At 62.7% G+C, this 51,678-nt stretch carries 68 protein-coding genes and 2 pseudogenes (2 of these 70 cut by a window edge); 30 read left to right on the top strand and 40 right to left on the bottom strand.

The genetic code is table 11. The features are described from left to right. Nucleotides 1–2,069 carry the 3' portion of a transglycosylase domain-containing protein gene (locus LZK81_RS06180; protein WP_046607706.1) on the top strand. The gene continues 145 nt to the left of window position 1, outside the view, so only the last 2,069 of its 2,214 coding nucleotides appear in the window; the start codon falls outside the window, past its left edge; its stop codon occupies nt 2,067–2,069. On the opposite strand, the gene LZK81_RS06175 is transcribed toward LZK81_RS06180, so the two are convergent. Next, complete coding sequence (locus tag LZK81_RS06175) at nt 2,050–2,529, bottom strand: hypothetical protein (RefSeq protein ID WP_233955523.1); 480 nt, start codon at nt 2,527–2,529, stop codon at nt 2,050–2,052. The two genes, LZK81_RS06180 and LZK81_RS06175, sit on opposite strands and share 20 nt — an antisense overlap. Before the next feature lie 375 nt (nt 2,530–2,904). On the opposite strand from LZK81_RS06175, the pseudogene LZK81_RS06170 reads away from it, so the two are divergent. Beyond that, nucleotides 2,905–3,499: pseudogene (locus tag LZK81_RS06170) on the top strand (DUF1214 domain-containing protein). 70 nt (nt 3,500–3,569) lie between these two features. Further along, the gene (locus tag LZK81_RS06165; protein ID WP_233955522.1) at nt 3,570–4,184 is read left to right on the top strand and encodes a DUF1254 domain-containing protein; all 615 of its coding nucleotides are present in this window, start codon (nt 3,570–3,572) and stop codon (nt 4,182–4,184) included. A gap of 15 nt (nt 4,185–4,199) precedes the next feature. Here the strand turns inward: LZK81_RS06165 and LZK81_RS06160 are convergent, their stop codons facing one another. After that, entirely contained in the window at nt 4,200–4,376 is a 177-nt protein-coding gene (locus LZK81_RS06160) for a hypothetical protein (RefSeq protein ID WP_233955520.1), read from the bottom strand. A gap of 658 nt (nt 4,377–5,034) precedes the next feature. Between LZK81_RS06160 and LZK81_RS06155 the strand changes: the two genes are divergently transcribed. Then, the gene (locus LZK81_RS06155; RefSeq protein ID WP_233955519.1) at nt 5,035–6,075 is read left to right on the top strand and encodes a DUF2336 domain-containing protein; all 1,041 of its coding nucleotides are present in this window, start codon (nt 5,035–5,037) and stop codon (nt 6,073–6,075) included. 4 nt (nt 6,076–6,079) lie between these two features. On the opposite strand, the gene LZK81_RS06150 is transcribed toward LZK81_RS06155, so the two are convergent. Continuing rightward, the gene (locus tag LZK81_RS06150; protein WP_233955518.1) at nt 6,080–6,424 is read right to left on the bottom strand and encodes a DUF1491 family protein; all 345 of its coding nucleotides are present in this window, start codon (nt 6,422–6,424) and stop codon (nt 6,080–6,082) included. 126 nt (nt 6,425–6,550) lie between these two features. On the opposite strand from LZK81_RS06150, the gene LZK81_RS06145 reads away from it, so the two are divergent. Together LZK81_RS06145 and LZK81_RS06140 are read left to right on the top strand one after the other, a co-directional pair. Beyond that, on the top strand, nt 6,551–6,886 hold the full coding sequence (locus LZK81_RS06145) for a GIY-YIG nuclease family protein (RefSeq protein WP_233955517.1): 336 nt from the start codon (nt 6,551–6,553) through the stop codon (nt 6,884–6,886). A 124-nt stretch (nt 6,887–7,010) separates the two neighbouring features. Continuing rightward, entirely contained in the window at nt 7,011–7,178 is a 168-nt protein-coding gene (locus LZK81_RS06140) for a Thivi_2564 family membrane protein (protein WP_007772654.1), read from the top strand. 195 nt (nt 7,179–7,373) lie between these two features. Here LZK81_RS06140 and LZK81_RS06135 read toward each other — a convergent pair whose 3' ends face one another. From LZK81_RS06135 to LZK81_RS06120, 4 genes are all read right to left on the bottom strand, one after another. After that, nucleotides 7,374–7,613 carry a hypothetical protein gene (locus LZK81_RS06135; protein ID WP_233956485.1) on the bottom strand — a complete coding sequence of 80 codons (240 nt, stop codon included), beginning with the start codon at nt 7,611–7,613 and terminating at the stop codon, nt 7,374–7,376. Nucleotides 7,614–7,847: 234 nt separating this feature from the next. Then, the gene (locus LZK81_RS06130; protein ID WP_046607713.1) at nt 7,848–8,276 is read right to left on the bottom strand and encodes a hypothetical protein; all 429 of its coding nucleotides are present in this window, start codon (nt 8,274–8,276) and stop codon (nt 7,848–7,850) included. 181 nt (nt 8,277–8,457) lie between these two features. Beyond that, nucleotides 8,458–9,396 carry a peptidoglycan-binding domain-containing protein gene (locus LZK81_RS06125; protein ID WP_233955516.1) on the bottom strand — a complete coding sequence of 313 codons (939 nt, stop codon included), beginning with the start codon at nt 9,394–9,396 and terminating at the stop codon, nt 8,458–8,460. Continuing rightward, on the bottom strand, nt 9,368–10,903 hold the full coding sequence (locus LZK81_RS06120) for a sensor histidine kinase (RefSeq protein ID WP_233955515.1): 1,536 nt from the start codon (nt 10,901–10,903) through the stop codon (nt 9,368–9,370). The genes LZK81_RS06125 and LZK81_RS06120 overlap by 29 nt, the downstream gene beginning before the upstream one ends. Before the next feature lie 466 nt (nt 10,904–11,369). Here LZK81_RS06120 and LZK81_RS06115 point away from each other — a divergent pair, with 466 nt between their 5' ends. After that, on the top strand, nt 11,370–11,789 hold the full coding sequence (locus LZK81_RS06115) for a DUF5330 domain-containing protein (RefSeq protein ID WP_046607277.1): 420 nt from the start codon (nt 11,370–11,372) through the stop codon (nt 11,787–11,789). Between the two features lie 230 nt (nt 11,790–12,019). Next, entirely contained in the window at nt 12,020–12,442 is a 423-nt protein-coding gene (locus tag LZK81_RS06110) for a SufE family protein (protein WP_233955514.1), read from the top strand. A 248-nt stretch (nt 12,443–12,690) separates the two neighbouring features. On the opposite strand, the gene LZK81_RS06105 is transcribed toward LZK81_RS06110, so the two are convergent. The 12 genes from LZK81_RS06105 to LZK81_RS06050 form a co-directional block, all read right to left on the bottom strand. Further along, nucleotides 12,691–13,230 carry a hypothetical protein gene (locus LZK81_RS06105; protein ID WP_233955513.1) on the bottom strand — a complete coding sequence of 180 codons (540 nt, stop codon included), beginning with the start codon at nt 13,228–13,230 and terminating at the stop codon, nt 12,691–12,693. A 91-nt stretch (nt 13,231–13,321) separates the two neighbouring features. Then, entirely contained in the window at nt 13,322–13,525 is a 204-nt protein-coding gene (locus LZK81_RS06100; RefSeq protein ID WP_233955512.1) for a hypothetical protein, read from the bottom strand. Nucleotides 13,526–13,654: 129 nt separating this feature from the next. Next, complete coding sequence (locus LZK81_RS06095; protein ID WP_233955511.1) at nt 13,655–14,482, bottom strand: DUF6456 domain-containing protein; 828 nt, start codon at nt 14,480–14,482, stop codon at nt 13,655–13,657. Next, the gene (locus LZK81_RS06090) at nt 14,475–14,906 is read right to left on the bottom strand and encodes a helix-turn-helix domain-containing protein (RefSeq protein WP_233955510.1); all 432 of its coding nucleotides are present in this window, start codon (nt 14,904–14,906) and stop codon (nt 14,475–14,477) included. The genes LZK81_RS06095 and LZK81_RS06090 overlap by 8 nt, the downstream gene beginning before the upstream one ends. A gap of 312 nt (nt 14,907–15,218) precedes the next feature. Next, complete coding sequence (locus LZK81_RS06085; RefSeq protein WP_046607240.1) at nt 15,219–15,650, bottom strand: MucR family transcriptional regulator; 432 nt, start codon at nt 15,648–15,650, stop codon at nt 15,219–15,221. A gap of 434 nt (nt 15,651–16,084) precedes the next feature. Continuing rightward, nucleotides 16,085–16,429: a monovalent cation/H(+) antiporter subunit G gene (gene mnhG, locus LZK81_RS06080; RefSeq protein ID WP_037083993.1), complete on the bottom strand. Its 345-nt coding sequence runs from the start codon at nt 16,427–16,429 to the stop codon at nt 16,085–16,087. Continuing rightward, nucleotides 16,426–16,830 (bottom strand): cation:proton antiporter, encoded by a 405-nt coding sequence (locus LZK81_RS06075; protein ID WP_233955509.1) that lies wholly within the window; start codon nt 16,828–16,830, stop codon nt 16,426–16,428. The genes mnhG and LZK81_RS06075 overlap by 4 nt, the downstream gene beginning before the upstream one ends. Then, the gene (locus LZK81_RS06070; RefSeq protein ID WP_046610714.1) at nt 16,827–17,300 is read right to left on the bottom strand and encodes a Na+/H+ antiporter subunit E; all 474 of its coding nucleotides are present in this window, start codon (nt 17,298–17,300) and stop codon (nt 16,827–16,829) included. Before LZK81_RS06070 ends, LZK81_RS06075 begins: the two co-directional genes overlap by 4 nt. Continuing rightward, entirely contained in the window at nt 17,297–18,862 is a 1,566-nt protein-coding gene (locus tag LZK81_RS06065; RefSeq protein ID WP_233955508.1) for a Na+/H+ antiporter subunit D, read from the bottom strand. The genes LZK81_RS06070 and LZK81_RS06065 overlap by 4 nt, the downstream gene beginning before the upstream one ends. 399 nt (nt 18,863–19,261) lie before the next feature. Then, the gene (locus LZK81_RS06060) at nt 19,262–19,639 is read right to left on the bottom strand and encodes a Na+/H+ antiporter subunit C (RefSeq protein WP_046610716.1); all 378 of its coding nucleotides are present in this window, start codon (nt 19,637–19,639) and stop codon (nt 19,262–19,264) included. Beyond that, nucleotides 19,639–20,076 carry a Na+/H+ antiporter subunit B gene (locus LZK81_RS06055; RefSeq protein ID WP_046627114.1) on the bottom strand — a complete coding sequence of 146 codons (438 nt, stop codon included), beginning with the start codon at nt 20,074–20,076 and terminating at the stop codon, nt 19,639–19,641. The genes LZK81_RS06060 and LZK81_RS06055 overlap by 1 nt, the downstream gene beginning before the upstream one ends. 285 nt (nt 20,077–20,361) lie before the next feature. Next, nucleotides 20,362–22,707 (bottom strand): putative monovalent cation/H+ antiporter subunit A, encoded by a 2,346-nt coding sequence (locus tag LZK81_RS06050; protein ID WP_233955507.1) that lies wholly within the window; start codon nt 22,705–22,707, stop codon nt 20,362–20,364. Between the two features lie 329 nt (nt 22,708–23,036). Here LZK81_RS06050 and LZK81_RS06045 point away from each other — a divergent pair, with 329 nt between their 5' ends. The 3 genes from LZK81_RS06045 (at nt 23,037) to msrB (ending at nt 25,091) form a co-directional block, all read left to right on the top strand. Beyond that, nucleotides 23,037–23,417 carry a hypothetical protein gene (locus LZK81_RS06045; protein WP_233955506.1) on the top strand — a complete coding sequence of 127 codons (381 nt, stop codon included), beginning with the start codon at nt 23,037–23,039 and terminating at the stop codon, nt 23,415–23,417. 78 nt (nt 23,418–23,495) lie between these two features. Further along, a protein-coding gene (locus LZK81_RS06040) for an IS630 family transposase (protein WP_233954196.1) occupies nt 23,496–24,447 on the top strand; the annotation gives its coding sequence in 2 pieces (ribosomal slippage) (nt 23,496–23,831 and nt 23,833–24,447; 951 coding nt in all). 233 nt (nt 24,448–24,680) lie between these two features. Further along, a complete protein-coding gene (gene msrB, locus LZK81_RS06035) occupies nt 24,681–25,091 on the top strand; it encodes a peptide-methionine (R)-S-oxide reductase MsrB (protein WP_038584863.1) in 411 nt (136 codons plus the stop codon). 49 nt (nt 25,092–25,140) lie between these two features. Here the strand turns inward: msrB and LZK81_RS06030 are convergent, their stop codons facing one another. The 3 genes and pseudogenes from LZK81_RS06030 to LZK81_RS06020 form a co-directional block, all read right to left on the bottom strand. Continuing rightward, nucleotides 25,141–25,527: a VOC family protein gene (locus LZK81_RS06030; RefSeq protein ID WP_233955505.1), complete on the bottom strand. Its 387-nt coding sequence runs from the start codon at nt 25,525–25,527 to the stop codon at nt 25,141–25,143. Between the two features lie 148 nt (nt 25,528–25,675). After that, on the bottom strand, nt 25,676–26,542 hold the full coding sequence (locus LZK81_RS06025) for an aldose 1-epimerase family protein (RefSeq protein WP_233955504.1): 867 nt from the start codon (nt 26,540–26,542) through the stop codon (nt 25,676–25,678). 90 nt (nt 26,543–26,632) lie between these two features. Further along, a pseudogene (locus LZK81_RS06020) lies at nt 26,633–27,001 on the bottom strand (winged helix-turn-helix transcriptional regulator). Between the two features lie 109 nt (nt 27,002–27,110). Between LZK81_RS06020 and LZK81_RS29245 the strand changes: the two are divergent. Both LZK81_RS29245 and LZK81_RS06015 read left to right on the top strand, forming a co-directional pair. Then, on the top strand, nt 27,111–27,233 hold the full coding sequence (locus LZK81_RS29245) for a hypothetical protein (protein WP_255750505.1): 123 nt from the start codon (nt 27,111–27,113) through the stop codon (nt 27,231–27,233). Then, nucleotides 27,230–27,646, top strand: coding sequence for a GFA family protein (locus LZK81_RS06015; protein ID WP_233955503.1), 417 nt, complete (start codon nt 27,230–27,232; stop codon nt 27,644–27,646). Before LZK81_RS29245 ends, LZK81_RS06015 begins: the two co-directional genes overlap by 4 nt. Nucleotides 27,647–27,649: 3 nt before the next feature. Here the strand turns inward: LZK81_RS06015 and LZK81_RS06010 are convergent, their stop codons facing one another. Continuing rightward, entirely contained in the window at nt 27,650–28,057 is a 408-nt protein-coding gene (locus LZK81_RS06010; RefSeq protein ID WP_038584852.1) for a cupin domain-containing protein, read from the bottom strand. 415 nt (nt 28,058–28,472) lie between these two features. On the opposite strand from LZK81_RS06010, the gene LZK81_RS06005 reads away from it, so the two are divergent. Further along, a complete protein-coding gene (locus tag LZK81_RS06005; RefSeq protein ID WP_233955502.1) occupies nt 28,473–29,114 on the top strand; it encodes a DUF1062 domain-containing protein in 642 nt (213 codons plus the stop codon). Here the strand turns inward: LZK81_RS06005 and LZK81_RS06000 are convergent, their stop codons facing one another. Beyond that, nucleotides 29,115–30,041: an SDR family oxidoreductase gene (locus tag LZK81_RS06000; protein ID WP_233955501.1), complete on the bottom strand. Its 927-nt coding sequence runs from the start codon at nt 30,039–30,041 to the stop codon at nt 29,115–29,117. Nucleotides 30,042–30,137: 96 nt separating this feature from the next. Here LZK81_RS06000 and LZK81_RS05995 point away from each other — a divergent pair, with 96 nt between their 5' ends. After that, nucleotides 30,138–30,704, top strand: coding sequence for a TetR/AcrR family transcriptional regulator (locus LZK81_RS05995; protein ID WP_233955500.1), 567 nt, complete (start codon nt 30,138–30,140; stop codon nt 30,702–30,704). A 52-nt stretch (nt 30,705–30,756) separates the two neighbouring features. On the opposite strand, the gene LZK81_RS05990 is transcribed toward LZK81_RS05995, so the two are convergent. Then, nucleotides 30,757–31,719, bottom strand: coding sequence for a DMT family transporter (locus LZK81_RS05990; RefSeq protein ID WP_233955498.1), 963 nt, complete (start codon nt 31,717–31,719; stop codon nt 30,757–30,759). 92 nt (nt 31,720–31,811) lie between these two features. Here LZK81_RS05990 and LZK81_RS05985 point away from each other — a divergent pair, with 92 nt between their 5' ends. Then, on the top strand, nt 31,812–32,357 hold the full coding sequence (locus LZK81_RS05985) for a MarR family winged helix-turn-helix transcriptional regulator (RefSeq protein ID WP_233955497.1): 546 nt from the start codon (nt 31,812–31,814) through the stop codon (nt 32,355–32,357). Between the two features lie 12 nt (nt 32,358–32,369). On the opposite strand, the gene LZK81_RS05980 is transcribed toward LZK81_RS05985, so the two are convergent. Continuing rightward, nucleotides 32,370–33,272: a DMT family transporter gene (locus tag LZK81_RS05980; protein ID WP_233955496.1), complete on the bottom strand. Its 903-nt coding sequence runs from the start codon at nt 33,270–33,272 to the stop codon at nt 32,370–32,372. A gap of 177 nt (nt 33,273–33,449) precedes the next feature. Here LZK81_RS05980 and LZK81_RS05975 point away from each other — a divergent pair, with 177 nt between their 5' ends. Beyond that, nucleotides 33,450–34,082 (top strand): LysE family translocator, encoded by a 633-nt coding sequence (locus tag LZK81_RS05975; protein WP_046607222.1) that lies wholly within the window; start codon nt 33,450–33,452, stop codon nt 34,080–34,082. A 32-nt stretch (nt 34,083–34,114) separates the two neighbouring features. Here LZK81_RS05975 and LZK81_RS05970 read toward each other — a convergent pair whose 3' ends face one another. The 4 genes from LZK81_RS05970 to LZK81_RS05955 form a co-directional block, all read right to left on the bottom strand. Further along, the gene (locus tag LZK81_RS05970; protein WP_233955495.1) at nt 34,115–34,618 is read right to left on the bottom strand and encodes a GNAT family N-acetyltransferase; all 504 of its coding nucleotides are present in this window, start codon (nt 34,616–34,618) and stop codon (nt 34,115–34,117) included. A 211-nt stretch (nt 34,619–34,829) separates the two neighbouring features. Next, on the bottom strand, nt 34,830–35,495 hold the full coding sequence (gene trhA / locus LZK81_RS05965) for a PAQR family membrane homeostasis protein TrhA (RefSeq protein WP_233955494.1): 666 nt from the start codon (nt 35,493–35,495) through the stop codon (nt 34,830–34,832). Nucleotides 35,496–35,581: 86 nt separating this feature from the next. Next, nucleotides 35,582–35,914 (bottom strand): TraR/DksA family transcriptional regulator, encoded by a 333-nt coding sequence (locus LZK81_RS05960; RefSeq protein ID WP_046610730.1) that lies wholly within the window; start codon nt 35,912–35,914, stop codon nt 35,582–35,584. 14 nt (nt 35,915–35,928) lie between these two features. Beyond that, entirely contained in the window at nt 35,929–36,339 is a 411-nt protein-coding gene (locus tag LZK81_RS05955) for a universal stress protein (protein WP_046607218.1), read from the bottom strand. 207 nt (nt 36,340–36,546) lie between these two features. On the opposite strand from LZK81_RS05955, the gene LZK81_RS05950 reads away from it, so the two are divergent. Both LZK81_RS05950 and LZK81_RS05945 read left to right on the top strand, forming a co-directional pair. Beyond that, entirely contained in the window at nt 36,547–37,410 is an 864-nt protein-coding gene (locus tag LZK81_RS05950) for a VOC family protein (RefSeq protein ID WP_233955493.1), read from the top strand. A gap of 99 nt (nt 37,411–37,509) precedes the next feature. Continuing rightward, nucleotides 37,510–38,664, top strand: coding sequence for an AI-2E family transporter (locus LZK81_RS05945; protein WP_370649297.1), 1,155 nt, complete (start codon nt 37,510–37,512; stop codon nt 38,662–38,664). 2 nt (nt 38,665–38,666) lie between these two features. Here the strand turns inward: LZK81_RS05945 and LZK81_RS05940 are convergent, their stop codons facing one another. Then, the gene (locus tag LZK81_RS05940; protein ID WP_046607215.1) at nt 38,667–39,059 is read right to left on the bottom strand and encodes a DUF930 domain-containing protein; all 393 of its coding nucleotides are present in this window, start codon (nt 39,057–39,059) and stop codon (nt 38,667–38,669) included. A 107-nt stretch (nt 39,060–39,166) separates the two neighbouring features. Here LZK81_RS05940 and LZK81_RS05935 point away from each other — a divergent pair, with 107 nt between their 5' ends. The 6 genes from LZK81_RS05935 to LZK81_RS05910 all read left to right on the top strand — a co-directional run bounded on the left by LZK81_RS05935 (nt 39,167) and on the right by LZK81_RS05910 (nt 43,505). After that, complete coding sequence (locus tag LZK81_RS05935) at nt 39,167–39,382, top strand: type II toxin-antitoxin system HicB family antitoxin (RefSeq protein WP_046607214.1); 216 nt, start codon at nt 39,167–39,169, stop codon at nt 39,380–39,382. Between the two features lie 8 nt (nt 39,383–39,390). Further along, nucleotides 39,391–39,642 carry a hypothetical protein gene (locus LZK81_RS05930; protein WP_046607213.1) on the top strand — a complete coding sequence of 84 codons (252 nt, stop codon included), beginning with the start codon at nt 39,391–39,393 and terminating at the stop codon, nt 39,640–39,642. 194 nt (nt 39,643–39,836) lie between these two features. Further along, a complete protein-coding gene (locus LZK81_RS05925) occupies nt 39,837–41,945 on the top strand; it encodes a S9 family peptidase (RefSeq protein ID WP_233955492.1) in 2,109 nt (702 codons plus the stop codon). A gap of 86 nt (nt 41,946–42,031) precedes the next feature. Continuing rightward, complete coding sequence (locus LZK81_RS05920; RefSeq protein WP_233955491.1) at nt 42,032–42,547, top strand: DUF1697 domain-containing protein; 516 nt, start codon at nt 42,032–42,034, stop codon at nt 42,545–42,547. 7 nt (nt 42,548–42,554) lie between these two features. Further along, nucleotides 42,555–43,094, top strand: coding sequence for a hypothetical protein (locus LZK81_RS05915; RefSeq protein WP_233955489.1), 540 nt, complete (start codon nt 42,555–42,557; stop codon nt 43,092–43,094). Between the two features lie 135 nt (nt 43,095–43,229). Then, on the top strand, nt 43,230–43,505 hold the full coding sequence (locus LZK81_RS05910) for a hypothetical protein (protein ID WP_046607209.1): 276 nt from the start codon (nt 43,230–43,232) through the stop codon (nt 43,503–43,505). A gap of 9 nt (nt 43,506–43,514) precedes the next feature. On the opposite strand, the gene dmeF is transcribed toward LZK81_RS05910, so the two are convergent. Beyond that, nucleotides 43,515–44,510, bottom strand: coding sequence for a CDF family Co(II)/Ni(II) efflux transporter DmeF (gene dmeF / locus LZK81_RS05905; protein ID WP_233955488.1), 996 nt, complete (start codon nt 44,508–44,510; stop codon nt 43,515–43,517). Nucleotides 44,511–44,530: 20 nt separating this feature from the next. Next, nucleotides 44,531–44,809: a Ni(II)/Co(II)-sensing transcriptional repressor DmeR gene (gene dmeR / locus LZK81_RS05900; RefSeq protein WP_305037942.1), complete on the bottom strand. Its 279-nt coding sequence runs from the start codon at nt 44,807–44,809 to the stop codon at nt 44,531–44,533. A gap of 122 nt (nt 44,810–44,931) precedes the next feature. On the opposite strand from dmeR, the gene LZK81_RS05895 reads away from it, so the two are divergent. Continuing rightward, nucleotides 44,932–45,480: a hypothetical protein gene (locus LZK81_RS05895; RefSeq protein ID WP_233955487.1), complete on the top strand. Its 549-nt coding sequence runs from the start codon at nt 44,932–44,934 to the stop codon at nt 45,478–45,480. A 43-nt stretch (nt 45,481–45,523) separates the two neighbouring features. Here the strand turns inward: LZK81_RS05895 and LZK81_RS05890 are convergent, their stop codons facing one another. Further along, complete coding sequence (locus tag LZK81_RS05890) at nt 45,524–45,766, bottom strand: hypothetical protein (RefSeq protein WP_233955486.1); 243 nt, start codon at nt 45,764–45,766, stop codon at nt 45,524–45,526. A 101-nt stretch (nt 45,767–45,867) separates the two neighbouring features. On the opposite strand from LZK81_RS05890, the gene LZK81_RS05885 reads away from it, so the two are divergent. After that, nucleotides 45,868–46,281: a MerR family transcriptional regulator gene (locus tag LZK81_RS05885; protein ID WP_046607205.1), complete on the top strand. Its 414-nt coding sequence runs from the start codon at nt 45,868–45,870 to the stop codon at nt 46,279–46,281. 19 nt (nt 46,282–46,300) lie between these two features. Here LZK81_RS05885 and LZK81_RS05880 read toward each other — a convergent pair whose 3' ends face one another. Next, nucleotides 46,301–46,663 (bottom strand): hypothetical protein, encoded by a 363-nt coding sequence (locus tag LZK81_RS05880; RefSeq protein ID WP_046607204.1) that lies wholly within the window; start codon nt 46,661–46,663, stop codon nt 46,301–46,303. After that, a complete protein-coding gene (locus tag LZK81_RS05875; RefSeq protein ID WP_233955485.1) occupies nt 46,650–46,943 on the bottom strand; it encodes a toxin-antitoxin system TumE family protein in 294 nt (97 codons plus the stop codon). Before LZK81_RS05875 ends, LZK81_RS05880 begins: the two co-directional genes overlap by 14 nt. A gap of 120 nt (nt 46,944–47,063) precedes the next feature. Here LZK81_RS05875 and pip point away from each other — a divergent pair, with 120 nt between their 5' ends. Beyond that, nucleotides 47,064–48,047, top strand: a complete 984-nt coding sequence (pip, locus tag LZK81_RS05870; protein WP_233955484.1) for a prolyl aminopeptidase — start codon at nt 47,064–47,066, stop codon at nt 48,045–48,047. 186 nt (nt 48,048–48,233) lie between these two features. Continuing rightward, entirely contained in the window at nt 48,234–48,722 is a 489-nt protein-coding gene (locus tag LZK81_RS05865) for an N-acetyltransferase family protein (RefSeq protein ID WP_418936475.1), read from the top strand. Between the two features lie 16 nt (nt 48,723–48,738). On the opposite strand, the gene LZK81_RS05860 is transcribed toward LZK81_RS05865, so the two are convergent. The 4 genes from LZK81_RS05860 to LZK81_RS05845 form a co-directional block, all read right to left on the bottom strand. Beyond that, on the bottom strand, nt 48,739–48,930 hold the full coding sequence (locus tag LZK81_RS05860) for a hypothetical protein (protein ID WP_052756869.1): 192 nt from the start codon (nt 48,928–48,930) through the stop codon (nt 48,739–48,741). A 20-nt stretch (nt 48,931–48,950) separates the two neighbouring features. After that, nucleotides 48,951–49,865: a cytochrome c gene (locus LZK81_RS05855; protein WP_233955482.1), complete on the bottom strand. Its 915-nt coding sequence runs from the start codon at nt 49,863–49,865 to the stop codon at nt 48,951–48,953. An 86-nt stretch (nt 49,866–49,951) separates the two neighbouring features. Continuing rightward, nucleotides 49,952–50,392 (bottom strand): c-type cytochrome, encoded by a 441-nt coding sequence (locus LZK81_RS05850; protein WP_233955481.1) that lies wholly within the window; start codon nt 50,390–50,392, stop codon nt 49,952–49,954. 179 nt (nt 50,393–50,571) lie between these two features. Continuing rightward, nucleotides 50,572–51,204, bottom strand: coding sequence for a LysE family translocator (locus LZK81_RS05845; protein WP_233955480.1), 633 nt, complete (start codon nt 51,202–51,204; stop codon nt 50,572–50,574). A gap of 135 nt (nt 51,205–51,339) precedes the next feature. Between LZK81_RS05845 and LZK81_RS05840 the strand changes: the two genes are divergently transcribed. After that, a protein-coding gene (locus tag LZK81_RS05840) for a helix-turn-helix transcriptional regulator (RefSeq protein ID WP_233955479.1) crosses the window boundary here: on the top strand, nt 51,340–51,678 show its 5' portion. It continues 351 nt past the right edge of the window; only the first 339 of its 690 coding nucleotides appear in the window; the start codon lies at nt 51,340–51,342; its stop codon lies off the right edge, out of view.

Raw genomic sequence — 51,678 nt, 5'->3', positions numbered from 1 at the left:
GCCGTTTTCGCGTGCGCGGCTGGAAACGCATCGGCTTCGAACTTGCCGGCGAGGCCATGACCTTGGGCACCGCGGGTTTCGTGGTGCTCCTGGCGCTCGCCCAGCCCGCTTTCGAGGAAACCCACGAGGACTGGCGCAACCGCGGCGATTTCGCCGTCACCTTCCTCGACCGCTATGGCGGCGTCATCGGCCATCGCGGCATCATCCACGAAGACTCCGTGCCGATCGACGAATTGCCGGACCACCTGATCAAGGCGGTGCTGGCGACCGAGGACCGGCGCTTCTTCGACCATTTCGGCATCGACTTCTTCGGCCTTGCCCGCGCCATGAGCGAAAACGCCAAGGCCGGCGGCGTCGTGCAGGGCGGCTCGACGCTCACCCAGCAGCTTGCCAAGAACCTGTTCCTCACCAACGAACGGTCGATCGAACGCAAGATCAAGGAAGCCTTCCTGTCGTTGTGGCTGGAAGCCAACCTCTCCAAGAAGGAGATCCTGTCGCTCTATCTCGACCGCGCCTATATGGGCGGCGGCACGTTCGGGGCGGCGGCGGCGGCACAGTTCTATTTCGGCAAGAACATCACGGAAGTGAACCTTGCCGAAAGCGCCATGCTCGCCGGCCTGTTCAAGGCGCCGGCCAAATATGCGCCGCATGTCAACCTTCCGGCTGCCCGCGCCCGCGCCAACGAAGTGCTTTCCAACCTCGTGCAAAGCGGGCTGATGACCGAAGGCCAGGTGATCGCCGCCCGCCGCAGCCCGGCGACCGTCGTCGACCGCGCCGACGTCAAGGCTCCGGACTATTTCCTCGACTGGGCCTTCGACGAAGTGCAGCGGCTGGCCTCGGCCGGCAAGTTCCACGAACATTCGGTCGTGGTGCGCACGACGATCGACATGGGCCTGCAGCAGGCCTCGGAATCGGCGGTGGAATCGAGCCTTCGCGAATATGGCGAGAGCTTCAAGGTCAAGCAGGGCGCCCTCGTGATGATCGAGAACGGCGGGCCTGTGCGCGCCATGGTCGGCGGCCGCGACTACGGCGAAAGCCAGTTCAATCGCGCCGCCAAGGCGCTGCGCCAGCCGGGTTCGTCCTTCAAACTCTATACCTATTCGGCGGCGATGGAGAACGGCTTCAAGCCGGAATCGACGATTTCAGACGCGCCGATCACCTGGAACGGCTGGTCGCCACAGAACTACGCGCGTTCCTACAAGGGCAAGGTGACGCTGCTGTCGGCGATGGCGCAGTCGCTCAACACCGTGCCGGTCAGGCTCGCCAAGGACTATCTGGGCACCGACGTGATCGTGAAGACCGCCAAGGCCTTCGGTGTCGAAACGCCGCTCAGGAAGGACAAGACCATCCCGCTCGGCACTTCGGAAATGACGGTGCTCGACCAGGCGACGGGTTATGCCGTGATGCCGGCCGGCGGCATGGAATCGCGCCGCCACGGCATCGAGCAGGTTCTCGGCTACGGCGGCGACGTGCTCTACGACTTCAACCGCGACGAACGGCCGGCCAAGCGCGTGCTCTCCGAGCAGGCGACATCGTCGATGAACCGCATCCTGACGCAGATCCCGGTGATCGGCACGGCCCGCAGGGCGGCGCTCGACGGCGGCATCGTCACGGCGGGCAAGACCGGCACCTCGCAGAGCTATCGCGACGCCTGGTTCATCGGGTTTACCGGCAATTACACGACCGCGGTCTGGTTCGGCAACGACGACTTCACCTCGATGGACAACATGACGGGCGGTTCGCTGCCGGCCGCGACCTTCAAGACGGTGATGGACTATGCCCACCAGGGCATCGAGCTGCGTGCCATTCCCGGCATCGACAATCCGCTGCCGACCGGCGACCACAAGGGCAATGCCGTCGCCAAGAAGAAGGACGGCACCATCGATACCGGATTGCAGGCGCTCATCCGCCCGCGTTCCCTGTCGGCCGAATCCACCCGCCTGCTGCGGCAGATCGCCGGAAAGCTGAAAGAGGCGGGCCGGCTCGGGCCTGCCACCGCCAAGGTGGCCGACAAGACAGCGACGGGATCGCTCGCCGAGGCAACGGCCGTCAGTTCCAGAAACCCCTGAACCCCTGGCTTCCGAGTTTGCCGCGCACGGTCGCGGCGACGCAGAGCGCGGTCACGCCTTCGTGCAGGCCGCCCTCAGTCAGCTTGCCGAAGGCGATCCGGTCCCGCTCCGACAGGCCGCCGCCTGCCTGCGAAAGCCAGGCACGGAATTCCGCACTGCGCTCGGCCTGCCCCACCTCCTGCCCCATCAGGTCGAAAAAGCGGATATAGCTGTCGACCGCGAGATTCTTGACCGGCGGGCTCGTCCAGCCCTCCCGCGCCGGCTGGGGAAGGCAGATCTCGATACCCTCGACGATGGCGCGGCGCGCCTCCGTCGGCTGACTTTCGGTCAGCGTCATGAAGTCGAGGGAAATGTCCTTCGGGGTCGAAGGCCCCGGCACCGGCTTCAGGTGGTAATAGGCACCCGAAAATCCAGCAGCCACGGCTATCAATGCACCGCTCGCCATCATCCATGTTCTCATCGTCTCTGCTCCGGAACGTCGTCGCAGACACGGTAGCCAAGGAATGAGCCGGGCAAGGTACAGGCCGTTTTTAGTCACAGAAACCGCTCGAAACAACCTTATCAAAGGGTTAACCCTAAGATCGAGCCTGTGTGGGAATGGCACGCAAGGGGTCCTGGATGACCGATCCCGGCACAGGCAGCGGGCTTCTCGCCGTCGATCAGCGGGGATAGGAGGAAGGGCGGCCCACGATTCTCCGAGGATACACGGGGAGCGAATCGCTCCGCGCCAGAAGCCATGAGGCGAGCGTGCCGGAAAGACACAGCCCACCCATTCCTTCGCACTGGAATCAATGCTAACCCTCTGGCACAGCTGTCCGAGGGCCAAAGCAAACCCGTGTTCCGTGTTCCCTTCCTCATCGCGATCGCGCTCACCATCGCCTTCGGCGGCGGGATATGGTCCACTCTCGTGGCACTGGATGCCACGATCGGTTTCGGCGCGATCAAGCTCGGCTCGTGGGAAGCCTTTCCTGACGCGCAGACCGCGCAGGCGGACCCTTACGCGAAATCGCACCGGGCCAGTGCCGGCAAGCTCATCTACGCGAGCGCCGAAGGCCTCACCTTCATCGCTTCGGGTCGACCAGGCCGGGGAGCGGCTGACCGGAAACTGCTCCTATCGCCTCACCGGCCATACGCCGCCGGCGCGTTTCTGGACGCTGTTTGCCGCAGCCCCCGGCGCTGCCCCGCCCTCGGCGCAATCGGATCTGCCGACTGCGCTCAATTCCCGCATCGTGCTGCGCAACAGCAGCAGCGACGGCGGTTTCGACATCGCGATTTCCGCAACCGCCAAGCCCGGCAACTGGCTGGCGGTTTCGACGCCCGGCGTGTTCCGGCTGACGCTGACGCTGTTCGACACGCCGACGGCCGGCAGTTCCGGCCTGATCGACCTCACCATGCCGCGCATCGAGAAGACCGGGTGCGGCAATGTCTAGAAGCCTTGGGTTCGGAAGTCCGCGATTTAGACGCCTGGGGTTTAGACGTCTGCGCGTGAGAGGTTTGGGGTTGGGGTCCAGGGGGTTCGCGTCCCAGGCGGCCGGTTCCCGGGGTTTTGCGCTGAAGGTTCTGCTGGCGGTGATCACCGGGCTCGTCGGTGCGGCGCTGCTGCACCTGATCATCGTGCTGGCGCTGCCCGATTTCAGCGAGCGCGACGCCTATACGCGGGTGCTGGCGGAAGGCGAGATCTATCGCTTCTACCGCTTAAGGGAAAAGCCGGATCGCGCCGGGCTTTCCAAGGACGATCCGTTCGTCGATGCGACGGTCTGTGCCTTCGATATCTCGGAGGGGCCGGTGAGGCTGACGGCCGCCAATGGCGGCGTGCCCTTCTGGTCGCTCGGCGTCTACGACCAGTCGTCCAACGAGGTGTTCAGCATCAATGACCGGACGTCGGCCGGCGGCGTGCTGGATGTGGTGATCGCGTCACCGATGCAGCTGACGGCATTGCGCAAGGCGCTGCCGCAGGCGGTTTCGCAGTCGATCCTGGTGGAAGCACGGGCGGAGGAGGGATATGTGGTCTTGAGAAGTCTCGTCCCGCAACCGAGCTTTGCGGGTATCGTGTCGCAATTCCTGAACCAGGCGACCTGCGCACCCTTCGAATGGCGCTCCCGAAGCCGGTTCTGATGTCCTATTTCGCGACTATTCGGCACGCACCGCGTGGTTTTCAGCCTTGCGGTCGCCAAAATCCTCGAAACGTTCGTATCGCACGCCGGTGAACAGCAGAAGCTGCCCGGCGTTCTCGCTTTCGCCGATCCGGATCTGCGGCCGGCGCTGATTGTCGCTGCGCCATCTGTTCAATACTACGATCTCTGCCATGCTCGTCTCCGTTTAAGGAATTCGAGACGGATGAAGACGGACCGATCTCACCCTGCCCTCTCCAAGGGCCTGACGCTTCCCGAGACAGAAGTCCGGGCATCCGCGCCTTTCTCGCCTGTGCGCCTTGTTCGAAAGCGCAACGACATTTCGACATAAACGGCCGGTTCCGCCTGAACCGGCCGTTATCGGGAAGGTCCCAGGGACGCGGGGCCATCCGGCATTTGAAACGCGGCAAATACGCGCCGGTTACCCCTGGATTCAGCCAGACCACCGTTAACAATATCTTACTGCTAATATAGCACTTGCTACCGGTGCATGTCTGTTGTCCGACCCCAAAACGCAGAAGCGCCGGTTTGGTTCACAGCCTTCGCAGGCGTCGGTCGGACCTGCAATTTTTGGCAGAAACAGCGACACTGCAAGAAATTACCGGCGTATCGAAACGAACCATTTTCACAGACCGTTAACCCTCCAAGAGTTAGCATCCGGTTAAACCAAGGCGACCCCATTCTGCAGATGTTCTCACAGCTGCGTGAGCGGACGGCGCGCCACCGGGAGTTTCCCAGGCAAGGTACGATGAGAACGCCAGGCGAGCTTTTCCGGCACACCTGATCGGCGTTCGGCACTCCGGATTTGTTTTGCGTTGATTGCGAGTTTGCCAGTGACGAATGAGTTTCGAGACCTTGAAAGGCCCCAGGCCATGCGTAAGAAGGATGTGGTGCTGATGGCCACGGTGACGAGCTTCGAAAGTCTTCCGTACCCTTCGCGGTCGGAGCTTCGACAGTTCGCCGAGCTCTTCGCCCCCCTGTTTTCCGCATCGTCGGAAGAGGCCCGCCGCGATGCGGTCGCAGCGCTCTCGCAATGCAAGACCGTGCCGCCGGCCGTCGCCTTCTTCATCGCCAGCCAGCCGATCGCGGTTGCAGCCCCGTTCCTCACCTCCTCGACCTGCCTTTCCGACGATGCGCTGATCGCGATTGCCCGCACGCAAGGGGAAGCGCATGCCCGCGCCATCGTCCGCCGCGAGGCGCTCTCGCCAACGGTGATCGACGCGCTGGTCGGGCTTCGCCACGACCGCACCAAGCGCAGCGATGCCCCCGAAAACCTCGAGGCGCTCCTGCCGCGCAGGCCGACGCCGGAAATGGTCGACGAGGCCGAGCGCAACACCCGCGACGAACTCCTGCGCAACCGCATCAAGGCGCTTGCCGGCCATGTCGACCGGCCCGCCGCAGACCGGCTGGGCTTGCGCAATCTATCGCCGATCCAGGAGGCGCTGCTCGTCCGCTTCGCCCGAAACCGCGAGACCGGGCTGTTTGCAACCGTGCTTGCCGACACGCTTTCCGCCAGCCACTGGCTTTCGGAGCGGATCATGCTCGACATTTCCGGCCAGCAGCTCGCGGCGACGCTGAAGGGCCTGGCGATGGAAACGGAGGATGCGCTGTTCATCCTGCAGCGGCTCTACGACCATCTGGGTGCGGAACAGGACGGCGTGACACGCGCCGCCGCGCTCTGGGATGCGCTCGACGAGGACGAATGCGGCAAACGCGTCGAGGCCTGGCGCCGCGCCGACAGCTACACCTATCCGGAACAGCAGCATCAGCCGATGTTCGCCGACAACCGTGCAGAAGACAGCCGCCAGCCGCGGGTAATCCGCACCACCGCCAGCGCCCGCAAGCCGCTCAACGGCCTTTACCGGGTGCGCTGACCGCTCAGGCCGGCTTCACCACCTCGAAGAGATCGGCGACGTCGTCGATCTCCAGTTCCAGCAGCCAGAGGTCCGGATCGAAGCGCATTTCGCGCGACAACATCTCGCGGATGGCTTCCGGCTCGGAGCGTTCCGCCCTCACCTCGAATTTGCGCCCGCCATCGTCCTCGTCGCCGAAGAAATTCTGCGGCGCCGGCGCATAAAGCGTTTCCAGCCCGTCGCGAAAACGCTGGCGGATGAAGATGGCGCCCGCCGCCTCCGCACCCTTTTTTTCGACGGCAGCAAAACCGCCGAGCGCGAAGACGCGGCGGATCATGGCGGAGACAATGATTTCGGATTTCAGGCGCATCGCCCGTCTTACGGCGCTTCGGGGCCGGGCGCAAACTTGCCTCGCCACAATTTTACCCGGATACAACTATTGCCATAATATTACCCGGGTGATATTAGCCGAACCTTCACCAAGGAAGGCAAGGACATGAACATCATCGACAGGAAAGCGGCGATCTCCGCCTACAAGGAACGCAAGGCTCCGGCCGGCATCTATGCCATCCGGCTTGTTCCCACCGGGCGGACATGGGTCGGCCGCGCGGGCGATCTCGACAAGATCCAGAACCGCGTCTGGTTCACGCTCCAGCACGGCAGCCATGTAAGCCGGAGCCTGCAGACAGTCTGGAACGCCAACCGGCCGGAGGATTTCGCGATCGAGCGGCTGGAGGAAATCGACGAGGAGCTGACCGGCTATCTGCGCGACCGGACGCTGAAGGACCGCCTCATCCACTGGGCTTTCGAACTCGGTGCCGAAACGGCCTGAGCCCGCCCATGGAAGTCACTGAGAAGAAACGGAAAATCGCGCTGCCGCGCCCTTTCCTTTCCCCGAATGCACCATATTTACACATCGGTGCCGCACGGCACTGTCATGAAAAGGAGTTTGGGGCTTGGCTACTTCCGCATTGATCAGCATTCTGATCACCTTCCTGGTGATCGTCCTGGTTCTCTATCTCGTCGCGCGCCTGCCGATCGACGGCCGGGCAAAACAGATCGCGCAGATCATCATCATCATCATCGGCATCATTTCGCTGCTGAAATATCTCGCCGTTTTCTAAAGGCGATTTCCGGCAACTCTAGCCCTCTCCCCGTTCCGACAGGGAGAGGGGACGTGCCATCCGCTCCCTTGAGAACTCGGCAAAAGAGGCGGCATATGTCCGGCATTCGGCAGCAAATGCCGCCGGTTCGCGCCCCCGGCTGGTGCCTGGCCTATGCTTAAGCAACGGTTCGGCATCATACCTCATAAGAAGGCTTCACGAAAAAGCCGAGAATTTCACCGTCACGCCGCGCTGCCGAAAGTAGGCCTGCATTAGCTTCCTGCCAGAACGGTTGTTCTGCACGAGCCTGGCCGGGTCGAATACGGCTTCTTTCAAACCCGTTCGGGCCATCCCCGCCTTGAGTACCGCGATATGCACGTCGATGTCGGCGTTGTTCGCTTGGAGCGATTCATAAATGTGGTTTGTTGCATCTGCTACGGTCGGTTCGCTCACTATTTCACTCCTGTTGTTGTTTGGCTGACGCTTGCCACATTTTTTCGGCTTGACCTTATTGTGGTGAAAAATGCCCTCGTCAATGTGCGACGATAGATTGGAACATCGCGTCCGCGTTCGAAGATGCGGCACAGAAGCACACCAGCGGCAACCAGCATCACGGCCCAGATGCTAGGGCAACAATTGCGCCACAAGCGGACGTGTCGTCTGCCTGCTTTCGAGTTGATAAGGCAAGGGCTATTTTCGGCTTCGCCTGGCTAGCCAAGAGTAAATAATTCCCCACACAACGCCGGGGATAAAGTTACTGCTAACGATTAGCAGCCTGCTGTAGTCCATAAACACTGCATCGTTGCCATAAGCCTGCAACACGAGAAGAGCTTGCAAAGCACTGATACAGCCACCGACGATTGTCGTGGAGGCTACCCCATGAAGGACGCCAAATCTCTCTAGCCCAAGCGTGGCGATGACAGGAAGTCCAAGGATCAACGGCACAACGAAGAGCGGAAGGAGCCACATCGTGGCACCGAAAATCACGTCGCCGTAATGGATGTATGAACGGGTGATCGTAACGGAGAGCCAAGCCGACCATAACGCAGCCCAAGCCAACAGGAACGCGAGAAATGTCACTCGGCTCGTTGGAAGTGCCTTGCCTTTCAAATCGGTCATGCGCGCCCCTTCTCGAAGCCAGCTTCCCTCTGGCAGGTCTCCGTAATTGTCGTCACGATCATGTCGTTGACTTCGCATCAATTCAAGGTCGGGGGAAAAACGTAGTGGCGGCCAAAAGCGGTCGCGGGTGGCCCTCGCCGCTGGAAACATCGAACATTCGGGAGATTGGGAGCGACGGCGCCTACAGCGCGCCGATCGACTTCAGCTTCTTCAGCACCAGCTCGTCGGGCTCCCCGGTTTCCGGCAGGCGGTAGTGGCGCTGGAAGCGGCGGATGGCGGCCTTGGTCTGGGCGCCGGCGACACCGTCCACCCCGACATCCGCATAGGCGATATTCGACAGGCCGCGCTGAATCTGCAGCACGAGGTCGCTCGGCTGGACGGGTGCGTTCGGCTTCTGGGAGACGGGCGTGGCCGCGGGCCGACCGGAACTCGAGGCGGCGTTCGGGATATTGGCGGGCGGCGTCATCGCCGGCTTGCGCTCGGAGGCGCGGATTGCGGCGGCCACGGGATCTTCGCCACGCGCATTGGCACCTTCGGTCGGGCGGACCGGAGAAACGGGCTTCGGCGGCAGGGCGGCGGATTGAACAGGCCTTGTCGGTGCGGCAGGGGTTGCCCTTGCCGTCTCGGCCGGCTTCGGCGTCGCGGGCAGCACCTCATGGGGCGTTGCCGGCTGGGCGGCCGCCTGCTGCGGCTGGGGGCGCGGGATCGGGGCGACGACGGAAGGGGCGGCCGGCACGGGCGCAGAGGGCACGGCCGTCTGCGCGGGCGCGGCCGTGGGTGCTGCGGCCGGAGGCGGAGCTACGACGCTCGGATCGGCGCGCTCGATGCGGAAGGTCGTGACATCGGCGGGTGCGGTGCGCCTTGCCGGGCGATAACCAGCGATCTGGTTCGGGTTCTTGGAATCGCGGGTAGCGAGGAACGGGGATGGATGGCCGCCCGGCTGGTACCAGAGCGCATTGGCGGCGACGAATGAGAAGACGATGCCGAAGGCAGCGCAGCCGAACAGGGCCTTCGGCCGGCGCGCGGCAGCCCGCGCTCCCGCCAGCAGCAGGTTCGACAGAATGCCCGGTTGCTTGACAGGTTTTTTCCTGTCAGGCGATTTTCGCTTCCGCGCGGTCATCGATAAAATCCTGTTCGTCCATCATGGCCGCATGCCGGGCTGCCCTCAGCCGCGGCGGGAATTCGACTTTTTCCTCCCGGGAGTCATCCCGTTTTGCTTCGACGCCCGAACCGTCTGCCGGCAGGGAGATCGTCACCACGGTCCCCTCGCCCGGACGGCTGGCGATCGTAAAACGACCGCCGTGCAGCGCCACCAGACCTTTTACCAGAGAAAGCCCGAGACCGGTACCTTCGTAGGTGCGGGTATAGGCGTTTTCCACCTGCATGAACGGCTGGCCGATATATTGCAGCTTTTCCGCCGCGATGCCGATGCCGGTGTCGCTGACCGAAATATTGACGTGATCGCCCTCGAGCACGGCGTCGATCGACACGACGCCGCCGGGACCGGTGAACTTGATCGCATTGCCGGCGAGATTGATGAGGATCTGCTGTACGGCGCGGCGGTCGGCGATCACTTCGCCGAGCCCGCGCGGCGCGCGGCTGGTGAGCGTCACGCTCTTTTCGCGGGCGGTCAGATCGAGCATGGCACGGCAGGTTTCCACGGCTTCCGCGATGGCGAAGGGTTCGGCGAGCAGTTCGTAACGGCCTGCCTCGATCTTCGACATGTCGAGCATGGTGTTGACGACGGAGAGGAGATGGCCGCCGGACTGGCGGATCAGCCCGACATATTCGCGCTGGCGGTCGTTTTCGAGCCTGCCGAAATATTCGCCGGCGAGAACGTCGGAAAAGCCGAGAATGGCGTTGAGCGGCGTGCGCAGCTCGTGGCTGACGGCGGCGAGGAACCTCGACTTCGCCTCATGGGCGGAACGGGCCTCGGCGATATGGGCGGCCGCTTCCGAACGGAGATGCTCCTCCTCCGACAAGTCGCGCGCCTGCGCCAGGACGTAGAGGAGATCCCCTTCGCCGTCGCGGATGGCGGTCATGTCGAGACGGACCGACAGAAACTGGCGGCCGGCCGCCGAGAACGGACGCTCGATGCGGATATCGGCAGCGGCGCTCGGCGCACCCTGGCGCAGCATGTCGAAAGCCTGGACGAGGCCGATCCGGTCGGACACGTGGACGCGCTCGGCAAGCGGCTCACCGGCCGCCTCACGCAGGCTTGGCGGAAACAGATGCTGATCGCGGCCGCCGGTCTTCACCAGCAGGCCGTGCGGATTAAGAATGAGCGACAGGCCCGGCATCGCATCGAAGGCAGCGTCTTCCGGCGGGGGCGCAGCAACGGAGGCAACGGCATGGCGCGGAAAGGCGAAGGAGGCGGCGACAGCCAGAAGGAAAAGCGACAGAACCAGCGCAACGCCGACCGGCAGGGCCAGCGCCGGCGGCAGGAGCAGCGCAAGCGCCGGCGGCACGCTGACGAATGCGGCAAGGCCACAGAACGCGAGCCGGCGGAACTGGGCAATTTCACCGGGACGCGCGGTGTCGCCCTCGCCGAGGCGCGTCAGCCAGCGGCTTGCGGTCTCGTCGACCAGCATGACCGCCTTTCCGGCAATGTTACTCAATACGCGCACGCAAAACCCTGCACAGACTCGTTTATCGAAGCCGACAATATGCCCCCGTGGCTTAAGGAAAGGATAAAAGCAGGGGGTGCCGGAGGTCCCGCAATGGGCCAAAATCCGGCTTTGGGACAGAAGGGCCAAGCCTTCTGAGCTTGTGGTTAACACGACGTAAGCGGCGGATTTGCTTCGATTTTTCCCAATGCGTTAACCTTTGTGGCAAACCGCCCCCCGACAAAGCCCGGGGTTTCGGGCGGAGCGCCGCAATTATGCTTAACATCGATCGCTAAAATTCGATTCAAGTTCGCGACAAAGACGCTGCAAATGCCGATATTTCGCATTTTAGGCAAATTTGCCGAAAAACCGAACGATCCCGTCAAAGCCATATTTGCTTCCCGGCGGTACAACCATGTTCAAGACCGGCACAGATCCGGCGGCTCGCTTCAAGACCCAGGAGCGGGAAAAACAGGTGGATAGAACGATGTGGTTTCTCATCAAGGGAAGTATGTGGTTCGCGGCGGTGCTGGTAGTGCTCTCCTACTTCAGCAGCAAGCCGGCGACCGAGACCGACGGGCTTTCGCCCCTGCAGGTCAGCAACGCATTTTCGGCTGCGACCGAAGCCTATCAATATGTGAGCGCCATCTGCACCGAAAAGCCTGAGGTCTGTGAAAAGGGTGCCGAGACCTTCTCGGCGCTCGGCACGAGGGCCAGGCAGGGCGCCCAGGTCGCCTTCGAGCTGCTCGACAAGCAGTTCGGCGACAAGGGCAAGGAGACCGCGGTGCTCGCTGATCCGGAACCGACCCCGTTCCCGGCCAGACAGGCCGAAACGGCAGCCGCTACCGGCGCCGATACGATCTTCACCGGCACCGTGCCGGTCCCGCAGAAACGGCCGACCCACTAATCCCGCGCACCAGTCGGCGCGCCAAATCGACCTGATACCGGACGTCTCATCCGAAACCGATTTTCAAAGCTTGCACCGGGCTCTCAATGCCACGGTTCCCGGTGCCTGATCTGCCTGCCCTGTCATTCAGCATTTGCTGACGCCGTGAGGATTACCCCTCACGGCGTTTTTTTTGCTTTTATCCGGGCCTGCAGTGCCTATATGGAGCGGATAGAAGAACCGGAGCGCTTATGGCCAGCCTCGAGCAGATCATCGAAGATTTCGAATACCTCGACGAGTGGGAAGACCGCTACCGTTACGTGATCGAACTCGGCAAGGCGCTGCCGGACCTTTCCGACGACAAGAAGACCGCAGACAACAAGGTGCAGGGCTGCGCGAGCCAGGTTTGGCTGGTCAGCCATCTCGGGGACGGCAGCGCCGATCCGGTGATGACCTTCGAGGGCGATTCGGACGCCCATATCGTGCGCGGCCTCGTCGCCATCGTGCTCGCCGTCTATTCCGGCAGGACCGCCTCCCAGATCGCCGCCACGGACGCTATCGAAATCTTCGACCGCATCGGCCTGGTCGAGCACCTGTCGTCCCAGCGCGCCAACGGGCTGCGTTCGATGGTCAAGCGCATCCGGGAAGAGGCAAGGATCAGGGCTGCGGCCTAGGGGACAGCCGTTCAGACCAGCGTCCCGGCCCGCCAGCCACCCTCTACGCAAGGGGAAACTCGCGGCAACGTCTCGCCCTCCTTAACCGCTTTACACCGGTGCGACATGGCTTCCTGTGCAAAAAGGGAGGATCATGGGGTGTGGCATAGCTGCGGAATTCGGTCGCCAATGCCACCATTGATGACGATGGCTTACGGCAACTTCGCGCCGGAAGCAGACGAGCCAGCGATTGGGAATGACGGGCCATTTTATTTGGTATTGCGATCAGCTTCCACTTGGTGCTCGGTAGCATCCAGCAATTTCGTTACAGCTTCGTGGATGAACGCGGAGCGACCTTTCTCTCCCACCAAGTTGTCGATCCTGTCCAGGTCATCCTGCTGAACCAATGTACCGTCATCGGCTTTGACGCATTCAAATAGGGTCATGTCCCGAAATTCCGCGATAGCTCGTTGCTGTAACTCCGGTGTCAGGAAAGCCGGGACCGCGTATGCACGCAAAGTAAGGCGGTCCAGTATCTTGGCAAAATCAGTCGATGCCGCCCGTTGGTGAGCCTTCAAGGCGTCGGCGAGGAGCATTCGCTTCTGGCGAGATTTCATCGCATGTTCGGCGATGTCGCCCAAAAGGTCGCACTGTTTGTCTTTCTGTACTTGGTCGGGTCCCGCTGGTGCGGAAGCGGCGCTAAGCAAGACGATCAATAAGGTAATTACTTTTGTGCGAATACTGAACCTCAATATGTTTATGCGGATTGGGCTGATCTCGCTATGCGTTTTCTTCGACGGAGCCACCATGGTTCTATTTGGCTTGCCACAGTGAACGATGGCCGAAAGGGGCCGACAGCCGCCTCGGCAGGAACGCGCCAACAGCGATCATTCGACCCCGTCACCCGGTTTGCCTCGAAACCTTTTTGTGGATTTTGTCGGGAGGCTTTTTCCAACCTCGTTGCGCTGCCATCGCCTCGGCACGCCTCCGGGCGTTGAAAGGATCGATGTAGCCCTCAATCTTGAACGCCCGGCCTTTCCACAGGAGGATGCCGACCTTTTGTTCGTCGTCCCAGTGAAACTCCATCGCGCGATTGTAGATCATTCACGGCACCGCGCTGCGAAGAAGATCGAGATTGCCTAGCAGACTGCTACAAATGATTAGATTTGGCAAGCGAAGTGGATGACCGCTTCTCCAATCGGGCATTTGCCACGCAACCACGACAAGTCTCCGTCACAGCACCGGCCGGTAATCCTCGGTCCCCCAGTGATGGTTCTGGCGGCGTTTTGCCGGAGCCGGCGGCGCATAATGGCGGGCGAGTGCGAGCAGCGCGGTGCGCAGCATGAGTTTGGCCGAGCGGGCCGGCCATTGGCGTTCGCGTTCCACCGTCTCAAGACCCTTCGCAAAGCAGCAGACATCCACCGCGACGCCGGAAAGTTCCGGCCCCATCGCCTCCACCGCCCTCGAAAAACGGTTGCGGGCCGATATCGCGCTGTCGGCAATGTCGGCCTGGCCGCCGGCGGTGCCCTTGGCGCGGGTGGCGAGCCGCGGCTCCCAGGAGGCGGTGACGCGAGGCTGGAGTTGGCCACGGGTGAAATCGGTGAGCAGCCGCTCGCCCGCTTCCAAGGCTTCGGCCGGCAAAAAGGGTTTTCCGTCGCGGTCCTTCATCCGTGCGATCACGCCGAGCGGTGATTCCGCAAGGTTCCGGCGCACGGGCTGGCGGGCGCCGTCGATCTCGACCGATGTCATGACGATCTCGCCATGCTGCTCGACGAACACCTCCTCGCCCGTCACCAGCGCACGGCGCAGGAAGCTGGACGCCGCCGCACTTGCGGCAATCCTTCCGTCGCTAAGCTGCGCCAGTCCGAGCGAACGGGCCTGCGCGATCACCGCCTCGGGATAGGCCCGTTCCTCCGCCCCGATGAGCCGGATCTCGCCCGCCTCACCCGCCGCGATCGTGCAGTCGCCGCGGGCGAGCTGGCGGATCAGCCGCAGGAGGTGCCGCCTGCGGGCCGGGTCCGCGGCCTTGTCCATCACGGGTTTCCGGATTGCCTCAGTCATGGGCCGCTACCTCCGACAGGCCGAAAACGGCGGTGACGATGCGCTCGACGGCCGCGACGAACTCGTCGAAGGCCAGATCGTCGCGGCGATCCTCGACCACGTGGCAGGCGTGGCCGACGGTGGTGCGGTCTCGGCCGAAAGCCTCGCCGATGTCGCTCATCGAAATTTGGAGCGCCACATGGCAGACATACATGGCGATCTGGCGCACATGGCAGGAAAGCCGGCGCCGGTCGCGGCGCAGCATCACCCTATCGCCGAAAAGCTGGACCAGTTCGCAGACCATCTGACGGACGATGCGGCAGGCGCTCTTCAGCGGCAGGCTGGCGGGAAGCTGCGGCGAACCGCCCGTATCCAGCAGCACAGGCGGGGAAAACGGCAAGGAGGAAGACGGGGCGGAGGGCTCGAAATATCTCTCGAAAGGCATGACAACTCCTCAATTAATAGGAATTAATTCATACACCCTAGAGCAAAAACGGGGCCGCTGGAAACCACTTCCGCGCTATTATTAGCTGAAATTGTTGATATTTTCCACAAGTTCTCGAAAGATAATGGGAATTTCTTCCTCTACCCATCCCCGCGATGCCCGTTTCGAAAAAGAAAAACCGGGCACTCGATCGGCCCGGTTCTTTATCCGCATCTCTGTTTCGATGCCAAAACCAGCCACCCGCCGCTGTCGCGATCGGTCCTCATCGGGCTGGTCTCAAATCCTCCCTGCCTTGTCGGCGTCGCCCCGGGATCAGACCTTGCCGCGCTTGCGGCGCTGGCCGAGACCCATTTCCTTGGCGAGCCTGGAGCGGGCTTCCGCATAAGCGGGCGCCACCATCGGATAGTCGGCCGGCAGGCCCCACTTCTCGCGATACTCTTCGGGTGTCATGTTGTAGTGAGTCATCAGATGCCGCTTCAGCGACTTGAACTTCTGCCCGTCCTCCAGGCAGATGAGATAGTCGTCCTCGATCGATTTCTTAATCGGAACCGGGGGCTTTGGCTTTTCGATGGCCACGACAACTGGTGCAGGCGAAGAGGTGTTGCTCAACGCCGAATGCACGTCCGCGATCAAGTTCGAAAGATCGCTGACCGGCACCACATGGTTGCTCACATAGGCGGCCACAATATCTGCGGTCAGCTCTACCAGCAGATCCGGGCTTTTGCCCAATGCGACGTCTGTCATTTCCTGTCTCCTGTTTAAGTGACTGGCTGGCCCCGCGACCTCCGCGACACCTGCCCGTTCGTAGAGTCTCCCGGAGAAAACCTATGCCGTCCCGCCGTCTTGCGACCGAAGCCTACCCCTAAGCTTCATGCGGAAAAGAAAACGGTTCACACCGGATATTGCGTTCGATTGAAACCTTCCCTTGCGTGTGAACGGCGTTATCGTTCCTCATCGAAGAACTTGTCGACTCACCAAAATGACGAGGGAACGCCTAATCTAGAACAACATCTGCACTCTACTTGCAATGAAGTACCACTGCTTCGCTTCTTCTCCAAGTGCGAATTTCGCCGATTACCAGCCTTTCTGCCTCCTATATCGCTCCTACATCAGCTTTACTGATGAATAGATGGGCATTTGCTCAACGGCAACAGGATTATAACTCGGTCCAGAAAGGATTATATTCGCTTATCGTAATCCTTCATTTCATCCCGGACGGACTCAGCGCAAAGTGGATAGCCAACCTTGTGTGCTGCCATAGCGAGTAGATGCGCCGAAATCGGCGCCGTTAGCACGAAGAAGAAGAAGCCTGCAAGCGCTCTTGCGAAAGTCGGCAGGTCGCCCGCATGGACGCCGACCGCAAGCAACAGGAGCCCGGAGCCGACCGTGCCGGCCTTGGAGGCGGCGTGCATGCGGGTATAGAGGTCCGGCAGACGATTGAGGCCGATCGCCGCCACCAGCGCGAACCCGGCGCCGCCAAGGATCAGAAGTGCGGTTATCGCGGCCAATAGAATGTCCATCATTTCTTCGCCTTCCGCCGGACGGCCGGCCCGGTGCCGGATGGGCGCCTTGCTGCGGATCTGCGCCGCGGTTCGGGCACCGACGCCGTGAACGTCTTCATCATGTCTTCTTTCGGCGCCTCTCTGTTCCCGCGCGACAGGATGAACCGCGCAAAAGCCACGGTCGCGAGGAAGCCGACAAGGCCGAGCGAGATGGCGATATCGATATAGAGCGTGAAGCCGGTGCGGATGGCGATCAGCGCGATGAAGCCGATGACGATGCCGGTCAGCATGTCGAGCGCCACGACCCGGTCGGCAAGCGTCGGCCCCTTGATCACCCGCCAGACGGTGAGCAGGAAGGAGAAACAGAGCACCACGAGCGCCAGCCAGACCGCATAGGAGATGATCATTTCAGCCGTCGTCATCGGAACGCCTCCATGATCTTGCGCTCGAAGCCATTGGCGATATCCCGCTTCGTGGCTTCGATGTCGGAACAATCGATCGCGTGGACGAACAGCGTCTTGCGGTCCTCGGAGACGTCGACCGACAGCGTGCCGGGCGTCAGCGTGATGAGGTTGGCAAGCAGGGTGATCTCGAAATCGCGGGTCACGGTCAGCGGAAAGGCGAAGATGCCGGGCTTCAGGTCCATGCGCGGGCTCATCACCAGCACCGCCACTTTCCAGGCCGACAGCGCCAGTTCCTTCAGGAACAGCGCGAGCAGCGACAGGATGCGGCCGAGCCGCCGCCAGTAACCGCGGGCACCCATCTCGTCGCGGACGATCCAGAGCACGAGCGTCGACAGCGCAAAACCGAAGATCAGGTTGTGCAGCGTGGCGCTACCGGTGACCGCGACCCAGACAACGGCAAAGACCAGGGACAGGATATAGGTGATCATCGCGCTGTCCCTCCCGGGAAGACCGACTGGATATAGGCCGCCGGCTCGCCGAGCCCCTCCGCCGCCCTCTGGGCCAGATCGAGCAGCGGTTCCGGCAGCAGGCCGAAAAGAACGACGAGCGCCGTCAGGCAGCCGAGCGGCAGGGCGATACGCCAGTCGACGGACGTGCCGGCCGGAGCGGCGGCCTCGGGAACAGGGTCGGGCTGCGGCCGCCAAAAGGCAAGCAGGAAGACGCGGGCGAGCGCCAGCGTGATCAGAAAGGCGGAAAGGAGGATCGCCGCGGCCAGCCACCAGGCGCCGATATCGAGCGAAGCTTTCAGGAGCGCCACCTTGGGCCACAGGCCGGAGAGCGGCGGCAGGCCGGAGGCGGCGAGGAACAGCAGGAAGCTGGCGCCGGAGAACCACGGCGCCTTCCGGTAAAGCCCGCCGAGGCCGGAGAGCGCCCAGGTGCCGCCGAGCCTACCCGCTTCGCCCGCCACCAGATAAAGCGCGGTCATGGTCACCACCGAATGCAGCGCATAGAGGATGGCGCCGCTGACGGCCGCCGGCGTGCCGATCGCGACGCCCGCCATCATGTTGCCGATGCCGGCGATGACCACGTAACCGACGAGCCGGCGGATATCGTTCTGCGCCAGGGCGCCGAGCGCGCCGACCAGCATGGTGAGCGCCGCCGAGATGGCGACGATCAGGCTCAACGCCTCGCGCTCGACGGGGAAGAGCATGACCGTGACGCGGATCAGCGAATAGATGCCGACCTTGGTGAGCAGCCCGCCGAACAGCGCCGACACGACCACGCGCGGCGTGTGATAGGAGGCCGGCAGCCAGAAATTCACCGGAAAGGCGGCGGCCTTCATCGCGAACGCCAGGATGAACAGCGCCGTCAGCGTCGTCAGCGGCGCGGTCTCGCGCAGGCCTGCCGCCTTGCGGGCGATATCGGCCATGTTGAGCGTGCCGAAGATCGCATAGAGGTAACCGACCGCGATCAGGAACAGCGTCGTGCCGATCAGGTTGAGGACCGCGTATTTCAGCGCGCCGTCGATCTGTTCCGGCTGCGAGCCGAGGATCAGGAGGCCGAAGGACGAGATCAGCAGCACCTCGAACCAGACATAGAGGTTGAAGATGTCGCCGGTCAGGAACGCGCCCGTGACGCCGGCCATCAGCAGCATCAGGAACGGGTAAAAGCCGTAGCGCCGGCCGCTCGCGTCGATATCGGCGAGCGCGAATATCCCGGCGGCAAGGGCTGCGATCGCCGCGGCGAGCGCCATGACCGCGCCGAAAAGGTCGGCGGTGAACGCGATCCCGAAGGGCGGCAGCCAGCGGCCCATCACCATGGTGACCGGACCATGGACCGAGACGCGCCAGAGCAGAGCGGCATCGAGGAGGACAAGCAGCGCCAACCCGGCAATCGCGATGCCGCCATGCAGGCGGACGGACTTGCGCACCATCATCAGCACGGCACCGAGGCCGATCATCAGCGCGACCGGGAGAACGACCAGCCAGTCGGGAAGCGCCGGGGCGGCGAGGATCAGGGCTGCGGAGAGATCGACGGACGGAGAGGCCATCAGTGGATGCCTCCCGGTGGGGTGTCGGCTTTCCCAAGTCGAGCCATTTGCCCCGACCCGCTCTTGGAGTCCTCCGCGAGCGCAGGGCGATGCCATATGGGATGCGAGGCGGTGCGTGGAGCCCCTCCCCCTTGTGGGGAGGGGTTGGGGAGGGGTCTTCGCTGTGAATAAAACCCCTCCCGCCTGCCGGCCACCCTCCCCACAAGGGGGAGGGTTAAGACTGCTGCACCCCCTGGCGTCCCATATCGCTCAACAGAAAGCGGAGAAATAGGAAGCGGGAAACCCGCCGCTGGCCGATCTCCCCCCTTGGGGGGGAGATGCCCGGCAGGGCAGAGGGGGGTGCCGCGGCATCCGAAGCCGGTGGCGGGAAAGAACATGACGACCTGCAACACCATCCCCTCAATACCCCATGGGCGGAAGTTGCTCGTTCCGCGGTTCGGCGAGCCGCATCTCGTCGGTATCGTCAGTGCCGAGCTCCTGGTAGGCGCGGTAGGTCAGCACCAGGAGGAAGGCGAAGAAGGAAAACGAGATGACGATCGCCGTCAGGATCAGCGCCTGCGGCAGAGGATTGGCGGCGCCTGGCGACAGCGTGTCCATGCCGGCCGGGATGATCGGCGGCACTTCGCGGGTGAGCCGGCCGGCGGTGAAGAGCAGCAGGTTGACCGCGTTGCCGAGCAGCACCACGCCGAGCAGGATGCGCACGGTGGATTTCGACAGGATGAGGTAGATGGCGCCCGCAAAGAACAGGCCGATGAGGATCGAAAACAGCGCTTCCATCAGTCCTTCCCCTCCACGTCGGAGCCCGGCTCTTGTTCGAGCGCAAGCGCGATCGAGGTGATCGCCCCGACCACGACCAGATAGACGCCGATATCGAAAGACATCACCGTCGAGAGCGGCAACTCGACGTCGAAGACGACGGGATAGACCCAGAGCCCGGTCATGAACGGCACGCCAAAGAAGATCGACAGCACCCCGGAAAGGGTGGCGAGCAGCAGGCCGAAGCCGGCGATCGCCATCGGGTGGAACCGGATCGCGCGGCGTACCGAAGGCACACCGAAGGCGATGCCGTAGATCGCCAGCGCCGAGGCCGCGATCAACCCGCCGATGAACCCGCCGCCGGGTTCGTTGTGGCCGCGCAGCAGGACAAAGACGGAGAACAGCAGCATCAACGCGGTCAGAGAGGGGGCGACGGTGCGCAGGATGAGAGTGTTCATGGATGAGCACCTCGTGCATTGGTTGCCACCACTTCTTGGAGGTTGAACAAGGTCCGTTCCCTCCGCAGGTAGAACTCTGCCAGCCCCCCTCTGCCCTGCCGGGCATCTCCCCCACGGGTGGGGAGATCGGCTGGGCGCGCTGGCCTGCCTCTACGCAACCTCCCCCCAAAAGAGAAGCCCCGATCGCAACGCTCGATGGAGGCCGAGGCCTCACTGCGATCCGATCTCCCCCTTGTGGGGGAGATGCCCGGCAGGGCAGAGGGGGGTGCGCCACGATAACGAGCCTCATCGCCCCTCCTCCGATCCGGCGCGTCTGCCCGCCCTCACCCGGATCAGCGCCAGGACCGCGAGCGCGGTCACCATCACCACCGCGATCTCGCCCAGCGTATCCGTGCCGCGGAAGTCGACGATGATGACGTTGACGACGTTGGCGCCGTGGGCGACCGTCTTGGAATAGGTGTTGAAGAAATCGGTGAGCACGGTGTCGAACGGTGCCTGCGTCGATTTCAAAAGCAACAGCGTGAAGCCGAGGCCGCAGGCGACCGCGACCATCCCGTCGAAGAGCGACTGTCCCAGAGGCCGGTGATCCCGGGGCGAGAGCCGCAGCCGCGTCATCACCAGCGCCAGGATGACGACCGACAGGGTCTCGACCATGAACTGGGTGAACGACAGGTCCGGCGCGCCGAACAGAAGGAAGATGACGGCGACGGCAAAACCCTGGATGCCGAGCGAGACGATCGCCGTCAGCCGGTCATTTGCGCGCAGCACGGCGAAAAGGCCGATCACCGCGATTGCGAAGAAAGCCGCTTCCTGGACCAGCAGCTCTTCCGGCCAGGCGGGCATTGCCGGCAGCTCCCCGAACACGAAAGGCGGGACGAGCAGTGTCACGGCCAGCAGGATGAAGGTCGCGGTGACGTAGATCTCCAGCCGGCCGGGCTGAATGAGACGGGTGACAGCAGCCGAAAACCGCACCAAGCCGGAGACAATGTGATCGAAACCGCGGTCCGGGCCGGGACCGAGGCTTTCCACCGCCCGCACCATGAAGGCCCGCAGGTCCGTCAGCCGCCAGAAGGCGAGCGCGCCGAGCAACACGGTGACCACCGACAGAAGCAGCGGCACACCGAGATGCGGCACGGTCGAGATGTCGACGACGATCTTCTGGTCGGTGATCGCGCTTGCCATCGGCGAGGAGATGTAACGATGCGCCGCGCCGGAAAAGAGTGCGGCAGCCAAGCCGAGCACCGAGAGAACAACCGGGCCCAGCCAGAGCGTCACCGGGCCTTCGTGGGCATATTTCGGCGTCTCGACATGGGGACCGAGGAAGGGTTTCAGCGCCACGGCAAAGGCGATCGCGAACATCAGCGCATTGCCGATTACGGCAAGGCCGGTGAAAAACACCGCTCGCGGATTGCCGGCGGCGAGTGCCGCATAGATCTCCTCCTTGGCGAGGAAGCCGAAGAACAGCGGCAGGCCGCCCATCGACAGCGCCGCCAGCAGCGCCGCGCCGAAGGTGACCGGCATGGCGGCGCGCAGGCCGCCGAGCTTCGTGACGTCGCGGGTACCGGCCTCATGATCCACCGTGCCGGCAACCATGAACAGCGCGCCCTTGAACAGCGAATGGGCGACGAGATAAATCACCGCCGCCTCGACCGCATGGGCCGAGCCGAAGCCGGTCAGCATGACCAGGAGACCGAGCGAGGCCATGGTCGTATAGGCGAGCATCAGCTTCAGGTCCGTCTGGCGGACGGCGAGAAAGCTGCCGGCGATCAGCGTGATACCCCCGAAGAAGGGCAGCAGGATCACCCAGGCGGGCGTATCCCCCATAACCGGGTTCAGCCGCATCAGCAGATAGACGCCGGCCTTCACCATGGTTGCCGAATGCAGGTAGGCCGAGACCGGTGTCGGGGCTTCCATCGCGTTCGGCAGCCAGAAATGGAACGGAAACTGCGCCGACTTGGTGAAGGCGCCGGCAAGCACCAGAAGAAGGGTGGCGAGATAGAATGGGCTCTGGCGCAGCCCGTCGCCCAGGTGCACGAGCAGCGAAAGCTGGGTGACGCCGGTGATGTTCCAGAGGAAGACCAGGCCGGCGAGCAGGCAGAGCCCGCCGCCGCCGGTGACCACCAGCGCCTGAAGTGCTGCACGCCGCGCCGCCTCCCGCTCGTGATCGAAGCCGATCAGCAGGAAGGAGGTGATCGAGGTCAGCTCCCAATAGACGAACAGCATCAGAAAGCTGTCGGAGACGACGAGGCCGAGCATGGCGCCCATGAAGGCGATGATGAAGGCCATGAAGCGCCCCTGCCCCTCATGACCCTTCATGTAGCCGCCGGAATAAAGGACGATCAGGGTGCCTATCCCGGTGATGAGAAGCGCGAAGGTGAGCGACAGGCCGTCGAGGAACCAGGAGAAGGAGAGGTTGAAGCTCGGCGCCCAGGCATAACCGCCGGTCACCACTTCGCCAGCGGCGATTTCGGGCAGGAAGGTGCAGAAATGCGCAAACGCGAGCGCCGGTGCCAGCGCCAGGACGAAGGCGGCCCGGTCGCCCAAAAGGCGGGTGAGGAAGGGGGCCAGAACGGAAGCTACGAAGGGAAGGAAGAGTGCGAAGAACGTCAACGCCGGCGCATTGGCAGCCATGTCATCTCCACGCTTCAGAAGCCCCACACCGCCCGACCGTTCGGAGGCAGGTGATTTTCTATGGGAAACGTCGCACCGCCTCAAGCAGAACCGGACGAAACACACAGAAACGCGACTTTTCGGGAATTTGATGGCAGGGGCGACGGACGCGTGGGGGCAGCTTAGTGCCAGAAGCAGACCCACCGCCCTATATTCAAAAGGGACAGGTTGTCGCCGACGTTGCAGCATGTCCACACGCTCTGAGAGTTTCGCGCCACAATGTTGGCGCGAGTAGACCGCTTGATCCGGTTCTGTATTATCCCTGTCTTCTGAAGATGATGGGGTGGTTCATGAAATTTTTGATTGCGGCATTCGCCGGCTTGTTGCTGTTGACGGGCTGTCAGACATCGGTGCCGGAAAGCGTCGCATCGTCACAGACACCGCCGACGGATGCCGTGAAGCGGGAGGTGCTGAAAACTGCCCGTCGCATGGGTTTCCGCGACCGGGACATCTACGGCGCGCAGATTTCAAGCGTCGTCCTGCTCAATCCGGGGAAGAGTATCTACGCCTTCTGCGTTTCCGGCTTTGGACGGCAATATAATTATCCCGCCCGTTACGGCGTATCCATGCGCGACGGAAAGATTCTCGGCTACACCCTCGATGATGTCCGTTGCCAGGACAGCCGCCTCAAATACTACCCGTTTCCAGAACTCGACAATCTGGGGCACTAAAGCGTGTCGCTGTTTTTGCGATTCATGGTTCTCAAATCAGTCCATCCGTGATTCCCTTTGATGTGAAGGGAGATCGCCATGGGCAAGTCACATCCGATTGCGTTGCGTGAGCGTGTCGTAGCGTTAGTGGAAGAAGGCCATGGGCATCGGGAGGCCGCCCGGCATTTTCGGGTGTCGCCGCGTTTCGTGAACGATCTGGTGATCCTGAAGCGCGAGACAGGTTCGCTTTCGCCGCGCCGGCAGGGGCACCTTGGCGGCGGTAAGCTTTCGGCACAGCACGCGTGGGTTGGAGAGCGGCTGGCACAGAATGGCGAACTGACGCTGGACGAGCTTTGCGTGGAACTTTGCGGACGTGGCGTCATCGTCCATCGCTCCAGTGTCGGACGGCTTCTGCATCGGCTTGGGTTGAGCCATAAAAAAAAGCCTGCAGGCCGCCGAGCAGTTGCGCCCGGAGATCGCGCGGGCGCGTGAACTGTGGACCGCACGGCGCAAGCCTTTCTTCAACAAAGGATTGGCCCGGCTGGTTTTTATCGACGAGACATCGACGAACACAAAGCTGACGAAGCGGTCGGGATGGTCTGCGCGAGGGCAGCGCTATCGAACGCATTCACCCTTCGGTTCGTGGAAATCCCAAACCTTCATCGCCGGGCTGCGATCCCATGGCATGGTTGCCCCCTGGATCGTTGACAGGCCGATGAACGCCCGCATCTTCGAGGCGTGGATAGAGACCCAACTCGCGCCGAACCTGTCGCCTGGAGACGTCGTCATTCTCGACAATGTCGCCTTTCATAAGAGCGAACGGGCCGAAGAACTGGTCAGGGCAAAGGGAGCCTGGCTGCTGTTTCTGCCGCCCTATAGTCCCGACCTCAATCCCATAGAGATGGCCTTCTCAAAACTCAAGACGCTGCTGCGAAAGCGGGCTGCCCGCAGCTTCGATGCCATCACGCAAGCCCTCGGCGAAATCTGCAATCTCTTCTCCGTCACAGAATGCAGAAACTACTTCAAAGCCGCAGGATACGAGGCAGATTAAACGCGACACGCTTTAGTCGCCAGCCGGAATCCCGCGCCTAGCTCGGCGGCCTTGCTGCGCTGACTGCTTTGCGCGATTTGCGGACAAACGTTTTCCGATTTGTTCAATCCCGCTCGATAGGCTCGGAAGTCCGCTTCGACTGGAAGCGGCCATGCCGGCATCCGCTCTCCAATCGCGGACTTTTCCTTCGCGGCCTCAATGCCTATCTATGGGGAAACGAAAGGAACCTTGCGATGTCCGATGTCATCACCCCGAAAGTCCAGAAGACCGATGCGGAATGGCGCGAGCTGTTGACGCCCGAACAGTACCGCATCCTGCGCCAGGCCGGCACCGAACGCGCCTTTACCGGGCCCTTCTGGAACAGTCATGAAAAGGGTCTCTACAGCTGCGCCGCCTGCCACGAGCCGCTGTTCGTCTCCGACACCAAGTTCGATTCCGGCTGCGGCTGGCCGAGCTATTTCGAAGCGGTGAATCCGGAGGCGATCACCGAAATCCGCGACGTTTCGCACGGCATGGTGCGCACCGAAGTCCGCTGCAGCAATTGCGGCGGCCATCTCGGCCACGTTTTTCCGGACGGCCCACCGCCGACCGGGCTGCGCTACTGCATCAACGGCCACGCGATGGACTTCGAGGCAATGAAGTAAAGCAAAACACCCGAAGCGCCGGTGATCCGCCGGCGCTTATTTCCAATTCTCAATAATCGTCGCTGATCTCGAGCCAGTAGCCGTCCGGATCCTGCAGGTAGATCGACCGCACGCCGTCACGGCGGATATGGATCTTGCCCTCGTTTCTCGCCAGATCGCTGTATCTGGTGCCGGTGCCGGCGATATGGGCGACCGTGCCGTCGAGGTCGGTCACGGCGATGCAGAGATGGGTCGACATGGTGACGTAGGTATCGCCGAAATCGCCTTCGATCAGGTGGATGGACTGGCCGTCGCCGATGCCGAACCAGCGGATGTTCGGCTTGCGGGCCTTGCACTCGATTTCCGGCAGGCGCAGGACCCGGTGGTAGAAGTCGGCGCTGCGGGTAAGATCGCGAACCATGATGGACAGGTGGTTTATGCGAAGCGACGCGGCCATGGTCTCCCTCCAACAGCACTCGCGGAACCGCCTGAGGTCAGGCCAGGTCCTTGTCGTAGACGATGATCCCCGGCAGCAGCACCCAGGAATGCCTGCGGCATTCATAAACCGAATGCGGGGCGGCGGGAAGCCGGGAGGGCTCCGTGCGCTAGACCGGCAGTTCCACCGTGAACGCGAAGCGGGCCTTTTCGCCTGGCTGAAGAACCACGCCGTAGGGGCGCCTGGCGATATCGTCCGAGCCGCCGAGTTCTGCCGCGGTGCCGTGCCAGGGCTCGATGCAGATGAAGGGAGCGCCGGGTTTCTGCCAGAGCGCCAGGTTCGGCAGGTTCTCGAAGGAGAATTTGAGGGCGGGGCCGCCCTCGGCGGCATAGGTCAGCCCCTCGCCCGCGCCCTCCGGAAAGATCATCGCATCCGCCTCGAACATCGCATGGTCGAGCGTCAGGCTGCCGGCCTCGAAGGGCGACGGCAGCTTTTCCGGCTTGACCAGCCCGCTTTCCAGCCGCGTCAAAGCCGGTTCGGCGCCGTTGTCGAGGGTAATGGTGTGGGCTCCCACCGCACCCGGGATCGGCCAGACGAAGGCCGGGTGGAAACCGAGGCCGAAGGGCATCGCCCGGGCGTCGCGGTTTTCGACTTCGGCCGCGACCGTCAGCGTCCGGCCATCCAGCGCATGTTCGACCGCCAGCAGGAAGTCGAACGGATAGACGGCGCGTGTCGCGTCGGATGCGGCGAGTTCGTAGCGGCATATGGTCCCGCTCGACGAGGCGAGCGTAAACTCGCTGCGGCGGGCGAAACCGTGCTGGCCCATCTCGTAAGACTTGCCATCGACGCTGATCCGGTTTTCCGGCGCCTTGCCGACCATTGGAAACAGAACCGGCGAGCGGCCGTTCCAGAAGGCGGCATCGCCATTCCAGAGAAACGAGCGGCCGTCAGCCGCTGTCAGCGCCTGCATCTCGGAGCCGAGCGAGGAGATGTCGACGGTCAGGTACTGGTTGGAGATGCGGGTGACGTCTGACATGGCGGCTCCTTCTGGTTCCGGTTCGGAATCATGGCCCATCTTTGCGCGCCAGACGTTTCCGTTCAATGACGCGCGAAACCTTTTCGAGCCTCAGGCCCTCATAGCAAGAACGGGAAGACGCTCCTGTTCGGCCTTTTCCGCCATGCGGATTTCATAGGCCTTGCCCCAGTCCGCCATCACCGTCACGGCGTGGTTGAGGCTGCGGCCGAACTCGGTGGCGGAATATTCGACCCGCTGCACCTTGCCCGGAAATACCTCGCGGCGGATGAGATCGTCGGCCTCCATCTCGCGAAGCTGCTAGGCGAGCATCTTCTCGCTGATCCCTAAGAGGATGCGCTTCAACTCGCCGAAGCGGCGGGGCTCGACGTTGATCTCCCAGAGGATATCGGTCTTCCATTTTCCCCCGATCACATTGAGGGCGCTCGCAAAACCGCAATCGTCGTCCGGCAGGCGTTTCATTCCCGTTCTCCCCTAACCGCAGAGTAACCGCTTACCCGAAGGTGCGTAATTTACCCGCGCCGATCCGCAGCGGTATCAAATGGCATCTCACATATCGGAGTTCAACTCGATGACCACAACAGGATTTTTCGGCGCGGGCCGGATGGCAGCAGCCCTCGTTCGCACCCTGGCGAAAAACGGCCATGACGACGACGATTTCGCGATGCTGGCGCGGCCCATGGTGAGGTCATGACCGGCGTTGAAGTTCCCGTCACCCGCACCGCCGCCTGTTCCTGCGGCAACTTCCGGCTCACCCTCGCGGGCGCGCCGGAGCGGGTCTATGCCTGTGCCTGCCTCGAATGCCAGAAGGCGACAGGATCGGCGTTTTCCTATCGGGCCCGTTATCGCAAGCAGGCGATCGTCGCCGACGGAGGCGAGCGGCGCCAGTTCCGGCGGATCACCGACGAGGGCCGGTGGATGGACCAGGTCTTCTGCCCGAATTGCGGCACGCTCGTCTATATGGAGGCGGAGGTGCTGGAGAATGGGATCGTCGTCTCGGTCGGCTGTTTCGGCGAGCCGGATTTCGCGCCGCCGGCGGCAATCTTCTGGTCGCGTCGGCGCCATGGCTGGTACGAACCGGACGCGGACATCCGGCTCGTCGAATAGGGCTCAGTCTTTCGCGACCTCGCCTGCATATTGATCGTCCGTCACCGCGCCCAGCCATTCCGCCGTGCTGCCGTTCAGCGCTTCCTGGATGGCGATATGGGTCATGGCGGTGGTCGGGGATGCGCCGTGCCAATGTTTTTCGCCGGGCGGGAACCAGATCACGTCGCCGGGCCGGATGGCCCGGACCGGCTCGCCCCAGACCTGGGCGAGACCCGCGCCGGCCGTGACGAGCAGCGTCTGGCCGAGCGGGTGGGTGTGCCAGTCGGTGCGCGCACCCGGCTCGAAGGTGACCGAAAGGGCGCGGACCCGGGCCGGCTCCGGCGCCTCGACGATCGGATCGAGCCGGACGGTGCCGGTGAAATATTGTGGCGGTGCCTTCGAAGGCTGCGATCCGCTGCGCTTGATGTCCATGGTTCGATCCTCGCTGAACGACTGGTGACGCTTCATATAGGTCAGGACGGCATATAGGTCACAACGGCCGCGGCGCGACGTCCAAAAATTCTTGACTTCGATTTTCGCACGTTTATGCCTTTCAGTCGAAGAGCGTCGGCCTTTGAGGTTCAGTTTGCCTAAGTAATCCCCGGTCTCGACAGGTTCACCCTCCCATGTGTGGAAGAGCGATGACGCTTGCCCGCGTGGGAACACTGTTCATCGGGGTGGCGGCTTGAGACCGGTTTGGCATTGATCGTGCCAGTGCGGCCTCCGCTGCCCTGCCTCCGACGCTCCCTTCCCACAGTCCGGACCTTCGCCACACCGTGTGCGCCCCAAGAGGGCTTCTTGAGTGCCGTTTCCCGCATGAACTTCCTGACCGGAAGATCAAAACGGCATGTGCAATATCCTCCATCTCGAATGGACAGCGACACCCAAAACTCCACCCCGGCCGATCCTTGGCTGCAGCGGCTGCGGCGGTCCTCAACCGTTCCGTTCCAGCGGCCGCATCCGCCTCAACGCCAACGGCAAGCGGCTCGATGCCTGGCTCATCTACAGATGCATCGCCTGCGACGGCACCTGGAACCGGCCGATCTTCGAGCGGCAGACCATCCGGGCGATCGATCCTGCCATGCTCGACGCGATGCAGGCGAGCATGCCGGACTTCGTGGCCCGCATCGAATTCGACGCGCTGGCGCTGAGGGCCAAGGCCGGACGCATCGAGGAAAGCGACGACATCGACATGCGCAAGGCGGTGCTGCGCCACGATGCGGATTGGCGGCGGATCGCGATCACACTCGCCCTGCCCTACCCGACCGGCCTGCGGCTCGACCGGCTGCTGGCGGCGGAACTGCCGCTGTCGCGCAGCCGGCTGCGGGTGCTGTTCGACAGGCAAGAGATCCGGGTCGAGCCGGAGCGGAAGGATGTGCTGAAACGCGGCATCCGCGACGGCACCCTGATCACGCTCGACCTGCGCGACGAGGCCGAGCGACTAGTGGTCGGAAAGGCGGCGATCGGGAGAGCGGCGATGGGCGGCTGATCAGCGATAACCGGTGGCGTCGGCCGGCTTGCCGGGCTCCTGAACCTCTTGCATGTAGCGCCAGCAATCCGGCCGCGAGCCGTCGACATCATCGAATTCATAGACCTTGGCAAGGCCGCCGCTCGACAGCGACTGGCCGTTCCAGCGCGCCCGGTCCGGATCGGCGGCAAGCGCTGCCACCGCCCGGCCGATGAAGCGCGGGGTTTCGGAAATGCAGAAATGCGGCTGGGCGACGAGCGCATCCCGCCAGTTCTCCTCGGTCACCCGATAGATATCCAGCATCATTTCGGAGCGCAGCCAGCCCGGCGTGATCGAGACCGAGGTGCTGCTGAGCTTTTCGAGATCCTTGCCATGCGCCCAGGCCATGCGCGTTGCCGCGGTTTTAGCGAGGTCGTAGAAGGGCGAGAGGCGGTAGTGTTCGGCATTGTATTCGGCGGTGCCGTCGGTGACCTCGACCAGCAGGCCGCCCGGCTTTTCGATCATCAGCTTCAGCGCGTGATGGGCGGTGATCAGATGGGTGTCGATCGCCAGCCGCAGCATGCGCAGGCCCTTTTCCAGATTGTGCTCCCAGACCGGCTTGTCCCATTCGAACAGATGTTCGCCGCCCCAGATGTCGTTGACGAGGATATCGAGCCTCCCCTGCTCCTTGCGGATGCGCTCGACGAGCGCTGCAACATCCTCCGGGACGAGATGATCGAGGGGGACCGCAATCCCCGTGCCGCCGGCTTGCGTCACCAGGTCGGCAGTGTCCTCGATCGTCTCCGGTCGCAGGTATTCCGACTGTTTTTCCCGAGTCGTTCGGCCGGTGACATAAACCGTGGCGCCGGCTGCCCCGAGCTCGACGGCGATACCCCGCCCGGCGCCCCGCGTGGCGCCTGCCACCAGCGCGATTTTTCCCTCCAGCGGCTTTTTGTACACGTGCGACATGACGGCTCCTTCCCTTCCGGTTCCGTATGGTTAGAACTGGCTTTCCAAATCGAGGCAATATATAAACGTTTATTCGTTTATAATTCGAGAGGCAAGATGGCGCGACCAAAAACCATGCCGGACAGGGACGTACTGGCGGCGGCGCTGAAGGTGATGCACGCAAAAGGCCCGGAGGCGCTGACCTTCGCCTCGCTCGCGACGGCCTGCGGCCTTTCCGGCTCGACGCTGGTGCAGCGCTTCAAGAACAAGGAAGAACTTGCCCGCGCCGCGCTGCTGTTTGCCTGGGACGATCTGGATGCCAAGACGGAAGCGGCGATCACCGCCGCGCCGAAGACGCCTCAAGGTGCCGTGGACATTCTCGTTACGCTTTCCGGAGACTATGGCGGCATCGAGGCTTACGCCGAAGGCCTGCTGATGCTGCGCGAGGATTTTCGCGATCCTCGCCTGCGCGCCCGGGGCTTTGCCTGGGGCGAGGTTCTGTCCGCCGCGATCACCGCCTGTTTTGCGGCGACGCCGGGCACGCCTGACAATATCGGCATGCTGATGGCCTCGCAGTGGCAGGGCTGCCTTCTCTGGTGGGGATTCAATCCCGCGGGGCCGATCGATGCGCATGTGCGCAGGAGCCTGGAAGAGTTCGTGGCAGCGGTACTGCCCGGACGATAGGAAAGGCCCGGACTACCTGGCCTTTCGTAACCGTCCGGTTCAGGCTCCCCGTTCAGGTGATCTTGCCGCTGCACCGCGGCCGAAGGGCAGCGACCAGCCTGCGGCAGGCGATCAACAGAATTTCCGTCTTCAGCGACACGATCGCGACACCGGCAAGCACGATCGCGGTGGCGATGATCTCTCTCAGGCTGACAGGTTCACCCAGCAGGACAAAACCGAGGACGATCGCCCAGGGCGGCAGGAAATAGCCGTTCATCGAACCGATGGTCGGACCTGCCTTCTTGAGGATGTTCATGTAGAGAACGATCGGCAGGGCCGTTCCGAACACGCCGAGGACGACAAGCAGCGGCAGGTTGTCGAGTGCCGGAGAGAAGGCCGAAAGACCGCCGAGATAGATCATCACCGCGAAGGTCGGCAGGCCGGAAAACAGCTGCTGTCCCAGCGCCAGCCGGACCGGCTGAGCACCTGGAATACCGCGCACATAAAGATTGCCGAGCGCATAGCTGACCGCGACGATGGCCACGGCGCCGACGCCGCGAAGGCTGACATTGTCGGCACCGAGCGCTGCCGGGCCGATCAGCAGGACCATGCCGCCGAAGCCGGTCGCAAGCCCGAGCGCCACTTTCGGCGTCAGCCGTTCGCTGGCAAACAGCGCCTGCGCCAGAACCGCGACGACGAGCGGCGTGGAGGCCTGGATCATCGATGTCAGGCCCGCCGAGATTTCCGTCAGCGCGTAGGCCGTCAGGCTGTTCGGCACGACGCCCTGCAGGAAACCGAGGACGATCCAGTCGCGCATTTCCCGTCCGCGCGGGAGAATGTTGTGGCCGGAGACGACCATCCATATGGCGATCAGGCTGCCGCCCATCAGCCCTCTCACCGCCGTCAGGGCGAGCGGAGAGAGCGCGGTGCCCGCCAGCTTCAGCAGAATGAAGGCGCCTCCCCACAGGAAGGAACAGGCAAGCATCAGCACGATCAGCGGAATTTCAAAAGGCTTCCTTGCGGCGATCGAAGGCATGGTCGTTTCCTCACCTATTTATCTTCATGTGAAGATATTTGCGCCCGATTTATCTTCATGTCAAGATAGTTTTATCGAGACGGAGAATCGGAATGGCGCGAGAGCAAAAAACGCAGGATCACATCGACCGGGCGCGGGCCCAGTGGGCCAAACAATTGCCGGATCTCGACACGGGGCCGATGGAGATTCTCGGCCGCATCTACCGCCTGTCGCGGCTGGTCACGCCGTCGATCGAGGCGACATTCGCATCGTTCCAGCTGGACCGCGGGGAGTTCGATGTCGTGGGCACGCTGCTGCGCTCCGGGCCGCCCCATCGGCTGACGCCGACGGAACTCTACCGATCGCTGATGATCGCCTCCGGCAGTCTCACCCACCGGCTCGGCCGGCTGGAAAAAGCCGGACTGATCAAGCGCGTCCCGTCCGACAGAGACGGTCGAAGCCTTGCGGTGCAGCTGACGGACGAAGGCATCGGCAGAGCGGAGGCCGCATTCCGGCGGGACATGGCAAGCGAGGCGGAGGCGATCGCGGATTTCGATCCGGAGAAGAAGGCACAGCTTGCCGACCTGCTGCGGGAACTGAATCTCGCTGTCGAGGCCCATCTTTCACGACAGGGACCACCGGAGCCGACGGAGGATTGACGGAAGGCGGGCTCACACGGAAGCGAGCTTTCGACGTGCCGGCAAGGTCATGGCGGCAACTCCTGCGACGACGCAGATCAGGCCTATCCAAGCGCTCGCATGCAGGCTTTCGCCGAGAAAGACGACGCCGATCGCCACCCCGACGGGCACCCGCAGATAGGCCTGCGACGTCGCGCCGACCGAACCGAGCGTCTGCATCAGCCGGAAATAGATGACGAAGGCGAGCGCCGTGGAGAAGACTGAGAGCGCGACCAGCGCGAGGATCGATTCCAGGGAGGGCGCAAGCGTCCAGGGCTTGTCGAGGATCAGGCTTGCCGGGACCAGCAGCGCGGCGCCGCAGACGAGCGAGCCCGCCGCCGGCATGATCGGATCGAGACCCTTGAAGTTCCTGCCGAAGATTGCCGCACCGGCATAACACACCGTCGCCAGCACGATCGCCAACTGAGGTACAAGTCCCTCCCCCAGGCCCGAGAGCGCCTGCACGCCGATGACAAGGCAGATGCCGACAAGCCCCGCGCCGACGCCGAACAGTTTTCGACCCGTCACCGGCTCATGGCGGGTGACCAGCGCCGTGATCAGGAAGGCGAAGATCGGCGTGGTGGAATTGAGGATGGCAGCAAGCCCGGCCTCGGTCGATTGTTCCGCCCAGGCAATCAGCGTGAAGGGAACGGCGCTGTTCAGGCAGGCCTGGAACAGGAAGCGCGCCCAGATGGCCCCGCCGCGCGGCAGTTTCAGGCCGCGCCAGCGGATGACGGCGAGCAGCACCGCCCCGGCGATCAGGGTTCTCAGCGCAATCAGGGTCACCGGCGGGATGGTTTCGACGCCGATCTTGATGAACGTATAGGAGGCGCCCCAGAGCGTGGAGAGCGCCAATAGCAGCGCCAGTTCTTTGGTCATATTCGGTGTGTTCGGCATGATCTCGCCTGGCCTGTTCGCATTTCGATGCGGGTGTTCTAGGTCAGGACGCAGGGCGGATGCTTCGGTGCGGATCGAAGTGTTCTCAAGCTGCGCTGCTCGAACGGCAGCGGCTGAGCGCACTTGCGGGCGGGCACCGCCTGTTGCAATGATGCGGACTCATTCAAGGAACACGATATGCCCTCGACCGAGCTGTTTCTCGCCTTTCTCGCCACCACTGCGGTGTTCGCCTATATACCCGGGCCGGCCATGCTTTATGCCGCTGCCCAGACGCTGGCGCGCGGACGGTGGTCGGGGCTGATGGCCTCGCTCGGCATCCATATCGGCGGTTATGCGCATGTGTTTGCCGCAGCCGCCGGGCTTTCGGTGCTGTTCCATGCGGTGCCGATGCTCTATCTGGCGGTGAAGCTGGCGGGCGCGGCCTATCTCGTTTGGCTCGGCATCTCGCTGTTCCGCGCCAAGGCGGCGGGCGATGTCGAACTTCCGGAGATCGCCCAGAAATCCGGTCGGCGGGCGTTTTTCGAAAGCATCACGGTGGAAGTGCTGAACCCGAAGACGGCAATCTTCTTCCTCGCCTTCCTGCCGCAGTTCATCGACGCATCGGCCGCCTTCCCCATCTGGCTGCAGTTCGTGATCCTCGGGACGATCGTCAACCTGATGTTCTCGTCCGCCGATATCGTCTGCGTCTTCCTCGCCGGCGCTGTCATTACCCGGCTGAAGCGCTCGAGCGGAGCGCAAAGGCTGATGCAGCGGGCCGGAGGGGCGCTGCTGGTCGGTCTCGGCGCGCATCTGGCGCTGCAGCGGAGTTAGTCAGTCTATTAAAAAAGCAGCCCCGCGCCATCTCACCCCGTAACCTTCAACTCCATGCAGGTCAGATCCAGCCAACGGCCGAACTTGGTGCCGACTTCGGAAAAGGTGCCGGCGGTGCGGAAGCCCAGCTTCTCGTGCAGGCCGATCGAGGCGGTATTTCCGGCCTCGATGCAGGCGACCATGACGTGGATGCCGCCCGAGGCGGCGCGAGCGACCAGTTCCCGCATCAGCAGCCGGCCGATGCCGGCGCCGCGGAAATCGCGGTGCACGTAGACGGAATGCTCGACCGTGTGGCGGAAACCGTCGAAGGCGCGCCAGTCGCCGTAGGAAGCGTAACCGGCGACCTTGCCGCCGACCTCCGCGACCAGAACCGGGAAGCCGCGCGCCTTGCGGGCGGAGAACCACTCCTTGCGGTTCTGGAGATCGACCAGGACTTCGTTCCAGATCGCCGTCGTGTTGGCGACCGCGTCGTTGTAGATCTCCGTGACAGTGGAGAGATCGGTTTCGGTGGCGTCGCGGATGAGGGGTTCGGTCATCGAATGGTGTCCATCATGATATTCTTTCGTCCACTATATCAGACGATCGAATAGCGAGTCCAGATTTGTTGGCCTTCTCCTTTGACAACTTCGTTGGAATCGATGCGGGAGGACAGAGCCCGGCATTTGCCGACAGTCCTGGCTTGGCCGATAGCATGGCGGAGTCGCGAGCCTGAAGCCGGTCGACTGCCGCAACAAACCGAACCTCGGATCAAGAACCGCCGGAGAGGCTGAAGCAGGTCATCACCGCGCCGTAGTGGACGGCGGCGGCGGCGACGACGAACCCGTGCCAGATGGCGTTCTGGAACCGCAGCCGCTCCCAGACGTGGAAGATCACCCCCAGCGAATAGATGAAGCCGCCGATGACGATCAGCCAGACGGTGACGGCCGGGAGATATTGCGAGATCGGCCCCGCCACCATCACGCCGCTCCAGCCCATGGCGAGATAGAGCAGGATCGTCAGCTTGTCGAAACGGCCGGGAAACAGGCATTTCAGCGTGATGCCGAAAATGGCGGTCGCCCAGATCGCCAGAAGCATGGCGAATATCCACGGGTCGTGCGCACCGCGCTGCAGGAACGGCGTATAGGTCGCGGCGATCAGGATGAAGATCGCCGAATGGTCGAGCCGCCGCAGCACCCATTTGGTGCGCGAGTGAGGCCAGATATTGTAGGTAAACGAGATCGACAGGCAGATGATCAGGCCAAGGCCGTAGATCCAGGCGGCGGCGATCTCGCCATGGCTCGACCAGACGGTCGCATAGAAGATCAGGGCGGTGGCCCCAACCAGTGCAAACACGATGCCGATGCCGTGGATGATGCCATCCGCGACGATCTCGTGAAAATCGTACTTCCGTCCGAAATTGAAAAACTCGTTCATCCGACCTTCCGCCTGCCTCGATCTTAAGAATGAGCATGACCACTGCGGAAGGCAAGAGAGGGAGGATTCACATTCCGTTTCCTGCGTTAAACTTCGCCCGACACCTCGCCGGCGCAGGTCTGGCAAAGGGGCGTGTGCGGTACGGCATCCAGGCGCTGCTCGGCAATCGGCTGACCGCATCTGGCGCAGACGCCGAACGTGCCGGCGGCGATGCGGTGAAGTGCCGCGTCGATCGCCGCAAGCTCCCGTTCGCCGGTTTCGCCGAGCTCTTCCAGCACCTCGTCATTGTTGCGCTCGACGGCACGGTCGTCGTCGTCAGGATTGCGGGGCGTGACGAAATCCTGTTCGATGCGGTTCAGGCGGCTTTCCAGCTCCGCCTTTCTCGCCCTCAGAATATGTCCATATCTTGTCGTATCCATGGGTCCGTTCCTTCTCAGCGGTCGACGAGGACCGAGCACGTGGCGTGGCGCACGACGCGGTCGGCGGTGGCACCGATCAGGTAGTTCGACAGGTCCGGGATATGCGAGGCGACGATGATCAGGTCGGCGTCCTGATCCGCCGAAGCGGCCAGGATTTCGCGCGCCGGCGCGCCCTGGCGGATCTCGATATCGGCTTCGATGCCGGCCTTCCGGCGAAGCTCGACGAGCTGCCGCTCGGCATCCTGACGGGCTGCGACGGTCAGATCGACGGTCAGTTCGGAGACGAGATAAGCGGGCATGTCCTCGACCACGTTGACGATCAGGATGGTGCCGTCCTTGTCGAGCAGGTTCGCTGCGGTGAGCAGGATGCGCTCGCCCTTTTCCAGAGCGGAGACATCCACTGCGACGATGATCTTCTTGTACATGCGATCTCCTTTCGATCTCCTTCACGTCTTTCGGTCTATCGTAGCTGCACCTGGTCTGAACCGGCCTTGACCGAGGTCAAACCCGTCTATTGTCCACAATTTGGAGACGATCCATCATCAGTTTACGCCCTGTCGTGAACGATGGACATGGGCCATATAGGTTGCAACAGGGCGTTTCGATCCGCCCGACGCAGAAAGGATTTCGATATGTCCGACGTCACGCAACCCTTCGCCCTGACCCGCCCGGCCCATGTCCGCGGCGCGCATCTGGTCGTCAGCGACCTGGCCCTGGTCTCCGGCTTCTACCAGAACATTATCGGCCTGAAGGTTCTCGAAAAGAGCCCGAGCGGTGAGGTGCTGGGCGTCGGCGGCCAACCGCTGCTGACGCTGACGACCGGCAAAAACGTCGCCCGTGCGCCGCGCAATGCCGCCGGCCTGTTCCACACCGCTTTCCTGGTGCCGAACCGGCAGGAGCTTGCCCACTGGCTGGCACATTCCACCCACAACAATATCCGGCTGGAGGGTGCATCAGACCACCTCGTCAGCGAAGCGATCTATCTGTCCGACCCCGAGGGCAACGGTATCGAGATCTACCGCGACCGAACCCCGCAGGAATGGACCCATCAGCCGGACGGCACGATCGCCATGGCGACCGAGCGCCTGAACCTGCAGGAACTCTACAACAGCGCTCCCAAGCAGGCGTTTGACGGCATGGCGGATGGCACGGCCGTCGGCCACATCCATCTGCAGGTCGGCGACATCCCGCAGGCAGACGCCTTCTATCGCGACGTGCTGGGCCTGAAGATCATGGCGCGGTATCCCGGCGCCAGCTTCTTTGCGACCGGCGACTACCACCACCATATCGCCGCCAATATCTGGAACAGCCGCGGCGCGCAGGCCCGCGAAGGCAACATGACCGGGCTTTCGGACTACACGGTCCGGTTCAACGACAAGGCGGCGCTCGACAGGGCGCTGACTGCGCTCGACACCCAGGAGATCGCCACGACGAGGACAGCCGAAGGCTGGTCGCTCAAAGATCCCTGGGGCATCGGCCTGACGCTCGCCGCCTGAGCCTGATCCGCCCCGTTTTGCGGACCAGCGGCGCCCCGGAACCGGAGCGCCGCTTTTGCGTTAAGAGGCATCACGGGGACCTCTGGACATATGGCGATCATGAGCGCGCGCAACGGCAGCAAGCCGAAAAGACATCCGATCGGCCTCGCCGCGCAGCCCCGAGGGGAAACGGCGTTGCGTCCCGAGGATATCGAATCGACCGAGAACCTGACGCTCGGACGCGAGGCTCTCGATGTTGCGATGGCTTGGGCGGTGATCGGCATTTTCGCGATCGTGTTCTTCGCGCTGGTCCACTACATGTCGCTGATCCTGATCCCGGTCACGCTCGCCGTCGTCGTCGGACTGATCCTCGGGCTCGTCGCGGATCGGCTGAGCAGGGCCGGCGTGCCGCGCTTCGGCATCGCCCTCATCCTGTCGACACTCGTCTTCGCGGTCCTGTTCCTGATCGCCAATTCGCTCGCCGAACCGGTCGCGACGCTGCTGCAGGAAGGCCCGAGTTTCATCGAGCGGACCATCAACCGCATCAGGCCCTTCCTCGAAAGCCAGCATTGGATCAACGTCTCGCCTGCGACCTTCGAGACGGGGCCGATGTCGATGCAGTCGCTGATCGAAAATTCCGGCAATATTCTCGGCATCGTCACCGCTAACCTGACGCCGGCGATCATCCAGGGGATGATCTTCTTTGCCGCTCTCCTGCTGTTTCTCTACGGCCGGGTGCGGTTGCGGCGCACCATCATCCTCGCCTTTCCGACACGCCGGCAGAGGCTGATGGCAATCCGGGTGCTCAACTCGATCGACGAGGTACTCGGCTATTATTTCGCGACGGCCAGCCTGCTCTATCTGGGGCTTGGGTTGGTGATGACGCTGATTGCCTATTTCGGTGGGCTTTCCATGCCGGTGCTCTGGGGCCTGTTCGCCTTCGTCTCGAGTTTCATCCCCTTCCTCGGCATCACGCTGATGACGATCTCGGTGGCGATTGCCGGCATTCTCACCCATGACGCCCTGCTGCTCGGCCTCATTCCAGCGATCATCTTCTTCACGGTTCACCTTGCCATGGAGAACCTGATCTTCCCGGCGATCATGGGCCGGCAATGGGAGATCAATCCCTTCATCGTCTTCATCGCCATCCTGTTCTGGACCTGGATGTGGGGCGCGGTCGGCGCCATGCTGGCGCTACCGATCTCGCTGATCATGATGACCGTGCTGAACGAACTCTTCCCCGACAAGAAGACCGTGCCGAACCTGCCGGGATGACCTCAATCGTAGAGGTAATACTTTTCCCACTCTTCGCGCGGGACTTTCGAACCGATCTTGTAGTCGAAGGACATCACTTCCAGACCCTTGTCGCCGGTCTCGCACTTGTATTTGAGCCGGTACCAGTCGCCGGCGCTGCGGAAAACAGCGCCCGGTGCGCGGATGGCGTTGCCGGCCTCGATCGGATCGCCAAACGTGTAGGCAATCACCTTGTCCGGTTTGAACTCGCCCTTGTTGTCCTGTTTGATGCGATCCATCGCCTCGATATCGCAGCGCTGCTCACGCCGCTCATCCGGAGCGAGCGCGTCGAGTTGCCGGACGATTCGGGCATCCAGCGCATGGGCCGGCAGGGCGGAAAGAAGGGCCAGCGCGGCGAGTGACCAGGTTTTTATCATGTCATTTCCTATCCAATATGACTCGGACGGGCGGAAACTATGAGACGGTTACGCAATTGACCACCTACCAGAACGGGAAATAGGATGATGTGATTGAGGGGTGAACAATGACCAAACTACCCTACCCGGTTCTCGTCTCGCCGCTCCTTCCAGAAGATGGCGGCGGTTTCCTGGCGACCGTTCCCGGTCTTCCGGGCTGCATGAGCGACGGCGAGACGCCGCAGGAAGCCATTTCCAATGTGGGTGACGCGATAGCAAGCTGGATCGAAACTGCGCAAGACATGGGACGCGACGTTCCGCCGCCCTCGACCACACTCGGTTAAGCCTCATCATGAGCGAAGAAATCCGGCTGTCTTCTGATGCGAGGAAGGAACAGATCAAACTGCGCGCGACATTCCTGAACAATATCGGGATCGGCGTCATCCTGGTCGGCGTGTTCACGCCGGTAACGCGCGTTACTCTCGAACTGCCAGCCGCAAACCTCGATATCCCTTGGATTGCTTTCTGGATGGTCATTTGCTTTGCAATCGGGCTCACCTTACATTTGCTCGCAACACAATTGCTAAAAGGACTGGATAGATGAGCGCGGGTGATGTCTTCCTTCTTTTTTCTCCCCTTGCCGGCGTGCTGCTTATAGGGGTCTTCGTCTACTGGCAGAACGAGCGTGACGCCACTCTGCATCGTAAGAAGAAGTAAGCGCGCCACCCTTCCCCGCTTGCCTAGCGCCTAAGCGCCCCCTATCTCTGGCACTCCTCGCATCACAACCGGAGTGCTTCCTTGGCCACCTCCCGCCCATCGCCTTTCGCCAATCTTCCCGCCGCACCTGTTGCGTCCAGGAAGCCGGTCTCCGACACCCGCCACGGCATTACCCGCACGGACGACTATGCCTGGTTCCGGGCCGACAACTGGCAGGCGATGTTCAAGGATCCGTCGCTCCTCGATCCGGAAATCCGCAAACATCTGGAGGCCGAGAACGCCTATATGGAAGCGGCCATGGGCGACACGGCCGAGCTGCAGAAAAAGCTGTTTGCCGAAATGCGCGGCCGCATCAAGGAAGACGACAGCTCCGTGCCGATGAAGGACGGGCCGTTCGCCTACGGCACGCTGTTCGTAACCGGCGGCGAACAGCCGCACTATTTTCGTACCCCGCGTGACGGCGGCGAAAAACGCCTCCTGCTCGACGGCGACAAGGAAGCGGTGGGCAAGGATTATTTCCGCCTTTCGGGCATCGACCACACGACAGACCATTCCCGCGGCATCTGGGGTTACGACGACAAGGGTTCGGAATATTTCACCCTGCGCATCCGCGATCTTGCGACCGGCGCGGATCTGGCCGACGTGGTCGAGAATACCGGCGGCGGCGGGGTCTGGGCGCCTGACGGCCGGAGCTTCTTCTATACGCTGCAGGACGAGAACCACCGGCCCTCGAAAGTCTTCCACCACGTCGTCGGCCAGCCGCAATCGGAAGACCGGCTGGTCTACGAGGAAGAGGATCCGGGCTTCTTCATGGGCGTCGGCGGCTCGCTGCTCGACGACTTCATCTATATCGACATCCACGACCACGAGACGTCGGAATACCGGCTGCTGTCGACCAAGGACCTGACCGCCGAGCCGGCACTGGTTGCCGAACGCGAGGAAGGCATCGAATATTCGATGACCGAAGGCGGCGACGTCTTCTACATCCTCACCAATGACGGCGATGCCAAGGACTTCAAAATCATGCAGACGCCGGTGACGGCGCCGGGCAAAGAAAACTGGACCGAGGTCGTGCCGCACGAGCCCGGCCGGCTGATCATCAGCCACATGGCGTTCGCCCGTTATCTGCTGTGGCTGCAGCGCAAGGACGGGCTGCCGCAGATCATCATCCGCGACCGGCAGACCGGCGAGGAACATGCAATCGCGTTTGCCGAAGAGGCCTATTCGCTCGGCCTGCAGGGTGCCGCCGAATACGATAGCGACGTCATCCGCTTCTCCTATTCGTCGATGACGACGCCGAGCCAGCTTTACGACTACGACATGACGACCCGCGAGCGGGTGCTCCTGAAGACCCAGGAAGTGCCGTCGGGCCACAATCCGGACGACTACGTCACCCGCCGGGTGATGGCGCCGGCGCATGACGGCGAACTGGTGCCGGTCTCGCTTCTCTACCGGAAAGATACGCCGCTCGACGGTTCGGCGCCCTGCCTGCTTTACGGCTACGGCGCCTACGGCATTACCATTCCCGCCGGGTTCTCGACCAACAACCTGTCGCTCGCCGATCGCGGCTTCGTTTATGCCATCGCCCATATCCGCGGCGGCAAGGACAAGGGGTTTGCCTGGTACGAAAACGGCAAGATGGAATTCAAGGAAAACACCTTCAAGGACTTCATCGCCGCCGCCGACCACCTGGTGAGCCAAGGCTTCACCTCCTACGAGAACATCATCGCCGAGGGAGGTTCGGCGGGCGGCATGCTGATGGGCGGCATCGCCAACATGGCGCCGGAAAAATTCGCCGGCATCATCGCTGCCGTACCCTTCGTCGATGTCTTGAACACCATGCTCGACGACACGCTGCCGCTCACTCCGCCGGAATGGCCGGAATGGGGCAACCCGATCGAAAGCCTCGAAGAATACCAGTGGATCGCCGCCTACTCGCCCTACGACAATGTCGAGGCGAAACCCTATCCGCCGATCCTTGCCATTTCCGGCCTGACCGACCCGCGCGTCACCTATTGGGAACCGACCAAGTGGGTCGCCAAGGTGCGCGAATTCTCGACCGGCACCGCGCCGATCCTCTTGAAGACCAACATGGCGGCCGGCCATGGCGGCAAGTCGGGACGCTTCCAACGGCTGGAGGAGATCGCGTTCGAATATGCGTTTGCGATCAAGGTGGCTGGGAAGATGTGAGGGCCTGCCAAGGAGGGTGTGCCGTCCTTTAAAGCACGCCCGGCAACACCGGAACATAAGATGGGCTGGCCTTTGGGAGATAAGGAATGACAGTCTACGTGGCACTGCTTCGCGCAGTGAACGTCGCCGGCACGGCGCTCCAGATGACTGAACTGAAGTCCATCTGCGAAGGGCTCGGGTTCACCGACGTGAAAACCTACATCCAGAGCGGCAATGTGCTGTTCCGGTCCGACGAGGCGGAGGCCAAGGTTGCCGGTAAGCTGGACGACGTTCTCGGACAGAAATTCGGCAAGAAGCCGGGCGTGATGGTGCGCTCGACTGGGGAACTGGAGGCGATCGTCGAAAACGCGCCCTTCCCCGAGGCCAAGCCGAATTTTCTGCTCGTGCATTTCCTGCCCGAAAAGGCCCCGAAGGATGCGCTCGACAAAATGGTGGCGCCGGATGGCGAAGAGGCAGTCGTCGCCGGGCGCGAGATCTATGTCCACTATCCGATCGGCTCGGGCAAATCGAAGCTGAAGCTGCCGGCGCTGAAAACGGGCACGTCGCGCAATCTCAACACCGTGCGCAAGCTCGCCGAAATGGCTCGCGTCCTGGAAGGCTGAGCGGCCGATGGCGGGTATCATCATTCCGATCGTCTGCTATGCCGTGATCATCTCTATATTGGGCGTGGCCGGCTGGTCCGTCTGGCGACAGCGCAAGGCCAGGCAGCCTACCTGGCCGCCCTACCCTTTGATCAATGCGACCGAGGAAGAGATGGACCGGCGGCGGGCGGAGGTGCGCGACAGGCTTTCGCACAAGGCGCTCGGGGCCGAGCGGATGCGCCTTGTGTGGGAAAAGCTGCAGCAGGCCAAGATCGGCGAAGGGCTGATCCACGAATTCCACCGCGACTTCTGCGGCCACGGCCTGATCCGCGCGCAAGCCGGCGTCATTCTCTGCGACATCCAGGACGGCTTTCATCCGGGACCGGCCATCGCCACCTGGGCAAGCGAGGAGGCGTTCGTCGCCTTCTTCTCCCGCCAGAGCGATTTTACCCTCAGCGGCTGGGACCCCGCCGAACCGGTCTTCTACACGCAAGACACGTGGTATCGGCAGAACCAGCGGCTCACACAGGCGATATTCGACGCGTTTCTCGGCAATCGGAACGGATAAGGAACGCACCGAACACCCTTGCATTGGCCTATTTTTGTCAAGCCCCTGCCGTCAATCCGAAGCCTCGGACGCAAGCCTCGCGCAAGCTTCGTGCGTTAACTATTTGTTAACCATTCTGAACACGGGCGTTTCGCCATGAAGATCGATAGCGGCCTCAACGGCTATTATTATCCCAACCGGGCACAAGAGATGGACCGGAAAGTCGAAGAAGCGCCCCAGCGCGAAGCTGTCGCTGCCCAGCGTTCTCCGAGCGCCTTGACGGGAAGCAGCACGCTGCTGTCGTCTTCGCTTGCCAACGCGCTGTGGGTCATGGAAATCGACGATGCTGGCTCTGCAAACGTCGACATGCAGGTCCGAGGCGTTCGGAAGGACTGGGTTGAAGGCCGCTACCAGGAATTCGCCGAATTCTGATAAGTCCGACTACGCCGTTCCAGCCGGCGTGACTTCCACCGTCACATGCGACAGATCCCGGATACCCCGGAGCTTATCCTTGTAGAAGGACGGCGCCTGGGGTTTTGGCGTGACCAGCGCGACGATCGCCGCATGGTGCCCCGGCCCCACCTGCCAGACGTGCAGGTCCGAAATCCTGTCCTCCTCCGTTTCGACGCTCCGGCGGATTTTGCCCGCCAGTTCCTCGTCATCCGGCTGCGCGTCCAGAAGCACCGTCGCAGTCACGCGGATCAGTCCCCAGGACCAGCGGGCGATCACCAGGCCGCCGACCACGCCCATGGCCGGATCCAGCCAGGCCCAGCCATAGGACCGGCCGAGAATGAGCGCGACAATCGCCAGGACCGAGGTCAGCGCATCGGCGAGGACATGCAGGTAGGCGGCGCGCAGATTGTGGTCCTTGGCAGCAGCCCCATGCGCATGGGCGCCGTGATGACCGTGGTGCCCGTGATGATGGCCACCGTCATGGGCATGACTGCCGTGATCGGCATGGCCGCCACCATGAGAATGGTGGTGATCCTCCCGGAGCAGCCAGGCGCTGAGCAGATTGACGGCCAGACCCACTGCCGCAACGAGAATCGCCTGATCGAAATCGATCGCCACCGGGTTGGCGAGGCGGACAAAACTCTCCCAGGCGATCAGCAGCGCGATCAGGGCGAGCACGATGGCGCTGGCGAAGCCGGCGAGATCGCCGAGCTTGCCGGTGCCGAACGTGTAGCGCGGATTGCGAGCCTGGCGGCGGGCATAGAGATAGGCAAGTGCAGCAATCAGCATTGCGCCTGCATGAGTGGACATGTGCCAGCCGTCGGCGGTCAGCGCCATCGAGCCGAAGATCGAGCCGGCGACGATTTCCGCCACCATCATCGTCGCCGTCAGCGCGATTACCAGCCAGACCTTGCGTTCGTTGCGCTCATGGTCGGCGCCCAGAAACACGTGCTCGTGCTTCAGTTCCTCGATGGAATGGGGCATGGCCTTCTCCTTCATCTCGATCAGCGGATATAGGTGCGGAGCGCCTCGGCGAATTCGTCGACCGCCTGCGCTCTCTGTTTCTCGTCATCGGCATGAAGGACATGCTCGCGCAGATGATCCTCCATGACTTCACCGGTGAGCCCGGAAAGCGCGCCACGGATCGAGGCGAGCAATTGCAGCACCTCGCCGCAGGGCGCCTCGGCTTCCAACGCCCGCTCGACCGCCTCCATCTGCCCCTTCAGCCGTCGCACCCGCGCCAGAAGCTTTGCCTTTTCTCGAATGGTATGCGCCACGAGCATCTCCATGTAATATAGGGGGGTACCCTATATTCCTATGCGCGGCCTACACAAGTCAAAATCCGAAAGCTCCGTGCAGGTTTCGGAACCTAAGCCGCTGGTGGTCTCACACGAGGAGAGTCGCGATGACGACGATTGGCAGCACCAACCCATATTACGCATCTCTTTATGGTATCCTTGGCAAGAACGGCGGCGACAAGAATGCTTCGGGCGGCAACGACTACGCGGCGCCGCGGCAATCCGTATCGGGCGGCATGACCGGCAGCGATACGGTGTTCGGCGCAAAGCTGGCAGAAAGCCTCTGGACGATGGAAAGCCAGGGCGTCGAGGTCGATCAGGACGCCGGCGACACCTGGCTCGGCGAGGCCCCCTCGACCAGATACGAGGACGAGTTCATGGATCTCGCCAAGAAGACCTTCGCCGAGCGCATCCGCGAACAGTATCTCGAGGACAAGAATCTTACCGAAGACGATCTCAAGACCATGTCGGCGGAAGACCGCGAGGCGATCGAGGCGGATATCCGCAAGGCGATCCTCGAAGCGATGGGCGTCAACGGCCAGAAACAGGAAGCGGCGATGGACATGGGCGGCAACCCGGCGGCCCTGGCACAGGGCAACGCGCAGAAACAGCATCTGCAGGACGGTACCAAGGACGATCCGCTGTTCTCCCTGTAAGGGTCCTGCGAGTCCAGGAAGCCATCGCGCGGCTGCGGCCCTGTCAATCAGGACCGCAGCCGTTTGCATGAGGGGCGATAGCCGACATTTTGCCGGTGATCATCGTGGACAGTTCCTCGTCCGCATGCCGCTCGTGCCCCCGCTGCGTCCGCGACCGCCGCAGCATTTCCATCGCCAGGACCAGCCACATGCCGGCGACCGTGGCGACCAGAGCCCAGAAAAGCCGGCCCATATCTCGCAAGACCCCATCGACCCTGGCGTGGCAATGGCTGCAGCATCCGTTCATGGCGTCACCTTCCTTTGTTTCCTCCGGCCGGCTTGTCTTCGCACCGGTAACTGACTAGATAATTCCTCTAGTGACTAGAGCTACAAGAGGAATTTTCGACCATGCTGTCGATCGGCGATCTTTCCAAGCGCACCGGCGTCAAGGTGCCGACCATCCGCTACTACGAGCAGATGGGCCTTATCGAAGCGGCCGAGCGTTCGGAGGGCAACCAGCGGCGTTATGAGCGGCACGACCTCGAGCGGCTCGCTTTCATCCGCCATGCCCGCGACCTCGGCCTCGATATCCCGGCGATCCGCGAACTGATCGCGCTCAGCCAGCACCCGGACCAGCCTTGCGTCAACGCCGACAGGATCGCCGCCGATCATCTGATCGCCGTTCGTGAAAAGATCGAAAAACTGAAGAAGCTGGAACACGAACTCGAACGGATCATCTCACACTGCGACGGCCATTCGATCGAGGATTGTTATGTGATCCGGGCGCTGTCGGATCACGGGCTGTGCGAGGGGGAGCATTGAGGGCGTCTGACGGCTTGCCTCAGGCGGCGGCCTCGATATCGAACTCCAGGTGGATGCGATCATAGGGGAAGACGATGCCGCCGCCCTCGGCCTTGTCGATCACGCCGCTGACAAGCAACATGTCCACATCGCTGTGCACACCCTTGAAATCCCGGTCGACCCTGCGGGCGACCTCTCGAATGCTCAAAGGCCCCTGCCCCGTCATCGCCTGCACGATTTCGAGCCGTTTCGGCGCCAGAACACGATGAAGCATCTCCCAGGAAGGGAAGGACAATACACTCGTCGCGGGCCTGTGCTCACCGACTTTGGATGCCTTGAAGGCTTCAGAAACCGACGCCATGGACTGTTCGAGCGTTTCGATCTTCACCTTAAGCGTTGTCACGCAGCCATCCTCTCACGTCGGCAGTGAAATCGGCCAGAAGCTGGTCGATATCTTTGAAAAAATAGGCCGTCTCCAGCGTACCGAAATGCCTGTGATCGCCTTTTCCGGCTTGGTTGTCATATCGCAACACGCACTCGCCTCCGGCCACCAGCGCCATGCTGTACTTGAATTCATGAGCACTTCCGCGTAGCGAAGCCGGCACATGCCAGACCACGACTTCAACGAACACGCCTTCCCGCAGATAGCTACGCGTCCTCTGAACCAGTGTCGCTTTCGCCATCGGCGGCCCCGTGATGTCTGATGTAATATACCCCATCACGAGCAATCGGCAAGGAGGAAGGCGCCGCTCGGAACCGAGCATTGAACGGGCGAGGTGAATATGCAAACAAAGGGCATGCAGATGACGGAAAATGCGTTAACCGATCCCACCCTCTTCCCCGTCCTCGCCCCATACCAGACCGGCTTCCTCGACAGGCCCGACGGCAACCGGATATTCTTTGCCCTTTCCGGCAATCCGGCCGGCAAGCCGGTGCTGTTGCTGCATGGCGGGCCGGGGTCCGGCATGTCGGACAGCGCCCGGCGGCATTTCGATCCTGCGGTGTGGCGCATCGTCCAGTTCGACCAGCGCGGCTGCGGCAAAAGCACGCCGAATGCCGGCGATTTCGGCAACAAACTTGCTGATAATACGACGCAGCACCTGATCGGCGATATCGAGGCTTTGCGGCAGCGACTTGGCGTGGAAAGCTGGCTGGTATTCGGCTCCTCTTGGGGCGCTACGCTGGCGCTTGTCTATGCCCAGGCCTTTCCCGGCCAGGTTCGGGCGATCATCCTTGCCGGCGTCACCACGACGCGCTGGGCCGAAATCGACTGGCTTTATAACGGCCTGTCGATCTTCCTGCCGGAGGCCTTCGAAAATTTCGTCGCCGCCATTCCGGAGCCCTTGCGCGACCGCCATCCCGTCTCCGCCTATCATGCGCTGCTCAACGATACCGACCTGGCTGTGCGCCACAAGGCCGCCTTCGACTGGCATCATTGGGAGGCCGGCTCGATCTCCGCGGAACCGCAGGCCGGGCTGCCGCTCCGCTGGCAGGATCCGGCTTTCGTGCTCGCCCGGGCGCGGCTCTGCGTCCATTATTTCGAGAACCGTGCCTGGCTGGAGGATAGCCAGCTTTTGCGCCAAGCCCACAAGCTTGCCGGGATACCGGGCGTGCTGATCCAGGGCCGGTTCGACCTGCAGGGGCCGCCGGCGACCGCATTTGCCCTCGCAAAAGCCTGGCCGGGAAGCGAGCCGGTGATGATCGAAAATGCCGGTCATTCAACCGGTGACCGGGGCATGGCGGAGGCGATCGTGGCGGCGGCCAACGGTTTCGCGGATGGTGCTTGACAAGATTTGAGATCGGGAGCATCTAGGCGCCATGATCAACGCGCGCACAACCATCGCCTGCTCGTATTTTTGGGCCTTCCTTTAAAGGGCGGCTCGACAGATCACCATGTCAACAAGCCGCCGTCAGGCGGCTTTGTTGTTTCAAACGGCACCTGACGGCGAGAAGACCGAAAAAGGATGCCGGAAATGACTGAAGATACCGATATTACCCTGCCCCGCCCGTCGGTCGTGACGATCCGCAGCGCGAAATCGCGCGACCTGCCGGAACTCAACGAGATGATCGCGCTGCTTGCCGCGCATCACAACGATCCCGCCGGCATCACCCCTGAAAAGCTCGAGCGCGACCTGTTCGGCGAGATGCCGTGGATCAGCGCGCTTGTCGCCGATACCGGCTCGGATCTGATCGGCTACGCCATTCTCGTACCGGTCTACCGGGCGCAGGAAGGCACGCGCGGCATGGACCTGCACCATCTCTTCGTGCGCGACGGCCATCGCGGCCACGGCATCGGCCAGCACCTGGTATCGCGCGCCCGCGAGATCGCCAGGAGCGCCGGCTGCGGCTATCTTTCGGTCAGCGCCGCCACCGGCAATTTCGCCGCCCACCGCTTCTATGAACAGATGGATTTCAAGCCGCGCCCGGTCACCGGCATGCGCTATACGCAGGCGCTTGCTTGATAGCCGCGGCCGAGGCCTATCCGGCGGCCTTGGCCAGGATTTCGAGGTAATCGTCGACCGCCTCGTGGAAGGCGGTCTCGGCTTCGGCGAGAGTATTCGCATGGAAGCCGATAAGATCTGCAATGCCAGCGATATGGCCGACGAAGATTTCGTCTTCGGCATCGAATTCGATGACCGCGGATTGGCCCTTGTATTCCCGTAGGTTCATGGCTCGCCCCCCAGATCCACCTAGCGCGACGGCACGGCCTTCAAATAAGCCGCGATTGCCTCAAGATCGCTTTTCGGCAGATGCGCGATATTCTGCTGCACCTCGACCATCGAGCCACCGACCGTGTCGAAATCCGGGGTGAAACCGGTTTCGAGATAACCGGCAATGTCACTCTCGCTCCACGAGCCGATATCCTTCGAGCCCGGCGTGATGTTGGGGATGGTGCCCTTGCCTTCCGGGTTCGGGCCGCCCGCAAGCCAGCGGTCGGTGAGAAAACCGCCCGTCGCGTCACGCGGCGTGTGGCATTCGCCGCAATGGCCGGGGCCTTCGACCAGGAACTGGCCGCGCTTGACCTTGTCGTCGGCGGAGGCAAGCTCCACCCGCGGCTGGTCGCTGAAATAGAGGAATTTCCAGCCGCCGACCGCCAGCCGGATATTAAAGGGGAACGGCAGCTCGTGCGGCGGCGCGACATTGGTGCTCGCCGGCAGGGTCTTCAGGTAACCGAAGAGATCGTTGATGTCCTTGGCCGAGAGCCGCGAATAGGAGCCGTAGGGGAAGGACGGGAAGAGGTGCTCGCCGTCCGGCCCGACCCCGCGGGTGGTGGCATTGCCGAACTGCGCCAAGGTCCAGTTGCCGATGCCGGCGTTCGGATCGGGCGAGATGTTGGGAATATGGAAGGTGCCGAACGGGCTCGGCAGCGCCCTGCCGCCGGACAGAACCTTCAGGGCATCGCCGGTGGCGCCGGTCGCGGCATGACAGCTCGAACAGCCGCCGGCCCAGAAGAGCTGCTCGCCCTTGGCAAGATCCGGCGCGCCGAGGCCCGCCCAATGGGAATCGGGATGGGGATCGGGCTTGGTCAGCGCCCAGGCCGTGGCAGCACCCGCGGCGATCACCACGACGCCCGCCGCCAGGATTTTGGACCATATCGATGCCATCGCCTTCCTCCTCCGGCGTCACCCTGCAATGCAAGGACGGCCGCAGCAAGCTGCAGCCGTCCTCAGATCCTAAAACCGGACCGCACTCACTTCAGGCGGAAGTTCTGATGGCAGGTATTGCAGTTGCCACCGAGCGTCTGCAGGGCCTTGCCGACGGCGGCCTGGTCTGCCGGCATCGAAGCCAGAATAGTCTCCGCGTCGGATCCGAGCTTCTGGGCGTTCGCCCGGAATTCGGCGTTCTTTTCCCAGATGGCCGGTGCGGCCTTGGTCTTGTCGCCGGTCTCGGAGCCTGCCGGGAACTGATCCGGGAAGGCCTTGATATTGGTGCTGATCGTGGTCAGCGCCGTGCGGACCACAGCCTGGTCATAGGGCTTTTCGCCCTTGGCGATGCCGCCGAGGGCGCCGGCTGCGCCGCCGATACCCTTCATCAGCGCCTGGCGCTTGGCAATCGGGGTTTCCTGCGCGGTTACGGCCGTAAAGCCAAGACAGAGTACGGTCGCGGCGGCGGCAATCAGTTTAAACTTCATCCATTCCTCTCCTCATCGAGCCGGTCACGCCGGCGCAGTTTTGCGAGGATCATGATTGCCGGCTTATGCGTTTGAAAAAAGTAACGTTTCTGTCATGACGCCGCGAGCGCTCCGCCTGTTGCCGGGCAGGCACGGAATGTGAAGGAGATATGTCTCACCGAGACTGCTCGACCCGTCCTTCAGGCCGTCAGCCCCTCCCGGAGCGTCAGCATGGAAACGGCAAGCAGCAGCAGGCCGGCGATCCGCCCGACCCAGATCGTCGCGCTGCCGTTGCCGACCAGGAATTGTCGCGCGTGGCCGGCGGCGGCGGCGAGGCCGCCATAGATCGCGAACTGGGTCGCGGCCGTCATCGCCGCCATGATTGTCGCCTGCGGGGCAAGCGGCCCGAAATCCGGCCGCAGGAACTGCGGATAGACGGCAAGCATGAACAGATAGGCCTTGGGATTGATGAGGCAGGTCACCGCGCCGCGCCGGAACGCTTCCCAGTTCGACCGCGTGTCCGCCGGGCCGACATGATCGACGGTGATCGAACTGCGGATCAGGCTGACGCCGATCCAGGCCATGTAGAGCGCGCCGGCGATCAGCAGCGGCTTGAACAGAACCGGCATCAGGCTTGCGAGCAGCCCGACGCCGACCGCGCCATAAAGCGAGTGCACCAGCCCGCCGGCAATGATGCCGGCGGTGGCGGCAAGCCCCGCAGTGCGCCCCCGGGTCAGCGAATTGGCGAGCACGAAGATCATGTCCATGCCCGGCACAACGATGATGCCGAAGAGGAGGGTGAAGAAGAGCCAGAGATTTTCGGTGTAAGTCATGTCAGTTTCCTGAGCCTCGCATAATCGGCTTCGAGTGCCGAAGCCTTGTTTTTCAACCGGATATGCGGTCCTATACGGCAGCCCAACTGACAGCGTGTTGTCAGTAGGGATGGTTTGGGCCCAAGGAAAACCGGCATGCGCAAGGCCTCGCGCCTGTTCGAGATCATCCAGATCCTCCGGCTCGCCAGGAAGCCGGTGACGGCCGCGGAAATCGCCGTGCAGCTGGAAGTGACGGTGCGTTCGATCTACCGCGATATCGCGGCGCTTCAGGCGATGCGGGTGCCGATCGAGGGCGGGCGGGGCATCGGCTATATCCTGCGCCCCGGCTTCACGTTGCCGCCGCTGATGCTGTCGATCGAGGAGACGGAGGCGATCGTGCTCGCCCTGGCGCTGCTGGAACGGACCGGGGATACGGAGCTGCGGCAGGCGGCCAAGCAGGTCAACCGCAAGATCGCCGCCGTGGTGCCGGCGCCG

It is taken from the genome of Neorhizobium galegae (assembly GCF_021391675.1).
GTDB lineage: Bacteria > Pseudomonadota > Alphaproteobacteria > Rhizobiales > Rhizobiaceae > Neorhizobium > Neorhizobium galegae_B.
The sequence above is the reverse complement of the archived record's forward strand: the minus strand, read 5'-3'. Positions and strand labels throughout refer to the sequence as shown.

What these genes read in the sequence shown, in the direction of transcription:
- LZK81_RS06160 (WP_233955520.1), bottom strand. Translation starts at nt 4,376, where the DNA reads ATGGCAGAGATCGTAGTATTGAACAGATGGCGCAGCGACAATCAGCGC.
- LZK81_RS05945 (WP_370649297.1), top strand. Translation starts at nt 37,510, where the DNA reads ATGAGCGCGCGCAACGGCAGCAAGCCGAAAAGACATCCGATCGGCCTC.
- LZK81_RS05855 (WP_233955482.1), bottom strand. Translation starts at nt 49,865, where the DNA reads ATGGCATCGATATGGTCCAAAATCCTGGCGGCGGGCGTCGTGGTGATC.
- LZK81_RS06050 (WP_233955507.1), bottom strand. Translation starts at nt 22,707, where the DNA reads ATGGCTGCCAATGCGCCGGCGTTGACGTTCTTCGCACTCTTCCTTCCC.
- LZK81_RS05845 (WP_233955480.1), bottom strand. Translation starts at nt 51,204, where the DNA reads ATGACTTACACCGAAAATCTCTGGCTCTTCTTCACCCTCCTCTTCGGC.
- LZK81_RS06045 (WP_233955506.1), top strand. Translation starts at nt 23,037, where the DNA reads ATGAAATTTTTGATTGCGGCATTCGCCGGCTTGTTGCTGTTGACGGGC.
- LZK81_RS05890 (WP_233955486.1), bottom strand. Translation starts at nt 45,766, where the DNA reads ATGAACGGATGCTGCAGCCATTGCCACGCCAGGGTCGATGGGGTCTTG.
- LZK81_RS05995 (WP_233955500.1), top strand. Translation starts at nt 30,138, where the DNA reads ATGGCGCGACCAAAAACCATGCCGGACAGGGACGTACTGGCGGCGGCG.
- LZK81_RS06085 (WP_046607240.1), bottom strand. Translation starts at nt 15,650, where the DNA reads ATGACAGACGTCGCATTGGGCAAAAGCCCGGATCTGCTGGTAGAGCTG.
- LZK81_RS05915 (WP_233955489.1), top strand. Translation starts at nt 42,555, where the DNA reads ATGGCGGGTATCATCATTCCGATCGTCTGCTATGCCGTGATCATCTCT.
- LZK81_RS05935 (WP_046607214.1), top strand. Translation starts at nt 39,167, where the DNA reads ATGACCAAACTACCCTACCCGGTTCTCGTCTCGCCGCTCCTTCCAGAA.
- LZK81_RS06145 (WP_233955517.1), top strand. Translation starts at nt 6,551, where the DNA reads ATGAACATCATCGACAGGAAAGCGGCGATCTCCGCCTACAAGGAACGC.
- LZK81_RS06010 (WP_038584852.1), bottom strand. Translation starts at nt 28,057, where the DNA reads ATGGACATCAAGCGCAGCGGATCGCAGCCTTCGAAGGCACCGCCACAA.
- LZK81_RS05985 (WP_233955497.1), top strand. Translation starts at nt 31,812, where the DNA reads ATGGCGCGAGAGCAAAAAACGCAGGATCACATCGACCGGGCGCGGGCC.
- LZK81_RS05980 (WP_233955496.1), bottom strand. Translation starts at nt 33,272, where the DNA reads ATGCCGAACACACCGAATATGACCAAAGAACTGGCGCTGCTATTGGCG.
- LZK81_RS06095 (WP_233955511.1), bottom strand. Translation starts at nt 14,482, where the DNA reads ATGACTGAGGCAATCCGGAAACCCGTGATGGACAAGGCCGCGGACCCG.
- LZK81_RS06100 (WP_233955512.1), bottom strand. Translation starts at nt 13,525, where the DNA reads ATGATCTACAATCGCGCGATGGAGTTTCACTGGGACGACGAACAAAAG.
- LZK81_RS06115 (WP_046607277.1), top strand. Translation starts at nt 11,370, where the DNA reads ATGTGGTTTCTCATCAAGGGAAGTATGTGGTTCGCGGCGGTGCTGGTA.
- trhA (WP_233955494.1), bottom strand. Translation starts at nt 35,495, where the DNA reads ATGAACGAGTTTTTCAATTTCGGACGGAAGTACGATTTTCACGAGATC.
- LZK81_RS06090 (WP_233955510.1), bottom strand. Translation starts at nt 14,906, where the DNA reads ATGCCTTTCGAGAGATATTTCGAGCCCTCCGCCCCGTCTTCCTCCTTG.
- LZK81_RS05950 (WP_233955493.1), top strand. Translation starts at nt 36,547, where the DNA reads ATGTCCGACGTCACGCAACCCTTCGCCCTGACCCGCCCGGCCCATGTC.
- LZK81_RS06065 (WP_233955508.1), bottom strand. Translation starts at nt 18,862, where the DNA reads ATGGCCTCTCCGTCCGTCGATCTCTCCGCAGCCCTGATCCTCGCCGCC.
- LZK81_RS06025 (WP_233955504.1), bottom strand. Translation starts at nt 26,542, where the DNA reads ATGTCAGACGTCACCCGCATCTCCAACCAGTACCTGACCGTCGACATC.
- LZK81_RS05920 (WP_233955491.1), top strand. Translation starts at nt 42,032, where the DNA reads ATGACAGTCTACGTGGCACTGCTTCGCGCAGTGAACGTCGCCGGCACG.
- LZK81_RS06060 (WP_046610716.1), bottom strand. Translation starts at nt 19,639, where the DNA reads ATGGAAGCGCTGTTTTCGATCCTCATCGGCCTGTTCTTTGCGGGCGCC.
- LZK81_RS05990 (WP_233955498.1), bottom strand. Translation starts at nt 31,719, where the DNA reads ATGCCTTCGATCGCCGCAAGGAAGCCTTTTGAAATTCCGCTGATCGTG.
- LZK81_RS06075 (WP_233955509.1), bottom strand. Translation starts at nt 16,830, where the DNA reads ATGACGACGGCTGAAATGATCATCTCCTATGCGGTCTGGCTGGCGCTC.
- LZK81_RS05850 (WP_233955481.1), bottom strand. Translation starts at nt 50,392, where the DNA reads ATGAAGTTTAAACTGATTGCCGCCGCCGCGACCGTACTCTGTCTTGGC.
- LZK81_RS05960 (WP_046610730.1), bottom strand. Translation starts at nt 35,914, where the DNA reads ATGGATACGACAAGATATGGACATATTCTGAGGGCGAGAAAGGCGGAG.
- LZK81_RS06070 (WP_046610714.1), bottom strand. Translation starts at nt 17,300, where the DNA reads ATGATCACCTATATCCTGTCCCTGGTCTTTGCCGTTGTCTGGGTCGCG.
- LZK81_RS06125 (WP_233955516.1), bottom strand. Translation starts at nt 9,396, where the DNA reads ATGACCGCGCGGAAGCGAAAATCGCCTGACAGGAAAAAACCTGTCAAG.
- LZK81_RS06105 (WP_233955513.1), bottom strand. Translation starts at nt 13,230, where the DNA reads ATGGTGGCTCCGTCGAAGAAAACGCATAGCGAGATCAGCCCAATCCGC.
- LZK81_RS06015 (WP_233955503.1), top strand. Translation starts at nt 27,230, where the DNA reads ATGACCGGCGTTGAAGTTCCCGTCACCCGCACCGCCGCCTGTTCCTGC.
- LZK81_RS06130 (WP_046607713.1), bottom strand. Translation starts at nt 8,276, where the DNA reads ATGACCGATTTGAAAGGCAAGGCACTTCCAACGAGCCGAGTGACATTT.
- dmeR (WP_305037942.1), bottom strand. Translation starts at nt 44,809, where the DNA reads ATGCTCGTGGCGCATACCATTCGAGAAAAGGCAAAGCTTCTGGCGCGG.
- pip (WP_233955484.1), top strand. Translation starts at nt 47,064, where the DNA reads ATGACGGAAAATGCGTTAACCGATCCCACCCTCTTCCCCGTCCTCGCC.
- LZK81_RS06110 (WP_233955514.1), top strand. Translation starts at nt 12,020, where the DNA reads ATGGCCAGCCTCGAGCAGATCATCGAAGATTTCGAATACCTCGACGAG.
- LZK81_RS06005 (WP_233955502.1), top strand. Translation starts at nt 28,473, where the DNA reads ATGTGCAATATCCTCCATCTCGAATGGACAGCGACACCCAAAACTCCA.
- msrB (WP_038584863.1), top strand. Translation starts at nt 24,681, where the DNA reads ATGTCCGATGTCATCACCCCGAAAGTCCAGAAGACCGATGCGGAATGG.
- dmeF (WP_233955488.1), bottom strand. Translation starts at nt 44,510, where the DNA reads ATGCCCCATTCCATCGAGGAACTGAAGCACGAGCACGTGTTTCTGGGC.
- LZK81_RS05930 (WP_046607213.1), top strand. Translation starts at nt 39,391, where the DNA reads ATGAGCGAAGAAATCCGGCTGTCTTCTGATGCGAGGAAGGAACAGATC.
- LZK81_RS05865 (WP_418936475.1), top strand. Translation starts at nt 48,234, where the DNA reads ATGACTGAAGATACCGATATTACCCTGCCCCGCCCGTCGGTCGTGACG.
- LZK81_RS05910 (WP_046607209.1), top strand. Translation starts at nt 43,230, where the DNA reads ATGAAGATCGATAGCGGCCTCAACGGCTATTATTATCCCAACCGGGCA.
- LZK81_RS05975 (WP_046607222.1), top strand. Translation starts at nt 33,450, where the DNA reads ATGCCCTCGACCGAGCTGTTTCTCGCCTTTCTCGCCACCACTGCGGTG.
- LZK81_RS05940 (WP_046607215.1), bottom strand. Translation starts at nt 39,059, where the DNA reads ATGATAAAAACCTGGTCACTCGCCGCGCTGGCCCTTCTTTCCGCCCTG.
- LZK81_RS05970 (WP_233955495.1), bottom strand. Translation starts at nt 34,618, where the DNA reads ATGACCGAACCCCTCATCCGCGACGCCACCGAAACCGATCTCTCCACT.
- LZK81_RS06055 (WP_046627114.1), bottom strand. Translation starts at nt 20,076, where the DNA reads ATGAACACTCTCATCCTGCGCACCGTCGCCCCCTCTCTGACCGCGTTG.
- LZK81_RS06150 (WP_233955518.1), bottom strand. Translation starts at nt 6,424, where the DNA reads ATGCGCCTGAAATCCGAAATCATTGTCTCCGCCATGATCCGCCGCGTC.
- LZK81_RS05955 (WP_046607218.1), bottom strand. Translation starts at nt 36,339, where the DNA reads ATGTACAAGAAGATCATCGTCGCAGTGGATGTCTCCGCTCTGGAAAAG.
- LZK81_RS06030 (WP_233955505.1), bottom strand. Translation starts at nt 25,527, where the DNA reads ATGGCCGCGTCGCTTCGCATAAACCACCTGTCCATCATGGTTCGCGAT.
- LZK81_RS05895 (WP_233955487.1), top strand. Translation starts at nt 44,932, where the DNA reads ATGACGACGATTGGCAGCACCAACCCATATTACGCATCTCTTTATGGT.
- LZK81_RS29245 (WP_255750505.1), top strand. Translation starts at nt 27,111, where the DNA reads ATGACCACAACAGGATTTTTCGGCGCGGGCCGGATGGCAGCAGCCCTC.
- LZK81_RS05875 (WP_233955485.1), bottom strand. Translation starts at nt 46,943, where the DNA reads ATGGCGAAAGCGACACTGGTTCAGAGGACGCGTAGCTATCTGCGGGAA.
- mnhG (WP_037083993.1), bottom strand. Translation starts at nt 16,429, where the DNA reads ATGATGGACATTCTATTGGCCGCGATAACCGCACTTCTGATCCTTGGC.
- LZK81_RS05860 (WP_052756869.1), bottom strand. Translation starts at nt 48,930, where the DNA reads ATGAACCTACGGGAATACAAGGGCCAATCCGCGGTCATCGAATTCGAT.
- LZK81_RS06175 (WP_233955523.1), bottom strand. Translation starts at nt 2,529, where the DNA reads ATGAGAACATGGATGATGGCGAGCGGTGCATTGATAGCCGTGGCTGCT.
- LZK81_RS06000 (WP_233955501.1), bottom strand. Translation starts at nt 30,041, where the DNA reads ATGTCGCACGTGTACAAAAAGCCGCTGGAGGGAAAAATCGCGCTGGTG.
- LZK81_RS05885 (WP_046607205.1), top strand. Translation starts at nt 45,868, where the DNA reads ATGCTGTCGATCGGCGATCTTTCCAAGCGCACCGGCGTCAAGGTGCCG.